General features: G+C 68.7%; 58 protein-coding genes and 1 other RNA gene (2 of these 59 running past the window's edge). 37 read left to right on the top strand and 22 right to left on the bottom strand.

What is annotated here, in order from left to right; genetic code table 11:
- A protein-coding gene (locus tag GDIA_RS07710; protein WP_012222870.1) for an aldehyde dehydrogenase family protein crosses the window boundary here: on the bottom strand, positions 1-465 show its beginning. It extends 999 nt beyond the left edge of the window; the window shows 465 of its 1,464 coding nt (coding positions 1-465); its start codon is at positions 463-465; the stop codon falls past the left edge of the window.
- Positions 466-499: 34 nt separating this feature from the next.
- Positions 500-1,624, bottom strand: coding sequence for an acetylornithine deacetylase (argE, locus tag GDIA_RS07705; RefSeq protein ID WP_012553841.1), 1,125 nt, complete (start codon positions 1,622-1,624; stop codon positions 500-502).
- Positions 1,625-1,874: 250 nt separating this feature from the next.
- Between argE and GDIA_RS07700 the strand changes: the two genes are divergently transcribed.
- From GDIA_RS07700 to GDIA_RS07660, 9 genes are all read left to right on the top strand, one after another.
- Positions 1,875-3,416: an ABC transporter substrate-binding protein gene (locus GDIA_RS07700; protein WP_012553840.1), complete on the top strand. Its 1,542-nt coding sequence runs from the start codon at positions 1,875-1,877 to the stop codon at positions 3,414-3,416.
- Entirely contained in the window at positions 3,413-4,384 is a 972-nt protein-coding gene (locus GDIA_RS07695; RefSeq protein ID WP_012553839.1) for an ABC transporter permease, read from the top strand. Before GDIA_RS07700 ends, GDIA_RS07695 begins: the two co-directional genes overlap by 4 nt.
- Entirely contained in the window at positions 4,381-5,253 is an 873-nt protein-coding gene (locus tag GDIA_RS07690; protein WP_012222878.1) for an ABC transporter permease, read from the top strand. Before GDIA_RS07695 ends, GDIA_RS07690 begins: the two co-directional genes overlap by 4 nt.
- On the top strand, positions 5,250-7,061 hold the full coding sequence (locus GDIA_RS07685; RefSeq protein WP_012553838.1) for an ABC transporter ATP-binding protein: 1,812 nt from the start codon (positions 5,250-5,252) through the stop codon (positions 7,059-7,061). Before GDIA_RS07690 ends, GDIA_RS07685 begins: the two co-directional genes overlap by 4 nt.
- A gap of 81 nt (positions 7,062-7,142) precedes the next feature.
- Positions 7,143-8,249, top strand: coding sequence for a catalase family peroxidase (locus GDIA_RS07680; RefSeq protein ID WP_012553837.1), 1,107 nt, complete (start codon positions 7,143-7,145; stop codon positions 8,247-8,249).
- Positions 8,246-8,821, top strand: coding sequence for a cytochrome b (locus GDIA_RS07675; RefSeq protein ID WP_012222884.1), 576 nt, complete (start codon positions 8,246-8,248; stop codon positions 8,819-8,821). The genes GDIA_RS07680 and GDIA_RS07675 overlap by 4 nt, the downstream gene beginning before the upstream one ends.
- Entirely contained in the window at positions 8,821-9,693 is an 873-nt protein-coding gene (locus GDIA_RS07670; RefSeq protein WP_012553836.1) for a pirin family protein, read from the top strand. Before GDIA_RS07675 ends, GDIA_RS07670 begins: the two co-directional genes overlap by 1 nt.
- A gap of 85 nt (positions 9,694-9,778) precedes the next feature.
- Complete coding sequence (gene ada / locus GDIA_RS07665; RefSeq protein WP_012553835.1) at positions 9,779-10,879, top strand: bifunctional DNA-binding transcriptional regulator/O6-methylguanine-DNA methyltransferase Ada; 1,101 nt, start codon at positions 9,779-9,781, stop codon at positions 10,877-10,879.
- A 248-nt stretch (positions 10,880-11,127) separates the two neighbouring features.
- Positions 11,128-11,880, top strand: a complete 753-nt coding sequence (locus GDIA_RS07660; RefSeq protein ID WP_012553834.1) for a YoaK family protein — start codon at positions 11,128-11,130, stop codon at positions 11,878-11,880.
- A gap of 16 nt (positions 11,881-11,896) precedes the next feature.
- Here the strand turns inward: GDIA_RS07660 and GDIA_RS07655 are convergent, their stop codons facing one another.
- A complete protein-coding gene (locus tag GDIA_RS07655) occupies positions 11,897-12,259 on the bottom strand; it encodes a CPBP family intramembrane glutamic endopeptidase (protein ID WP_012553833.1) in 363 nt (120 codons plus the stop codon).
- 383 nt (positions 12,260-12,642) lie between these two features.
- Between GDIA_RS07655 and GDIA_RS07650 the strand changes: the two genes are divergently transcribed.
- The 4 genes from GDIA_RS07650 to GDIA_RS07635 all read left to right on the top strand — a co-directional run bounded on the left by GDIA_RS07650 (position 12,643) and on the right by GDIA_RS07635 (position 18,028).
- Entirely contained in the window at positions 12,643-13,254 is a 612-nt protein-coding gene (locus GDIA_RS07650) for a TetR-like C-terminal domain-containing protein (RefSeq protein ID WP_012553832.1), read from the top strand.
- On the top strand, positions 13,254-14,033 hold the full coding sequence (locus GDIA_RS07645; protein ID WP_012222898.1) for a spermidine synthase: 780 nt from the start codon (positions 13,254-13,256) through the stop codon (positions 14,031-14,033). The genes GDIA_RS07650 and GDIA_RS07645 overlap by 1 nt, the downstream gene beginning before the upstream one ends.
- 585 nt (positions 14,034-14,618) lie before the next feature.
- Positions 14,619-16,373: a glycoside hydrolase family 68 protein gene (locus tag GDIA_RS07640; protein WP_012222901.1), complete on the top strand. Its 1,755-nt coding sequence runs from the start codon at positions 14,619-14,621 to the stop codon at positions 16,371-16,373.
- 56 nt (positions 16,374-16,429) lie between these two features.
- A complete protein-coding gene (locus GDIA_RS07635; protein ID WP_144880038.1) occupies positions 16,430-18,028 on the top strand; it encodes a glycoside hydrolase family 32 protein in 1,599 nt (532 codons plus the stop codon).
- Positions 18,029-18,063: 35 nt separating this feature from the next.
- Here GDIA_RS07635 and GDIA_RS07630 read toward each other — a convergent pair whose 3' ends face one another.
- Complete coding sequence (locus GDIA_RS07630) at positions 18,064-18,477, bottom strand: lytic transglycosylase domain-containing protein (RefSeq protein WP_012222906.1); 414 nt, start codon at positions 18,475-18,477, stop codon at positions 18,064-18,066.
- A gap of 119 nt (positions 18,478-18,596) precedes the next feature.
- Between GDIA_RS07630 and gspG the strand changes: the two genes are divergently transcribed.
- From gspG to GDIA_RS07570, 12 genes are all read left to right on the top strand, one after another.
- Complete coding sequence (gene gspG, locus GDIA_RS07625) at positions 18,597-19,025, top strand: type II secretion system major pseudopilin GspG (protein ID WP_012553830.1); 429 nt, start codon at positions 18,597-18,599, stop codon at positions 19,023-19,025.
- Between the two features lie 11 nt (positions 19,026-19,036).
- A complete protein-coding gene (locus GDIA_RS07620) occupies positions 19,037-19,822 on the top strand; it encodes a prepilin peptidase (RefSeq protein ID WP_012222910.1) in 786 nt (261 codons plus the stop codon).
- A 37-nt stretch (positions 19,823-19,859) separates the two neighbouring features.
- Positions 19,860-21,548: a GspE/PulE family protein gene (locus GDIA_RS07615; RefSeq protein WP_231854191.1), complete on the top strand. Its 1,689-nt coding sequence runs from the start codon at positions 19,860-19,862 to the stop codon at positions 21,546-21,548.
- A gap of 3 nt (positions 21,549-21,551) precedes the next feature.
- On the top strand, positions 21,552-22,781 hold the full coding sequence (locus GDIA_RS07610) for a type II secretion system F family protein (protein WP_012222914.1): 1,230 nt from the start codon (positions 21,552-21,554) through the stop codon (positions 22,779-22,781).
- Positions 22,771-23,193: a GspH/FimT family pseudopilin gene (locus tag GDIA_RS07605; protein ID WP_012222916.1), complete on the top strand. Its 423-nt coding sequence runs from the start codon at positions 22,771-22,773 to the stop codon at positions 23,191-23,193. The genes GDIA_RS07610 and GDIA_RS07605 overlap by 11 nt, the downstream gene beginning before the upstream one ends.
- Complete coding sequence (locus GDIA_RS07600) at positions 23,190-23,594, top strand: type II secretion system protein (RefSeq protein ID WP_012222918.1); 405 nt, start codon at positions 23,190-23,192, stop codon at positions 23,592-23,594. Before GDIA_RS07605 ends, GDIA_RS07600 begins: the two co-directional genes overlap by 4 nt.
- On the top strand, positions 23,591-24,199 hold the full coding sequence (locus tag GDIA_RS07595; RefSeq protein WP_012553829.1) for a prepilin-type N-terminal cleavage/methylation domain-containing protein: 609 nt from the start codon (positions 23,591-23,593) through the stop codon (positions 24,197-24,199). Before GDIA_RS07600 ends, GDIA_RS07595 begins: the two co-directional genes overlap by 4 nt.
- A gap of 73 nt (positions 24,200-24,272) precedes the next feature.
- Positions 24,273-25,319: a PilN domain-containing protein gene (locus tag GDIA_RS07590; protein ID WP_012222922.1), complete on the top strand. Its 1,047-nt coding sequence runs from the start codon at positions 24,273-24,275 to the stop codon at positions 25,317-25,319.
- Positions 25,320-25,330: 11 nt separating this feature from the next.
- Entirely contained in the window at positions 25,331-25,954 is a 624-nt protein-coding gene (gene gspM, locus GDIA_RS07585; RefSeq protein WP_231854192.1) for a type II secretion system protein GspM, read from the top strand.
- Positions 25,951-26,445 (top strand): hypothetical protein, encoded by a 495-nt coding sequence (locus tag GDIA_RS07580; protein ID WP_012222924.1) that lies wholly within the window; start codon positions 25,951-25,953, stop codon positions 26,443-26,445. Before gspM ends, GDIA_RS07580 begins: the two co-directional genes overlap by 4 nt.
- A gap of 26 nt (positions 26,446-26,471) precedes the next feature.
- Complete coding sequence (gene gspD / locus GDIA_RS07575) at positions 26,472-28,760, top strand: type II secretion system secretin GspD (protein ID WP_244455121.1); 2,289 nt, start codon at positions 26,472-26,474, stop codon at positions 28,758-28,760.
- Positions 28,757-29,566, top strand: coding sequence for a type II secretion system minor pseudopilin (locus tag GDIA_RS07570; protein ID WP_012553827.1), 810 nt, complete (start codon positions 28,757-28,759; stop codon positions 29,564-29,566). Before gspD ends, GDIA_RS07570 begins: the two co-directional genes overlap by 4 nt.
- A gap of 49 nt (positions 29,567-29,615) precedes the next feature.
- Here GDIA_RS07570 and GDIA_RS07565 read toward each other — a convergent pair whose 3' ends face one another.
- The 3 genes from GDIA_RS07565 to hmpA all read right to left on the bottom strand — a co-directional run bounded on the left by GDIA_RS07565 (position 29,616) and on the right by hmpA (position 32,266).
- Positions 29,616-30,512, bottom strand: a complete 897-nt coding sequence (locus tag GDIA_RS07565) for a fructose bisphosphate aldolase (RefSeq protein WP_012553826.1) — start codon at positions 30,510-30,512, stop codon at positions 29,616-29,618.
- A gap of 165 nt (positions 30,513-30,677) precedes the next feature.
- Entirely contained in the window at positions 30,678-31,061 is a 384-nt protein-coding gene (locus GDIA_RS07560; RefSeq protein WP_012553825.1) for a DUF488 domain-containing protein, read from the bottom strand.
- Positions 31,058-32,266 (bottom strand): NO-inducible flavohemoprotein, encoded by a 1,209-nt coding sequence (hmpA, locus tag GDIA_RS07555; protein ID WP_012553824.1) that lies wholly within the window; start codon positions 32,264-32,266, stop codon positions 31,058-31,060. Before hmpA ends, GDIA_RS07560 begins: the two co-directional genes overlap by 4 nt.
- A gap of 78 nt (positions 32,267-32,344) precedes the next feature.
- Between hmpA and GDIA_RS07550 the strand changes: the two genes are divergently transcribed.
- On the top strand, positions 32,345-32,785 hold the full coding sequence (locus tag GDIA_RS07550) for an Rrf2 family transcriptional regulator (protein WP_012222930.1): 441 nt from the start codon (positions 32,345-32,347) through the stop codon (positions 32,783-32,785).
- Here the strand turns inward: GDIA_RS07550 and GDIA_RS07545 are convergent.
- A complete protein-coding gene (locus GDIA_RS07545) occupies positions 32,734-33,966 on the bottom strand; it encodes a glycosyltransferase family 4 protein (protein ID WP_081434711.1) in 1,233 nt (410 codons plus the stop codon). The genes GDIA_RS07550 and GDIA_RS07545 overlap by 52 nt on opposite strands.
- Before the next feature lie 433 nt (positions 33,967-34,399).
- Between GDIA_RS07545 and GDIA_RS07540 the strand changes: the two genes are divergently transcribed.
- A complete protein-coding gene (locus GDIA_RS07540) occupies positions 34,400-35,038 on the top strand; it encodes an XRE family transcriptional regulator (protein WP_012553821.1) in 639 nt (212 codons plus the stop codon).
- 18 nt (positions 35,039-35,056) lie between these two features.
- Here GDIA_RS07540 and GDIA_RS07535 read toward each other — a convergent pair whose 3' ends face one another.
- Both GDIA_RS07535 and GDIA_RS07530 read right to left on the bottom strand, forming a co-directional pair.
- Positions 35,057-36,040 (bottom strand): glycosyltransferase, encoded by a 984-nt coding sequence (locus tag GDIA_RS07535; protein WP_012553820.1) that lies wholly within the window; start codon positions 36,038-36,040, stop codon positions 35,057-35,059.
- 51 nt (positions 36,041-36,091) lie between these two features.
- The gene (locus tag GDIA_RS07530; RefSeq protein WP_012553819.1) at positions 36,092-37,537 is read right to left on the bottom strand and encodes a putative glycosyltransferase family protein; all 1,446 of its coding nucleotides are present in this window, start codon (positions 37,535-37,537) and stop codon (positions 36,092-36,094) included.
- 261 nt (positions 37,538-37,798) lie between these two features.
- On the opposite strand from GDIA_RS07530, the gene GDIA_RS07525 reads away from it, so the two are divergent.
- Positions 37,799-38,986, top strand: coding sequence for a glycosyltransferase (locus GDIA_RS07525; RefSeq protein WP_012553818.1), 1,188 nt, complete (start codon positions 37,799-37,801; stop codon positions 38,984-38,986).
- Between the two features lie 50 nt (positions 38,987-39,036).
- Positions 39,037-40,029 (top strand): radical SAM protein, encoded by a 993-nt coding sequence (locus tag GDIA_RS07520; RefSeq protein ID WP_043458795.1) that lies wholly within the window; start codon positions 39,037-39,039, stop codon positions 40,027-40,029.
- A 36-nt stretch (positions 40,030-40,065) separates the two neighbouring features.
- Here GDIA_RS07520 and GDIA_RS07515 read toward each other — a convergent pair whose 3' ends face one another.
- From GDIA_RS07515 to GDIA_RS07485, 7 genes are all read right to left on the bottom strand, one after another.
- Positions 40,066-41,388, bottom strand: a complete 1,323-nt coding sequence (locus GDIA_RS07515; protein ID WP_012553816.1) for a lipopolysaccharide biosynthesis protein — start codon at positions 41,386-41,388, stop codon at positions 40,066-40,068.
- Between the two features lie 13 nt (positions 41,389-41,401).
- On the bottom strand, positions 41,402-42,382 hold the full coding sequence (locus tag GDIA_RS07510; protein WP_012553815.1) for a peptidoglycan -binding protein: 981 nt from the start codon (positions 42,380-42,382) through the stop codon (positions 41,402-41,404).
- A gap of 15 nt (positions 42,383-42,397) precedes the next feature.
- Entirely contained in the window at positions 42,398-43,486 is a 1,089-nt protein-coding gene (locus GDIA_RS07505; RefSeq protein ID WP_012553814.1) for a hypothetical protein, read from the bottom strand.
- Positions 43,483-44,286 (bottom strand): OmpA family protein, encoded by an 804-nt coding sequence (locus GDIA_RS07500; protein ID WP_012222953.1) that lies wholly within the window; start codon positions 44,284-44,286, stop codon positions 43,483-43,485. Before GDIA_RS07500 ends, GDIA_RS07505 begins: the two co-directional genes overlap by 4 nt.
- A gap of 65 nt (positions 44,287-44,351) precedes the next feature.
- Entirely contained in the window at positions 44,352-45,182 is an 831-nt protein-coding gene (locus tag GDIA_RS07495; RefSeq protein WP_041249639.1) for an inositol monophosphatase family protein, read from the bottom strand.
- Between the two features lie 61 nt (positions 45,183-45,243).
- Positions 45,244-45,810 carry an elongation factor P gene (gene efp / locus GDIA_RS07490; RefSeq protein WP_012222957.1) on the bottom strand — a complete coding sequence of 189 codons (567 nt, stop codon included), beginning with the start codon at positions 45,808-45,810 and terminating at the stop codon, positions 45,244-45,246.
- Between the two features lie 58 nt (positions 45,811-45,868).
- Complete coding sequence (locus GDIA_RS07485) at positions 45,869-47,017, bottom strand: lysine-2,3-aminomutase-like protein (RefSeq protein ID WP_012222958.1); 1,149 nt, start codon at positions 47,015-47,017, stop codon at positions 45,869-45,871.
- Positions 47,018-47,064: 47 nt separating this feature from the next.
- Between GDIA_RS07485 and epmA the strand changes: the two genes are divergently transcribed.
- The 3 genes from epmA to GDIA_RS07470 all read left to right on the top strand — a co-directional run bounded on the left by epmA (position 47,065) and on the right by GDIA_RS07470 (position 49,327).
- Complete coding sequence (gene epmA / locus GDIA_RS07480; RefSeq protein ID WP_012222959.1) at positions 47,065-48,087, top strand: EF-P lysine aminoacylase EpmA; 1,023 nt, start codon at positions 47,065-47,067, stop codon at positions 48,085-48,087.
- A 96-nt stretch (positions 48,088-48,183) separates the two neighbouring features.
- Positions 48,184-48,618, top strand: coding sequence for a hypothetical protein (locus GDIA_RS07475; RefSeq protein ID WP_012553812.1), 435 nt, complete (start codon positions 48,184-48,186; stop codon positions 48,616-48,618).
- Between the two features lie 28 nt (positions 48,619-48,646).
- Positions 48,647-49,327, top strand: coding sequence for a fasciclin domain-containing protein (locus GDIA_RS07470; protein WP_012553811.1), 681 nt, complete (start codon positions 48,647-48,649; stop codon positions 49,325-49,327).
- A 21-nt stretch (positions 49,328-49,348) separates the two neighbouring features.
- Here GDIA_RS07470 and GDIA_RS07465 read toward each other — a convergent pair whose 3' ends face one another.
- Positions 49,349-49,987 (bottom strand): thiamine phosphate synthase, encoded by a 639-nt coding sequence (locus GDIA_RS07465; RefSeq protein ID WP_012222963.1) that lies wholly within the window; start codon positions 49,985-49,987, stop codon positions 49,349-49,351.
- 10 nt (positions 49,988-49,997) lie between these two features.
- Positions 49,998-50,393 (bottom strand): hypothetical protein, encoded by a 396-nt coding sequence (locus GDIA_RS07460; protein WP_231854193.1) that lies wholly within the window; start codon positions 50,391-50,393, stop codon positions 49,998-50,000.
- A gap of 4 nt (positions 50,394-50,397) precedes the next feature.
- On the opposite strand from GDIA_RS07460, the gene GDIA_RS07455 reads away from it, so the two are divergent.
- The 5 genes from GDIA_RS07455 (at position 50,398) to GDIA_RS07440 (ending at position 52,689) form a co-directional block, all read left to right on the top strand.
- The gene (locus GDIA_RS07455; RefSeq protein ID WP_231854194.1) at positions 50,398-50,733 is read left to right on the top strand and encodes a hypothetical protein; all 336 of its coding nucleotides are present in this window, start codon (positions 50,398-50,400) and stop codon (positions 50,731-50,733) included.
- A 3-nt stretch (positions 50,734-50,736) separates the two neighbouring features.
- Positions 50,737-51,078, top strand: coding sequence for a cell division protein ZapA (locus tag GDIA_RS07450; RefSeq protein WP_012222967.1), 342 nt, complete (start codon positions 50,737-50,739; stop codon positions 51,076-51,078).
- 9 nt (positions 51,079-51,087) lie between these two features.
- Positions 51,088-51,244, top strand: a non-coding RNA gene (gene ssrS / locus GDIA_RS18475) — 6S RNA.
- Positions 51,231-51,839 (top strand): 5-formyltetrahydrofolate cyclo-ligase, encoded by a 609-nt coding sequence (locus GDIA_RS07445; RefSeq protein ID WP_012553809.1) that lies wholly within the window; start codon positions 51,231-51,233, stop codon positions 51,837-51,839. The genes ssrS and GDIA_RS07445 overlap by 14 nt, the downstream gene beginning before the upstream one ends.
- A gap of 34 nt (positions 51,840-51,873) precedes the next feature.
- Positions 51,874-52,689 carry a TIGR00282 family metallophosphoesterase gene (locus tag GDIA_RS07440; RefSeq protein ID WP_012553808.1) on the top strand — a complete coding sequence of 272 codons (816 nt, stop codon included), beginning with the start codon at positions 51,874-51,876 and terminating at the stop codon, positions 52,687-52,689.
- A gap of 9 nt (positions 52,690-52,698) precedes the next feature.
- Here the strand turns inward: GDIA_RS07440 and GDIA_RS07435 are convergent, their stop codons facing one another.
- From GDIA_RS07435 to GDIA_RS07425, 3 genes are all read right to left on the bottom strand, one after another.
- Complete coding sequence (locus GDIA_RS07435; RefSeq protein WP_173363394.1) at positions 52,699-53,040, bottom strand: acyl-CoA thioesterase; 342 nt, start codon at positions 53,038-53,040, stop codon at positions 52,699-52,701.
- Positions 53,041-53,158: 118 nt separating this feature from the next.
- Positions 53,159-54,616, bottom strand: coding sequence for an AMP nucleosidase (locus GDIA_RS07430; RefSeq protein WP_012553807.1), 1,458 nt, complete (start codon positions 54,614-54,616; stop codon positions 53,159-53,161).
- 30 nt (positions 54,617-54,646) lie between these two features.
- Positions 54,647-54,956: the end of an energy transducer TonB gene (locus GDIA_RS07425; protein ID WP_012222974.1), read on the bottom strand. 851 nt of this gene lie beyond the right edge of the window; 310 of the gene's 1,161 nt are visible here — the last part of the coding sequence; its start codon lies beyond the right edge, outside the window; it ends in the stop codon at positions 54,647-54,649.

The following is a 54,956-nucleotide window of genomic DNA, read 5'->3' as shown; positions in this document are numbered from 1 at the left end:
GGCACCGACCACGCCATAGGGCTCGGTCATGATCATGCCCAGGCTGCGGTCGTCGGTCGGAACCAGATCGCTGCCTTCCTTGTCGGCGAATTCGGCGAAGAATCGGATCTGTTCCGCCGTGACGGCGATATCTCCCGCGACAAGCTGCCCGACCGGCCTGCTGGAAGACAGGGCCTCGATTTTGGCCAGGGTCGCGGCTTCCGTTTCCATCAGGTCCGCCCACGCCTGAAGGATTCTGGTGCGTTCGCGGGGGCGCAGTCCGGCCCAGTTGCTGGATTTCAGCGCCGCCTTTGCGGTATTGACCGCCCGGTCGACAAGGTCGGCCCCGGCCAGGGGGCATCCGGTCTGTGGCCGCCCGTCGGAGGGACGGAGGATATCGATCACGGGCTCGGCGGGCAGAAGGTCCCCGCCGATGAAATGGCCGACGGGCAGGGGAAGCGTATCCGGGTCGAAGCTCAGGCTCATCGGGAAATCCTGTTGTATTCCTGCTGCGTCGGCGTCACGACGCACAGCGTTGACCGAGTGCCGCGATCATGCGCAGGCATGCGGCCAGTTCGCTTTCCAGTATGAATTCGTCGGGCTTGTGCGCGCGGCCGATATCGCCCGGTCCGCAGATGATCGCATCGATGCCGGCCTGCTGGAACAGCCCCGCCTCGGTGCCGTAGCTGACCGCCGGAAGGGTGTCCTGGCCGGTCAGGTCTTCGACCAGGCGGGCCAGTCCGGTGTCCGGCGCCAGCAGCAGGGCAGGGTAGGCGCTGATCTGCTCCCACTCCGCCCGCACGCCGTCGATGGTGAGGGTTTCGACCGCCTCGCGGATGGGCGCCAGAAGGTCCGCCGGCTCGACGCCATGGATGGCGCGCGCCTCGACATCCATCGTGCAGCGTTCCGGGATCACGTTGATGGCCTGCCCGCCGGAGATCACCCCCGCCTGCAGCGACGAATACGGGGGCTGGAAAGCCGGGTGCAGCGGGCCCTCGGTCAGCTTTCGCGCCTGCGCGACGGTGGCGCCGAGGATGCCGGCCATCGCGTGGATGGCATTCGCGCCCAGGTCGGGGCGGGAGGAATGGCCCGGCCTGCCCCGCAGCGTGATCCGTGCCGCCACCTTGCCCTTATGGGCGCGGATTCCGCGCATCAGGCTGGGTTCGCCGATGATGGCGCCCAGGGGGCGGGCGCAAAGCTCGGGCAGGCGGGCGATCATGTGCGGCACGCCGCGCGCGCCGGCCTCCTCGTCATAGGAAAAGGCGATATGGATCGGCCGGGCCAGCTTCATCCGCGCCAGCGCGGGGACGCTCGCCAGGACGGCGGCAAGGAAGCCCTTCATGTCGGACGTCCCGCGCCCGAACAGCGCATCGCCGTCCGCGCGCATGCAAAACGGGTCGGATGACCATTCCGGTTCGCCGGCGGGAACGACGTCGGTGTGGCCCGACAGGATATAACCCGGCCGGTCGGCGGGGCCGATGGTGGCGAACAGGTTGAACCGGTCGCCCTCCGGCCCCGGCAGGGCGGATACCGTGGCGCCGTGTTCCTCCAGATAGGCGCGGACCCACTGGACGATCGCGCCATTGGGCGTGCCGACGACGGACGGAAAGGCGATCAGGCGTTCCAGTATGTCGACAACCGTCATCGTTCCCCCGCGTTCCCGTGTGTCGATTTGTCCCACGGATGCGGCAAGGCGGCGTTGCGAATGTGGACGGCATTTCGATAGATCATACCGCAATCGTTCCGCCGTGAAGCACGTGCTGCCGTGCGACACGCTCTGCCGCGAACGGGGGACGAAACGACAGAATCTCCTCTCTCCGGCCGCGAAGACGCGCTCCCTTATCGTTACGAACGGGTTATGCTTTCAAAAATCGCGCTGGAGGAGCTGTAACCCGGTGGCTTTCCGCTCTCATACGCGCCGCGACGCGCTTCAGATCCTGGCCGGGGGCGCTATCGCGGCCTGCGCGCCGCCGGGCGCGCGGGCGCAGGCGGTGGAAATCTCCCGGCGCGGGGGGCGCATCCGCGTCGCCGGCTTTTCCGGGTCCAGCGCCGATACGCTCGACCCCGCGCGCGGGGCGCTGTCCACGGATTATATCCGTGGCGCGATGTTCTATGACGCGCTGACGGAACTGGACGAGGCGCTGCAGGTACAGCCCTCCCTGGCCATTGCGATCGAAAGCGACGACGCCATCCGCTGGACGATCCGGCTGCGCAAGGGGGTCCGCTTTCATGACGGCTCCCCGCTGACGGCGGACGATGTGGTGTTTTCGCTGCTGCGGCATCTCGACCCGCGCGTGGGCTCGCAGCAGAAGGCGATCGCCCGGCAGTTCGGCAGCATCCGCGCGCGTGCCGCCGACGAGGTCGAGTTGACGCTGGTCGCGGCCAATGTCGATCTTCCGGCCCTTCTGTCCCTGGCGCCGTTCTACATCATCAAGAACGCCACGACCGATTTTTCGCGCGCCAACGGCACGGGCCCGTTCCTCTGCCAGGAATTCAGCCCCGGCATCCGCTCGGTCGCCGTGCGCAATCCGGACTATTGGCGCGACGGACAGCCCCACCTGGACGAAATCGAATTTTTCACCATCGCCGATGACATGGCGCGCCATGATGCGCTGATGTCCGGGGACGTCGACCTGATCGGCGGCGTCAATCCGCGGCTGGCGCCCCTGCTGCGGCAGCGCGGCCTGCAGATCATGGAAGCGCCGGGCGGGGCCTATACCGATTTCATCATGCGGCTGGACCAGGCGCCTGGCAATAACCCGGATTTCGTGCGCGGAATGAAATACCTGTTCAATCGCGAGCAGATGAAAAGCGCGATCTTCCGGGGCTACGCGCAGGTCGGGAACGACCAGCCGATCGCACCGGGGTTTCCCTATTTCGATGCGTCGCTGCCCCAGACCGTGCAGGACCTGGACCGCGCGCGCTATCATTTCCGGCGATCCGGCCTGACGGGCAGCCGGGTGCCGATGGTCTGTTCGCCGGCGGCGGAGGGATCGGTCGAAATGGCGATCCTGTTGCAGCACGATGCGCGGCCGCTGGGCATCGACCTGGCCATCCAGCAGGTCCCGGCGGACGGGTACTGGTCGAATTACTGGATGCAGGCGCCGATATCCTTCGGCAATCTGAACCCCCGGCCCCGGGCCGAAATGGCGTTTTCGCTGTCCTATGCCTCGGACGCGCCGTGGAACGAATCCCGCTGGCGCAATCCTGAATTCGACCGGCTGCTGCGCGCCGCGCGGGGCGAGCGCAATGAAAGCCTGCGGGCCGAGATGTTCGCGCAAATGCAGGTCCTGGTCCATGACGGCAGTGGGGTGTGCATTCCGCTGTTCCTGAGTGATATCGACGCGTTTTCACCCCGTCTGCGCGGCATGCGGCCCAGGAAGACGGGGGAGTTCATGGGCTTCGAATTCGCCCGCCATGTCTGGCTGGCGTCATGAACCGGTTTTCGCGCCACCTGATCGTGCTGCGGCTGGCGGGCCTGCGCATCCTGTCCGCGCTGGGCACGCTCCTGCTGGTGACCATCCTGATCTTCGCCGCGACCAGCTTCCTGCCCGGCGATGCCGCGCAGGCCATCCTGGGACGCAGCGCGACACCGGAAGCGGCGGCCGCGCTGCGCCATTCCCTGCATCTGGACCAGCCCGGATGGTGGCGGTTCCTGGTCTGGATCGGCGGGATGCTGCACGGTGATCCCGGCTATTCCCTGATCAACCACGCCCCGGTGCGCGCGCTGATCGGGCAGCGGCTGCCGCATTCGCTGCTGCTGGCCGGGCTGACGGCCCTGGTCACGGTGCCCACGGCGCTGGTCCTGGGCATCACCTCCGCCGTCTTCCGCCAGAGCTGGTATGACCGCACGGTGGCGTCGGCGACGATCGCGGTCGTGTCCCTGCCGGAATTCCTGGTCGCCACTTTCGCGGTCCTGGTCTTCGCCGTGGAACTGCGCTGGCTGCCGGCGCTGTCGGACACGACGCAGGTGCATGGGCCGGGCGATTTCCTGCGGGCCTTCGCCATGCCGGTCATCAGCCTGAGCTGCGTGGTGATCGCCCAGATGATCCGCATGACGCGGGCCGCGATGTGCGACGCACTGGACGCGCCCTATATCGAGATGGCGCGCCTGAAGGGCTGCGGCCCGGTCAGGCTGGTCCTGGTGCATGCGCTTCCGAACACGATCGGGGCGCTGCTGAACATCATCGCGCTCAGCCTGTCCGGGCTGCTGGGCGGCGTCGTGGTGATCGAGACCGTGTTCGATTACCCGGGCCTCGCGAAACTGATGGTGGATGCCGTGGCAACGCGCGACATGCCCGTCATCCAGGCCTGCGCCCTGATTTTCAGCGGGACCTACCTGGTGCTGATCACGCTGGCCGATGTCGCATCCATACTCGGCAACCCGCGCAGGAGGCGTTCTTGACCGAGCCGGTTCTGAATGACGAGGCGGGCATGGTCGCCGCGACGATCGCGGGCCCGGCGCGGCCATGGCGCCGGGCGGTGACCGGGCGGCAGGGGGTCGCGCTGGGGGCGTGCGTTCTTTTCGGGATCGTCCTGCTGCTGCCGTATCTTGCGCCCTTCGATGGCGGGGCGGTGGTCAGCGACGCGGTCTTCGCGCCGCCCAGCCGGCATTTTCTTCTCGGCACCGATTATCTGGGCCGCGACGTCTTCAGCCGCATCCTGGTGGGCGTGCGCGACACGGTCTTCATCGCGCTGGCCGCGACCCTGCTGGCCTGCGCGGTGGGCGCCACGCTGGGCATCGGGTCGGCCCTGGTCGGCGGATGGGCGGAAATCCTGCTCAGCCGCCTGTGCGATGCGCTGATTTCCATTCCCAGCGTCCTGTTCGGGCTGATCCTCGTCGCGGCGTTCGGTTCGTCCTGGCCGGTGCTGATCGGCGCGATGGCGGTGATCTACATGCCCGGATGCTATCGCGTGTCCTATGCGCTGGCGCTTCAGCTCCACCAGCTCGATTTCGTGCTGGTGGCGCGGGGCCGGGGCGAGGGCCTGCCTTACCTGATCCGCCACGAAATCCTGCCGAACATGATCGGGCCGGTGCTGACGGACATGGGCCTGCGCTTCGTCTATGTCGTGCTGCTGCTGAGCAATCTCAGCTTCCTCGGGCTGGGGGTGCAGCCGCCCGACGCGGACCTCGGCTCGCTGGTGCGCGAGAACATTCTCGGCATCGTCTTCGCGGCGCCCGCCGTCCTGGCGCCCGCCTTGGCGATCGCGGTGCTGACCGTCGGCGTCAACCTGTCGATCGACCGGATGTCCGCCAAGGGGGGCCGCCGGTGAAGTCGCTTGCCGAACTGCCCATCATCTCCCTCTCCGGCCTGAAGATCACCGGCCGGCGTCCCGGCGAGCCCGAGACGGTGATCGTCGACGGCATCGACCTGACGGTCCAGCGGGGCGAAGTCATCGCGCTGATCGGCGAATCCGGGTCCGGCAAGACCACGATCGCGCTCGCACTGCTGGGCTACGCGCGCCAGAACTGCCGTATCGCCGGGGGCACGATCACCGTCGCGGGGTACGACGTGCATGCGATGGGCCCGGCGGCGCTGCAGAAGATCCGCGGCCGCACCGTCGCCTATGTCGCGCAGAGCGCGGCCGCGTCGTTCAACCCGGCCAAGCCGATCATGACGCAGGTCATCGAGGCCGCGCACCTGCACGCCACGATGCCGCGGCGCGAGGCGGAGGCCCGCGCGGTGGAACTGTTCCGGCTCCTGGCCCTGCCGGACCCGGACAATGTGGGGCGGCGCTACCCGCACGAGGTATCGGGCGGGCAGTTGCAGCGCCTGCTGGCGGCCATGGCGCTGATCACCGACCCCGAGATCATCATCTTCGACGAACCGACGACCGCGCTGGACGTCACCACGCAGATCGAGGTGCTGGCCTCGTTCAAATCCGTGGTCAAGGCCCTGAACATTACCGGCATCTACGTCTCGCACGACCTGCCGGTGGTGGCGCAGGTCGCGGACCGGGTGGTCGTGCTGCGCCACGGCACGATCCAGGAAATCGCGCCCGTCCGGCAGATCCTGGAGGCCCCGGCCCACCCCTATACCCGCGCGTTGCTGAAGGCCGCGTCCCCCGTGGCGCGCGACCGCCCGCCGTCGGAACGACAGGCCCCGGTCCTGGCGGTGTCGGGGCTGGTGGCCGGCTATGGGGGGCTCGATCCGCGGGGCTATCCCGTCGTGCCGATCGTCGATGGCGTGACGTTCACGCTCGGGCGCGGCAGGACGCTGGGCATCATCGGCGAATCCGGGTCCGGCAAAAGCACGCTGGCGCGGACCATCGCCGGGTTCCTGCCCGCGGCCCGGGGCACCGTCATGCTGAACGGGACCCCTCTGGCCCCCGACCTCGCCCACCGGTCGCGCGAGGAAAAGCGCCGCATCCAGATGGCGTTCCAGATGGCGGATACCGCGCTCAACCCCCGCCAGCCGATCAGGACCATCCTGTCCCGCCCGTTGCAGCTCTATCACGGCATGCAGGGGGCGGCGCTGGATGCGGAAACCCGGCGCATGCTGGACCTGGTGAAGCTTCCGGCGGCGATGGCCGGCCGCCTGCCCGGCGAATTGTCCGGCGGGCAGAAGCAGCGGATCAACCTGGCCCGCGCGCTGGCGGCGCGGCCCGACGTGCTGCTGTGCGACGAAATCACCTCCGCGCTGGATACGGTGGTGGCGCAGGCCGTGCTCGACCTGCTGCGGGACATCCAGCGCGACCTGGGACTGTCCTGTATCTTCATCACGCATGGGCTCGAAACCCTGCGCTCGGTCTGCGACGACGTCATGGTCCTGTATCGCGGGCGCACGGTCGAGGTCACGCCCCGCGCGGCATTGGGCGATCCGGTCCATCATCCCTACACCACCCTGCTGACCGGTTCGGTGCCCGAATTGCGGCCCGGTTGGCTGGAGGATATCCGCGCCGCCCGCGCGCTGGACCGCCCGGCCCCGATGGCGGATGCCTCGGGGGGCGCGGACGTTCGCGCGCTCTGCCCGTTCCTCGATCGCTGTCCGGTGCGCCTCGATGCCTGCCGGACCGCGCCGCCTCCCGTGCGGCACAGTCCGGCCGGGGCGGATATCCTCTGTCATCGCCAGATGCCGTAGGCTCCACAAAGGAAACCCGGCGGTCCGTCTGGCGTATGCAGCCGGGCGTCCATTTCGGACAGCCCGCAAGTCGAGGCCACGATGCCCGGACCACATGACAAGCCCGGCTCCTCGCGCGTCCCCCTCCGGCTTACGCCGGGCACGCTGGGCCGCCTGGGCGTCATCGGGGCCGTGATGCTGGCCCTGTGCGGCGCCTTCGCCTGGGATGCGGGCGTCCTGTCCTCCCGCCGCCTGACGCAGGGCGGGGTGATGGCGGCCCTGCGGGCCGTGGACGGGCTGCATCCCGGCTTTCGCCGCAACCATGCCAAGGGGCTGTGCGTCACCGGCTGGTTCCAGGCCAGCGGGCAGGCTGCGGCGCTCTCCACGGCCTCGCTCTTCCGTCCCGGGCGCGTGCCGGTGGTCGGGCGGTTCGCGCTGGCGGGCGGCATGCCGTTCCAGCCGGACGCGCCGGCCAAGGTGCGCAGCATGGCGCTGCGCCTGATGCCGCCCGACGGGCAGGAATGGCGGATGGGAATCAACGATATTCCGGTCTTCGTCGCGCGCACCGCGCAGGAATTTCGCGACCTGCTGCTGGCCACCCGGCCCGATCCCGCCACGGGCAAGCCCGATCCGGCCCGGATAGGGCCTTTCCTGTCCGCGCATCAGGCGGTGGCCACGGCGCTGGGGCGTGTCGCCGCCCGGCCGCTCACCTCCGGCTTCGGCGACGATACCTACTACAGCCTGGACACGTTCCGCTTCGTCGATGCCGGCGGCGCCTCCGTGCCGGTCCGCTGGGCGATGGTGCCCCTCCAGCCGGTCCAGCCGGCCGGGGCCGGCGGGGGGCCGGACTATCTGTTCGACGACCTGGCCGCCACGCTGCGCCGGCAGCCGCTGCAATGGCGGCTGGTGGTGACGGTGGGTGATCCGTCCGATCCGACCGCCGACCCGACCCTGCCCTGGCCGTCCGGCCGCCGGCAGGTCGATGCCGGCCTGCTGACGCTGGACCGGGCCGAGAGCGAGGATGGCGGCCCCTGCACCGGCATCACCTACGACCCGGTGGTCCTGCCGCCCGGCATCACCCTGTCGGACGATCCGATCCCGGCCGCGCGGTCGGCCGCCTATATGCGGTCCTTCATCCTGCGCTCGGGCGAGGCCAAGCCGCCCAGCGCCGTAACGCCGGCCATGGCCGGGGCGGGGGGCGGATCATGACCCCCGTCATCCGCACCCGCGTCATCCGGTTTTCCGTCCTGGCCCGGGTCCTGCACTGGCTGATGGCCGTGATGATCCTGGGCATGCTGTTCGTCGGTGCGTTCATGGCCGCCAGCGTGGGGCCGTCCTACGCCGCCCTGGTGGCGCTGCACCGGCCGATGGGCATCGCGATCCTGCTTCTGACCGCGATCCGGCTGGGCAACCGGCTGATCGTCCCGCCGCCGCCGCTGCCGGACGGCATGCCGGCCATCCAGCGCATCGCGGCCCTCGGGTCGCATATCCTGCTCTATGCCCTGATGATCGCCATGCCGCTGGTGGGCTGGGGCATGCTGTCGGCGGGCGCCTATCCGGTCGTGCTGTGGGGGCCGGTGCGCCTGCCGCCGATCCTGCCGCATGATCCGGCCCTGTTCGCGCTGCTGCGGCACATGCATACATGGCTGGCCTTCACCCTGTTCGGGGTGATCGTCGCGCATGTGGGCGCCGCGCTGCTGCATGGGCTGATCCTGCGGGACGGGGTGTTGCCGGCCATGGCGTCCTGGCGCAGGGGGCGGACGGGGAGGGAGGATGTGTGATGATGAAGACCATTCTGGGGCGCTACAGCACGCCTGACGGCCATTGGGTCGGGGACGGCTTTCCCGTTCGCTCGCTGTTTTCGTACAATACGCTCGGACAGGAGGTCAGCCCCTTCCTGCTCCTGGACTATGCCGGGCCCCACCGCTTCGCGCCGGCCGACGCGCCGCGCGGCGTGGGGGTGCATCCGCATCGCGGGTTCGAAACGGTGACCATCGTCTATGACGGCGAGGTCGAACATCGCGATTCCACCGGCGCCGGCGGCGTCATCGGGCCGGGCGACGTGCAGTGGATGACGGCGGGAAGCGGCATCCTGCACCAGGAATTCCACTCCCGCGCCTATACCCGCACCGGCGGCCCGTTCCGCATGGTCCAGCTCTGGGTCAACCTGCCGGCCCGGGACAAGATGGCGCGCCCCGGCTACCAGTCGATCGCCTCGGCCGACATTCCGGTCGTCGCCCTGCCCGACGAAGCCGGGCAGGTACGCGTGATCGCCGGCGCGTATGGCGGCACGGCGGGACCGGCACGGACCTTCACGCCGCTGGATGTCTGGGATGTCGGCCTGCGCGCGGGGGCGCACGTGACCTTCGACCTGCCGGAGGGACACACGGCGATGCTGGTGGTGCTGGAGGGACAGGTCACGGTGAATGACGGTTTCGCCGCCGCCGGGGCCGACATGGTCCTGCTGGACCGCACGGGGCAATCGGTATCGGTCGCGGCCCGGGACGACGCCATGCTGCTGGTCCTGACCGGCCAGCCGATCGACGAGCCGATCGTGGGCCGCGGCCCGTTCGTGATGAATACCGAGGCCGAAATCCACCAGGCCATCGAGGACCTGCGCGGCGGCCGGTTCGGTACCCTCGGGGCCGCCTGAGCGGATTTGAAAGCAGGGGACGGAGTGCGCGGCCGGTCGCCGTCCTGCATCGTGGGTGCGCGACAGGTTTGGAAGGAACGCCCCGATGGTCGAGATGACAGACATGACGGAACGGGACCCGCGCTGGGCCCGCATCGTGGCACGGGACCGCCGCGCGGACGGCCTGTTCTGGTATTCGGTGCGCACGACCGGGGTCTATTGCCGCCCGTCCTGTCCCTCCCGAATGGCAAAGCCCGGCAACGTGCGCCTGCATGACACGCTGGGGGCCGCACGGGCCGCGGGCTTCCGTCCCTGCCGCCGCTGCAACCCGGACGGCGCATCGCCGCAGGATATCGGCCAGGCCCTGGTCGTCCAGGCCTGCCGGCTGATCGCGGCGCGGGACGACATGCCGTCCATCGCCGACCTGGCCCGCGCGGTGGAACTGAGCCCCAGCCATTTCCACCGGCTGTTCCGGGCCGAGACCGGCCTGACGCCCCATGCCTATGCCGCCGCCCATCGCGCCGGCCGCATCCGCGCGGAACTGCCCCGCGCGGACAGCGTGACCGAGGCGATTTTCGATGCCGGATACGGGTCCAGCGGACGGTTCTACGCCCAGGCGGCCGATCTGCTGGGCATGACACCGGCCCGCTATCGCGCCGGCGGCGCGGGCGAACGGATTCGCTTCGCCGTCGGGCAATGCAGCCTCGGCGCGATCCTGGTCGCGTCCAGTGCCAGGGGCGTGGTCGCGATCCTGATCGACGACGATCCGAACACCCTGGTCCGCGACCTGCAGGCACGTTTTCCCCGCGCCGAGCTGATCGGCGGTGACGAGGAGTACGAACGGCATGTCGCACTGGTGGTGGGCTTCGTGGAGGCACCCGGAATCGGGCTGGACCTGCCGCTCGATATTCGCGGCACCGCGTTCCAGCATCGTGTCTGGAGCGCGCTGCGCGACATTCCGGCAGGGCAAACCGTCACCTATGCCGACATCGCCCGACGGATCGGCCAGCCCCAGGCTGTCCGGGCGGTCGCCGGGGCCTGCGCGGCCAACCGGATTGCCGTGGCCATTCCCTGCCATCGCGTCGTCCGCAACGACGGCGCACTGTCGGGCTATCGCTGGGGGGTGGACCGCAAGCGCATCCTGATCGATCGCGAGCGCACGGCCGCGCCGGTTCCTTCCGCCCGTCCAGAAGGCCGATCGTCTTGACCGTGTGGAAGACCGAATGGGCGTCGTGACATTCCGCCAGCAGGTAATTGGGAATTCCCGGCGCGGCGTGGTGGACGTGATGCAGCCCGATGCTGGCGGAAAACCAGGTCAGGATGGGATGGAGCCGCAGGAAGGAGCATCCGGTCAGCGATTGGCAGCACGCCGGTCTCGCCCCTTGCATGCGCGCCACCCGTTCCGCCCTCGGCCGATTGCATGATAGGGTGGGGCGGCTGTGCAGGAGAGGACATGTGCTTGTCCGTGAGGGAGAAACCCGGACCTTCGTCATGGATCGCCGCCTTGGCTGCTCGCTCGCCGCCATCGCGGGGGCGGTGAATGCGGCGGGATTCCTGGCGGTCGGCTATTATTCGGCCAACATGACGGGCAATGTCTCCGCCCTGGCCATGAGCCTGCATGTCGGCGACCTGGCCGTCGTCGCGTCCTGCCTCGGACTGATCGCCGCCTTCGTGACCGGGGCGGTGGTTTCGACCTTTCTGGTCAATGCGGGCCGCCGCCGGCGGCACCGGGCGGTCTATGCCTTCAGTATCCTGCTGGAATCCGTGCTGCTGGGACTGCTCGGGGTCCTGGATATCGCATTGCATACCGGCCCGCGCGGTCCGGTCCTGGCCTATGGGCTCAGCTTCCTGATGGGGCTTCAGAACGCGACAGTGACCCGCATCTCCGGCGCGCGGGTCCGGACAACGCACATGACCGGAATGCTGACCGATTTCGGCATCGAAATTGCGGACTGGCTGGACGCCTTCCGCTCGGCCGAGGATCCGGGCCAGTTGACCCAGACACGCCAGCGGCTGCTCCTGCATGGCGGAATCGTTCTGTCATTCGCGGCGGGCGGGCTGGCGGGGGCCCTTGCCTATGGCTGGTGGACGGCGCGATTCTTCCTGGGACTGGCCGTCCTGCTGGCCTGGCTGGCCCTGCCCGGGGTATGGGCAGGCCCTGGCGCGCGCGGCGTCATGGGGCCGACCGAGCCCGGCCGGACGACCTAGCCCCGTCCACCGGCAGTCACCCCAGGTTGACGAGGCCGGACAAGGCGTCCTCCAGCACATGGGCAAACATCCCCGGCACCAGACTGCCGCGCACGGCGGCGGCGGCACCGAAGAGCAGCCCGAGAACGGTGATCTGCGCCGCCAGCACCGGCCCCTGGTAGAGATGCGCCGCACCGAAGATGGCAGCCTGCGCCACGACCCCGATCCAGGTCCGACCGGAAAGATAGGCGATCTGCCTTTGCAGAAGTCCGCGAAAGGCCAGTTCCTCGATCACCCCCGCGCAGGCGGCGAGCACCAGCCAGACGGGGATTTCCCAGTCGTGTGAAGGAATGATCCGGTTGACGGCGGCGACATCGCCCGCGCCGAGAAGATGCGTCATCCCGGCCTCGGCACCGCGCAGAAGCGCGAACAGCAGCAGGCCGCACCCCAGATCGGCAAGAAGCGTGCGGGTATCGGGACGCCGCGCGCTGACAAGCGCCGAGCCCCAGCCCCACGCCGCGCAGGCTGGCGCGGACGAAGTGGAAGAGCAGGTATTCGCCGCCGATCAGCGACAGGAAAAGGACGATCTGCTCATGGGGATGATGGCCGGGCGAGGCCGTGCCCGTGCCCTGCCGGCGCGTCAGGAAACCGCCGAGGGCCATCATCGCGACGATGGCGCAGAACCCGGCGGTGCGTCCGGGGGATGCGACGGGTCGGGTCGGCACGGAAAGGTCGGAATGCATCTGGCGGGTTCCTATTGCAACCTGGTGGCATTAAAGTCGCATGATGGATGCGAAAAAGCAACTCAGTAGCCTTAAGGATTCTCCGCCGCAGGATTCCGCGGAAATCCGGCGTCGTCCGGGCGGCCGCAGCGCACGCTTCCACGCGGCGGTGATCGAGGCGACGCTTGCGATGATGGAGGCGGGCGAGATGCCGAGGGTCGAGGAGGTCGCGCGCCGTGCGGGCGTGCAGAAATCCTCGATCTATCGCCGGTGGGAGACGATCGGCGGCCTGGTCTTCGAGGCCGTGGGCATGAAGGCGCGCCTGACGATGCCCCTGCCCGATACCGGGTCATGCCAGGACGATCTCAGGACCTATCTCGCCTCCATGGTCGCCTTCCATCGCTCCGACTTCGGGCGGCTGGTGACGCGCCTGATCGTCGACGTGCCCGAGGCCGTCCGGCGCGAGTTCTGGCGTGCCCGCCTGGACGCGGCCTCGATCCTGCTGAAAAGGGGCCAGGCGCGGGGGGAGGTGGCGCAGGGGCTGGACGTGCGGCTCGCCACCGAAATGCTGATCGCGCCGCTCTATTTCCGCGCGCTGGTCTCCGCCGAGGAGGTCGTTCCCGAACTGGCCGATACGATTTCCGGACTCGTCCTGTCGGGCGCGGCGTCCTGATGCCGACCTTCATCCCGGGCGGCCACACGATCCTGGCCCATTACCCGGGCGATGACGGCGATGTCTGGATCAGCGAGGACATCGTGACGGAAAGCCGCATCTACTGGCAGGACCGGTGCTGCCAGAGCGAAAGCGACGCGGACGGGGTCAGCTACGCCGCCTATATCCATGCCTTGTTCGGCTTCATCATGCAGACCCCGGCGGGAACGCGACCGGACGAGCCGGTCCTGCTGATCGGATGTGGCGGCGGGTCGCTGGCGGCGATGCTGAGCGTGGCGGAACGGGCGGTCGAGATCGTCGACGTGAATCCCGCGTCCTTCCTGATCGCCCGCCAGCATTTCGGCCTGCCGCTGTGGATACCGTGCCATGCGATGGACGGGGCGCGCTATCTCCATGCCCTTCCGCCGACGCAGCGCTATGGCGCGATCATCATCGATGCATTCCGGGGGGAGCGGGTTCCCGACCACCTGCTGGGCCGGGCCTTCCTGGCCCAGGTCGCCTGTCGCCTGTCGGATGGCGGGTTCATGGCGATGAACCTGCTGGAATGGCCCGATCACCCCGAACCGATCGTACGGGCCGTGGATATGGCCGGGGCCGAAATCGCGCCTCCGGGTACGGTCAGGCTGTTCGAGGAAGCGGTGGAGTGCGAACGCAATGTCATCCTGCTGGCCGGAAACGTATCGGGTTTCACCCTGCCCGACCTGCTGCTGCCGCCCCGGACCATGATCGCCGAAACACGCAGGATGCTGACCCGGATGCGCTTCAGAAGAACGGCCTGATCCCGAGTCCGCGCTTTCGGGGGTGGAGACTTGTTGTGACAATCACTGTTACAACAACAAAGTTTTAAATTCGACCCTGTCGGGTCGCCGAATGTCACGTCTCCGTCAAAATCGGCTCGAACTGTAACCTGCGTGGCAACCGGCAGGGCGCCGCGGCGTCAACTCCATTCCGGTGACAGCCGAGCGGACGATGAGTTCCTGTCCAGCAGGGATCGACGAGCCCGTCCCACAGGACGGCAGGCAGGGATGACAGATGCCAGGCGCCCAGGTGTCGATCGGAAAAATTTTTCATTTATGCAGCAAAGGGTATTCATATTCATTTACGTCATGTCATCGAATAATCAGTCTGTCATAAACTTCGCATACCAGAACTTGGAATGAACAGATCTGGTATTGTGCGGAGCCGCCATGATTCCGCCTTAAATCTTTCATTAAAATAAATTTGACATCCGTAAATTCCCCGTGATCTTCTGCGCCGGCGCTCAGGCGAAAAAACGGGGAAAGTCCTTTATAAATCACTGAATTACAGTGACGGCGCGGTCGTGGTTGCTCTGCAATCTGAAGAGTTTCCTTCAGGAGGATGGAATGGCGCATGTACGCCGAAAAGTAGCCACGCTGAATATGGCGTTGGCCGGGTCCCTGCTCATGGTGCTGGGCGCGCAAAGTGCGCTGGCGCAAGGGAATTTCAGCCGGCAGGAAGCCGCGCGCATGGCGCACCGTCCGGGTGTGATGCCTCGTGGCGGCCCGCTCTTCCCCGGGCGGTCGCTGGCCGGGGTGCCGGGCTTCCCGCTGCCCAGCATTCATACGCAGCAGGCGTATGACCCGCAGTCGGACTTTACCGCCCGCTGGACACGTGCCGACGCATTGCAGATCAAGGCGCATTCGGATGCGACGGTCGCGGCCGGGCAGAATTCCCTGCCGGCGCAACTGACCATGCCGAACATCCCGGCGGACTTCCCGGTGATCAATCCGGATGTCTGGGTCTGGGATACCTGGACCCTGATCGACAAGCACGCCGATCAGTTCAGCTATAACGGCTGGGAAGTCATTTTCTGCCTGACGGCCGACCCCAATGCCGGATACGGTTTCGACGACCGCCACGTGCATGCCCGCATCGGCTTCTTCTATCGTCGCGCGGGTATTCCCGCCAGCCGGCGGCCGGTGAATGGCGGCTGGACCTATGGCGGCCATCTCTTCCCCGACGGAGCCAGCGCGCAGGTCTACGCCGGCCAGACCTACACGAACCAGGCGGAATGGTCCGGTTCGTCGCGTCTGATGCAGATACATGGCAATACCGTATCGGTCTTCTATACCGACGTGGCGTTCAACCGTGACGCCAACGCCAACAACATCACCCCGCCGCAGGCCATCATCACCCAGACCCTGGGGCGGATCCACGCCGACTTCAACCATGTCTGGTTCACGGGCTTCACCGCCCACACGCCGCTGCTGCAGCCCGACGGCGTGCTGTATCAGAACGGTGCGCAGAACGAATTCTTCAATTTCCGCGATCCGTTCACCTTCGAGGACCCGAAGCATCCCGGCGTGAACTACATGGTGTTCGAGGGCAATACCGCGGGCCAGCGTGGCGTCGCCAACTGCACCGAGGCCGATCTGGGCTTCCGCCCGAACGATCCCAATGCGGAAACCCTGCAGGAAGTCCTGGATAGCGGGGCCTATTACCAGAAGGCCAATATCGGCCTGGCCATCGCCACGGATTCGACCCTGTCGAAATGGAAGTTCCTGTCGCCGCTGATTTCGGCCAACTGCGTCAATGACCAGACCGAACGGCCGCAGGTGTACCTCCATAACGGAAAATACTATATCTTCACCATCAGCCACCGCACGACCTTCGCGGCCGGTGTCGATGGACCGGACGGCGTCTACGGCTTCGTGGGTGACGGCATCCGCAGTGACTTCCAGCCGATGAACTATGGCAGCGGCCTGACGATGGGCAATCCGACCGACCTCAACACGGCGGCAGGCACGGATTTCGATCCCAGCCCGGACCAGAACCCGCGGGCCTTCCAGTCCTATTCGCACTACGTCATGCCGGGGGGACTGGTTGAATCGTTCATCGACACGGTGGAAAACCGTCGCGGGGGTACCCTGGCGCCCACGGTCCGGGTGCGCATCGCCCAGAACGCGTCCGCGGTCGACCTGCGGTACGGCAATGGCGGCCTGGGCGGCTATGGCGATATTCCGGCCAACCGCGCGGACGTGAACATCGCCGGCTTCATCCAGGATCTGTTCGGCCAGCCCACGTCGGGTCTGGCGGCGCAGGCGTCCACCAACAATGCCCAGGTGCTGGCGCAGGTTCGCCAATTCCTGAACCAGTAATGACGGGGTTCGACCAGCCCGCCCTCCGGCGGGCTGGTCTTTCGATATTGATGACCATGACCGGGACAGTTCCGCGATCGGCCGGATGGCGCCGCCTGTCGCGGCGCTGCCTGCCGGCCGCGTTCGCCCTGCTGTTTCCTCTCGGGGCGCCGCACGCGGCCGATACGCCCCAATGGCGGCCCGTCCTGCATTTCTCGCCGGCGGCGTACTGGATGAACGATCCGAACGGGCCCATCCTTCTCGATGGCGTCTATCACCTGTTCTACCAGTACGCTCCCGGCAGCATGACATGGGGGCATCCGTCCTGGGGGCACGCGACCAGCACGGATCTGCTCCACTGGACGGAGCATGGCGTCGCGATCGCGGCGACACCGGGCGAGGAGATCTTTTCCGGAAGCCTGGTGCCGGACCCGCTGAATCGCTCGGGTCTGGGGAGTACGGACGCGCCGCCGCTGCTTGCCTTCCACACATCCGTGTTCCACGACAATCCGGCCCATCCCGACGGTACGCAGGCACAATCGGTGTCCGTCAGCCATGACGGCGGTTTCACGTGGCGGCCGTACGCCCACAACCCCGTCCTGACGCTTCATCCGGACTCCCGGCAGTTCAGGGACCCTTCGGTCTTCTGGTACCAGGATGGCGGCTGCTGGATCATGACGACCGTCGTGGGCGACGCCCAGCTGGTCAAGCTCTACCGGTCCACCGACCTGCTGCACTGGTCGTTTCTCAGCGACTTCCAGCCCTCCGGCTATCGCAAGCCCGGCATGCTGTGGGAAATGCCCACACTGGTTCCGCTGAAGCTGGACGGAAACCCGCGGGCGACCAGATGGGTCATGATCGTCAGCGTCAATCCGTGGAGTATCGCGGGCGGATCGGGCGTGCAGTATTTCGTGGGCCGGTTCGACGGCGTGACCTTCACGCCGGACGCGCTGCCTCCGCCGGGGTCCGATCCGTCCCGCTATGACTGGCTCGACCACGGCGCCGACCAGTATGCGACGACCCTGTTCGCCAATACCGGCTCCGGCGCCCCGGTGCTGATCGGGTGGATGGACAACTGGGACTACGCGACGGACCTTCCGACCGCGCCCTGGCGGGGGCAGATGACCCTGCCGGTGGACATCGCGCTGAAGACCGTGGACGGACATCCCACCGTGATCCAGACCCCGACCCGCGCGTACGAGGACATGGTCAGGAAAAAGGGAGTCGTGACCTACGGGGACCGGAACCTGCCGCAGGACGGGCGCGTGACGATCCCGTCCCGGGGCGAGGTCCTGGACATCCGCCTGGTGCTGCGGCGCGGCGGCGCCCGGCGCGCCGGCATCGTGGTACGGGAAACGCCGGACGGCAGGACCGGCACGTCGGTCAGCTACGATTTCGTGGACGGTACCCTGACCGTGGATCGCGGCCGTTCCGGCCTGGTCGGCTTCTCGCCCCGCTTCAGCACCCGGCATATCGCGTACCTGGCCGCGCCGGGCGGCGAAGTCGCGCTTCATCTGGTCGTCGATCGCGCTTCGGTCGAACTGTTCGCCAATGATGGGGTGCTGCGCATGACCGACCTGATCTTCCCCCCGGCGGGAAGCGACCGGATCTCGCTGTTTGCCGAAGGGGGCGGCGCCACCATTCACGGATTGCGGGTGGCGGTGCTGGCCCGATGAAATCCCCGGTGAAATCCCGTCCGCTCCGGCGGCGTTTACGAGGGGTGAGGCGGCCTGAACAGCCGCCGCGCCCAGGACAGGACAAGGGCCTGGTAGGCCTCGTTCAGAAGGAGGGTGTGGGAATGGTAATTGCCGATCGCGCGCATCAGGTCGCCATGGGTTTCGTTCAGGTAGGTACGCATGACGGCCCCCGCGGCGCTGATGTTGTAGCAGGGATCGTTCAGCAGCGCGCGATAGACGACCGGGGGAGGGGTATTGGTGAATCGCGCGATCGGGATAACCCAAAGCGTATTCACCTGCATGACGCCCAGGTCGTCCGTGCCGTTCGCATTGTGATGCACCAGGCCGTTCCGTCCGCTCTCCACGGCCTGGATCGACGGCAGCACCCGGGGCGGCAGGTGATAGAACGTCGCGGCCAGCGCCATGCAGCCCAGATACGCCACGCCCATTCGGGTTCTCCCTTTTGCGGATCGACGCAGCTTGTGACGTCTGGTTCTGCCAAATGATACGAAAAAGCATGGCCACGGCCCAGCCCCCGGCCTTTCGTCCCAGAAGTTTGGAAATAAAATTGAAGAATCGGAAACCGGACGACCGCGATGGCGGGTTCACGCTGCTGGAACTGCTGGTGGTCATCGCCATTCTCGGCCTGCTGATCGGCCTGGTCGCGCCCGCGGCCCTGCGGCAGCTCGGCGGGGCGAAGAATTCCGTCGCCCATCAGTCGATCCAGCGCCTGGGCCAGGTCCTGGATCTCTATCGCCTGGATGTCGGGCAGTATCCCAGCACGGAGGAAGGGCTGCAGGCGCTCGTCACCCGTCCGGCAGGGGTGGATAACTGGAACGGCCCGTACGTGAAGGATAACGGCCCGCCGCTGGACCCGTGGCGCCATGCCTACGTCTATCGCAACCCGTCCGAACGCGCGGGGCATGATTACGATCTCTGCTCGGCCGGTTCCGGCGGCAACGCCGCCAGCACGGCGACACAGATCTGCAATCCCTGATCGTGGCGTCCATGCTGCATCTACCCGTCCTTCCCCTGCTCCTGTCCCCCTTCATCGGCTCTTTCCTGGGGGTGCTGGCCGCGCGCCTGCCCCGCAGGCTGCCGGTGGCGCTGGCCCGGTCGGCCTGCCCGCGCTGCGGGGCCGTGCTGCGCCCGCGCGAACTGGTGCCCGTCGTCAGCTATCTGGTGCAGAAGGGACGGTGCCGGTCCTGCGGCGGCGCCATTTCGGCCGGGCATCCCGCCATGGAAGTGGCGGCGCTGCTGGTCGCGGGCCTGGTCCTGCTGGCCGCCGGTCCGTTGCGCGCCGGCACGCCGGCCCCGTTGCTGGTGGTCTGGAGCGGCTGCCTGTTCGGGTGGTGGCTGCTGGTGCTGGCCGCGATCGACCTGAAAAGCTTCCGCCTGCCCGACACGCTGACAGTGCCGTTGATCGCGGCCGGGCTGGGGCTGGCGGCCCTGGGGGGTGCCGCGCCGGTGCTGTGGCACGCCCTGGCGGCGGCGGCGGGGTACGGCGTCTTTCGCGGGATTTCGCTTCTGTATCGCCGGGCGCGCGGCCATGATGGGCTCGGCGGGGGCGATGCCAAGCTGCTGGCCGCCGGGGGGGCGTGGCTCGGTCCCGAATCCCTGCCGCATGTCGTCTTCCTGGGGGCCGTGTTGACGCTGTGCGCGGTCGCGATCGCCCGGCGTGGTGATGTGAATCGCACGCTGATGGTCCCGTTCGGGCCGGGACTGGCGCTGGCGATGTGGGGAATCTGGCTGTGGCAGGCCAGCCTGCTCCGGCCGGACTGGCTGCCCGCATGACCCTCAGGAATGGCGGGGCATCATGATGGACGCGGGATTGGACGCTGACTCGCCGATCGACGCACTGGCGCGTTTGCTGGTCGAGCGGGACCGGTGCGACCCGCGCGCCATCGACCGCGCGCGCCGCGCGGCGGACCAGAATGGCGGGCGCCTGGACCGGATTCTGCTGCAACTGGGGCTGGTGTCGGAACGCGACATGGCCTTGAGCTACGCGGAATTCCTGGACATGCCCCTGGCGTCCGCTGATCTCTACCCCCGGGAACCCGTCCTGACGCAGTATCTCGGCGCCCGCTTCCTGCGTGACATCCATGCGGTGCCGCTGGGCGTGGACGACGGGACGGTCACGCTCGCCCTGCGCGATCCGCTGGACGGCTTCGCCGCCTCGTCGATCGCGGCGGCCACGGGGCTGCGCGTGTCCTGCCGGGTGGCCGTGCCGATCGAACTGGAAGCCGCCCTCGACCGCCTGTACCCGTCCGGGGGCGATGACGGCGTCCAGCCCGACGAGGACACGGCACCGCTGGAAGACGATGCCGAGCGGCTGAAGGACCTGGCGTCCGAGGCCCCGGTGATCCGCCTGGTCAACCAGATCGTCAGCCGCGCCGTGGAAACCCATGCCTCGGACATTCATATCGAACCGTTCGAGGACCGGCTGCGCGTGCGCTATCGCTATGACGGCGTGCTGCACGAGGTCGAAAGTCCCCCCGCGCACCTGATCCCGGCGATCATTTCGCGCATCAAGATCATGGCCCGGCTGGACATCGCGGAACGGCGCCTGCCGCAGGACGGCCGGATCAAGCTGGCCGTGCGCGGGCACGACATCGATTTTCGCGTCTCCACGATCCCCTCGCTGCATGGCGAGACGGTGGTGCTGCGCGTGCTGGACCGTTCCAGCGTGCGGTTCGACTACGCGACGCTGGGCCTGCCGCCGGCCATCGTCGCACGCCTGCGCGGCCTGCTGGCGCTGCCGAACGGCATCGTGCTGGTGACCGGGCCGACCGGGTCGGGCAAGACGACCACGCTCTATACCGGGCTGGCGGACCTGAACGCGGTGACGCGCAAGGTGGTGACGATCGAGGACCCGATCGAATACCAGCTTGGCGGCATCAACCAGGTGCAGGTCCGGCCGCAGATCGGACTGACCTTCGCCGCCCTGCTGCGCGCGATCCTGCGCCAGGACCCCGACGTCATCATGGTCGGTGAAATCCGCGACATCGAAACCGCCCAGATCGCGGTGCAGGCCGCCCTGACCGGCCACCTGGTGCTCTCGACCCTGCATACCAACTCCGCCGCCGCCGCCATCATCCGCCTGCGCGACATGGGGGTGGAGGATTACCTGCTGACGGCCGTGCTGCGCGGCGTGGTGGCGCAGCGGCTGGTCCGGCGGCTGTGCGGCCAGTGCCGGACGCCCTACACCCCGCCCCGGGAACTGGTCGATCGCTTCGACCTGGAAACGCTCGCAGGCGGCGGGCCCGTCACGCTGTTCCATCCCGTGGGTTGCGCCGCCTGCCGGAACACCGGCTATAGCGGCCGGCAGGCCATCGCCGAGCTTCTGGAACCGGACGAGGCGGTGGAACGCCTGATCTTCGCGCGCAGCGACCACCTGGCGATCGAACGCGCGGCGGTCGAGGCCGGAATGGTCCCGATGTTCACCTCCGGCCTGGTCGCGGCCCTGAAGGGCGAGACGACGATCGAGGAAGTGACCCGCAGCGTCCGGGCGGGAACGTGACGGATGGCTGAATTCAGCTTCACCGCCGTCGATGCGCAGGGTGCCCTGGTCCGCGGCACGCTGGAGGGCGAAACGGCGGAAGCCGTCGTGGCCGCCCTGCGGCGGCGGGGGCATATTCCCATGCAGGTCGGCGCCCCCGGCCGGTGGACGCGGACGGTGGCATCGGGGCTGGGCGGCCTGGGCGGCTTGCGCCGCCGCGACCTGCGCCGGGGCGAACTGGCGGCGCTGACGCGGGAACTGGCCGTCATGCTGGGCGCCGGGCAGGATATCGACCGGGCGCTGCGCTTCCTGGTCGAAAGCGTGCCGGGCGCGCGGGCGCGCGCCGTGCTGGGCGGCGTTCGGGACCGGGTGCGCGACGGCCAGACCCTGCACGCGGCGATGGCGCGCTATCCGGGAAGTTTCCCCCGGCTCTATATCGGCATGGTCCGCGCGGCCGAGGCCGGCGGCGACCTGGCGCCGACCATGGACCGGCTGGCGACGCTGCTGGAACGGGAACGCGCGCTGGCCGCCACCGTGCAGTCGGCCATGATCTATCCCTGCATCCTGACGCTCGCGGCCTGCGGGTCCATCGTCCTGCTGCTGACCGAGGTCCTGCCGCAATTCACGCCCCTGTTCGCGCAGAACGGCGCGGAACTGCCGGCCTCGACCCGTCTGATGATCCGGGCCGGCGAACTGCTGGGCCGCTACGGCCTGCTGATCCCGCTGGTCCTGCTGGCGCTGGCCGTGCTGGCGCGCGCCGTCCTGCGGTATCCCGGCGCCAGGCTGCGCCTGGATACGGGGCTGCTGGCCCTGCCGGTCGCGGGCCGCCTGCTGCGCGAGGTCCTGGCGGCGCGCTTCACCCGCATCCTGGGCACGCTGCTGGAAAACGGGGTGCCGATCCTGGGGGCGCTGTCGATCGTGCGCGACGCCATCGGCAACCGCGCGGTGGCGCGGGCCGTCGACGCGGCCACCCAGGCCGCCAAGGGCGGGCGCGGCCTGTCCGCGGCGCTGGAGGCCGCGTCGATCTTCCCCCGCCGCACCGTGCACCTGCTGCGCCTGGGCGAGGAAACGGCCCGGCTGGGGCCGATGGCGCTGCGGGCCGCCGACATCCATGAGGAACAGGTGCGCATCGCCACCCAGCGCCTGGTCGCGCTTCTGGTGCCGGCCATCACCATCATCATGGGGCTGCTGGTGGCCGGGATCGTGTCGTCCCTGCTCCTTGCCATGCTGAGCCTGAACGACCTTGCGAAATAGCCCCCCGGATTCCGGCTTCACCCTGATCGAAATGATCGTGGTCGTCCTGATCCTCGGACTGATCGGGACGGTGCTGCTGACGCGCGGGCCGCTGCATTCCATCACGCTCGATCTGCGCGGGGCGGGGCAGCAGCTGGCGTCCGCGATGCGCCAGACGCGCATGCGGGCCATCGCGTCCGGCACGGCCGCCTTCTTCACGATCGATCCCGCCCGGGGGGATTACGGGGCGGTTCCCGGCACGCGCCAGGCCCTGCCGAACGGGGTGGCGCTGGCCGGCGGCAGTACGACGCGGGTGGTCTTCTACCCCGACGGCAGCGCCTCCGTCGCGCGCATCGGCCTGGTCGAACGGGGGCGGCAGGTCACGCTGCGCACCAGCTGGCTGACCGGCGCGGTCACCGTGGACGGACCATGAGCCCGAGACACGCCCGCGAACGCGGTTTCACCCTGATCGAGGTCCTGGTCGCCTTCGTCATCGTCATGCTGGCGCTGGGCGTGGTGTACGAGGGAATAGCAGGCGGGATCGAGGCGACCCGGATCACCAACCGGACCGAGGAAGCCCTCTCGCGGGCGCAGTCGCACCTGGCCGCCGTGGGGCACGGCATGCGCATCGCCCCCGGGACGCAGGCGGGCGACGACGGCAGTCTCTTCCACTGGCAGGTCCATATCGTGCCCGAACAGTCCGGCCATCGGGGCCAGGGGGTCATCGTGCTGTACCGGGTGGAGGTCAGCGAATCCTGGCCCGATATCGCGGCCCAGGGCGGCCGCCGGACGGTCGTGCTGCGGACGCAACGCCTGGGCGGGGCGGCGGAATGAGCGCCGGACGGTCCTCCGGGCAGCAGGGCTTCACGCTGGTCGAGATCCTGGTCGCCCTGGTCGTCTTTTCCCTGGTGCTTCTGGCGCTGGAACGCGGGTTCCAGGCGGCCACGCTGGTGTTCGAGCGCCAGCGCGGCCTGCTGGCGGCGCAGGCGGAACTGGGGGCGGTCGACCGGTTCCTGCGCGCGCTGGTGCAGTATGCGGATGCCGGCGGCGCACGGACCGGGCCGGTCTTCGTCGGGCGTGCCCACGGGTTCGTGCTGCGCGGCCCGTTGCCCCAGGCGCTCGGCGGTGCCGGGGGCACCGAGCACCTGGGGCAACGGGCCGATTTCCGCCTGTCGGTGGATGGCGGCCACCGGCTGGTCCTGGCCTGGGTACCCTATCGCCACGTGACCGAAACAACGCCTCCGCCCCGGCAGGAGGTCCTTCTGACCGGTGTTCAGGACATCGGCTGTGATTATTATTCCGCCGGGCACTGGGACAGTGGCTGGTACGGGAACGGCCTGCCGGTACTGGTGCGGATTCGTATCGTCTTTCCCGCTGGCGACCGCCGCCGCTGGCCCGATATCGTCGCCGCCCCGGTGACGGAACCCGCGCCCGGGTGAAGAATTTGGTTCAACCCCCCAGAGGACAGGCCAGCACAGTGCCATTGCCCCCCAGATCGCCCGCGTGCGCCCCATGATCATGCGCGACCTGTTCGCATGGTGGTGGCGTCAGGTCCGGGAGATGATTCCGGGCTGGCACCGCCTGTCGCGATCCGCCCGGTCCGTCCTGGTCGTCGAATGGGCGGCCGGGAGGCTGGATCTTTCGCTGCGCAAGGGGGACCGGCAGAACCCCGTCGCCACCTGCGCGATGCGGGACGGCGCGGCCGATGAGGCGGCCATCGGGGCCTGCCGGACAAGCGTGGCCGCGACATGGGCGCGCGACAGGCCGGGCGCCACGGTGCTGCTGCTGCCGCCCGGCATGATGATGCGGCGCGACGTGACGCTGCCGGCGGCGGCCGAGGCGGCGCTCGATAGCGTGCTGGCGTACGAAATGGACCGGCTGACGCCTTTCCCCGCCGACCGGATCGTCTATGCGTACGACGTCCTGCGCCGGGATGCGGACCTGAAGCAGGTGCAGGTCCGGCTGACGATCGTGCCCAGGGCCTCGGTCGCGCCCGTGCTGGGGCTGCTGGACCGGATCGGCCTGCAACCGGACCTGCTGCGCGACGGCCCGCAGGGGGCCGGCATCCCGCTCGATGCCGGTCGCGCCCGCCAGGCGGGGCGGCGCCGGACCCGGCTTGCGGCCGCCTGCGCCGCCGTCCTCCTGCCGCTGGCCGTGGTCGGGGCGGGCTTCTGGCGGCAATCGGTGGAGCAGGATCGTCTCGCGGCCCGGATCGCGACCCTGCGCCCGGCGGCGGACCAGGCCGCCACCCTCCGCCGTCGGATCGAGGACAGTTCGGCCGGAAACGACATCGTCGCCGCCCAGCGGGCCCGGCTGGGCGACCCGATGGAGGTCCTGGCGGCCACGACGCGGCTCCTGCCCGACGATACGGTCCTGACCGACCTGATCCTGCGCCAGGGACAGTTGATCATCAGCGGCCAGTCCGCCACCGCCACCGGCCTGATCGAAACCCTCAGCAAGGACCCCGTCTTCCGCAATCCGGTCTTCGTCGCCCCCGTGACGCGTGTCGAAGGGCAGAATGCCAGCCTGTTTTCCATCCGTGCCGACGTGGGGCGCTGACCATGCCGATCATGAACTCCAGGCCCCGCTCGCTGCATGCCCTGGTCCGGGCGCTGCCGGAAGGACGCGCGGGCCACCTGGCCGCGCTGGGCCTGCTGGTGGCCGCCCTGCTGGCGGCGTGGCTGCTGGTGGTGGCGCCGCTGCTGGATGCCTATGTCCAGCGGGCCCAGGGCCTGGCCCTGCAACGCCAGGCCGTGACGCGGATGGACCGCCTGGCGGCCGCGCTGCCGGCCCTGCGGCAATCCGCCTCGGCCTCGGCGCCCCGGCCCGCGCTGCTGATCGGCGGCGCGACCGACGCCATCGCCAGCGCGAACCTGCAGGACCTGCTGCAGCAGGCCGCGTCCGCGAACGGGGCCACCCTCTCCACCGCCGAAAACGTCCCGGCCGCGATGGTCGGCCGTTACCAGCGGATCGGGCTGCATATCGTCGTCGCGGCGTCGTACCGGAACCTGGTCCGGCTGATCGCGACCCTGGAACGTTCATCGCCGGCGGTCGTTATCGACGGGCTGCATATTCATAAATCGGACAACGAGGACGCGGCGGCCAACATGATGGAATGCGACATGTCCGTGTACGCGTTCCGCCGGAACGAAAACAGGCCGACTCCTCCTCCATCCCCGGAAACACAACCATGACCCGGCCGGTCGGCCGGGACCGGGTCCTGGCATGGTCCGCCGGATTCATGCTGTGCGTGGGGCCGTTTTTCATCCCCCATGCCGGCGCGGCACCCCCGCCGGACGCGGCACGAATCGACGCGTGGCAGCAGGTCATCCTGGCCCGCCCGCTGTTCAGCCATTCCCGCCGTCCCGACGCCACGCCGGACCAGTCCGCGCCCCGGCCCCGGCTGGCCGGCATCGTCGTCAGCGGCGGGCGCAGGCGCGCCATCTTCATGACGCGGGAAGACGGTCCCGGCCAGGTCGTCGATGCCGGCACGACCGTCGGCCCGTGGCAGGTCGTCGCGATCGGCGCAGGCACCGTGCGCGTCCGGGGCGCGGACGGCGAGCAGACCCTGCGGCCGGACCGCGACCGCAGCGCCGATACACCGGCACCGGGCGACGCATCCTCCATCGACAACAGTTCCGGCCTTCCCCGGACAGAAGAACGGATTCCAGGCAACACGCAATGAACAGTGACACGACTTCCCGTCGCGGCATGACCTCCCGCCGTGCGCAGACCGCCTGGACCGGCATCGCCTTGTGTTTTTCGATCGCGGGATGCAGCCCCGACAAGCCGCCGCATGTCTCGCCGCTGGGCGGTCCCCTGCCGCTGGGCGGCACGGCGCCCGACCTGATGGGTGGCCGGATCGAGGGCACGGACCAGGTCGGGCCGGCGCAATACAGCTACGGCCGCGGCGCGCTGCCGCTGATCCGGGGCCAGGGCCGCCCGTACCAGGGCGGGGGCGACATCGCGCTGAATTTCGCCGATACCGATGTCCGTGACGCCGTCTCGCAGATCATGACGGACATCCTGCACGTGAATTACGCGATCGACCCGGCGGTGCACGGGCGCGTGACGCTGCATACGTCCCAGCCCCTGACCGCCGGGCAGCTTCTGCCCGCCCTGCAGATCATCCTGGCCCAGGTGCACGCCGTCCTGATCCAGGCCGACGGGCTGTACCGCATCGTGCCGGCCCAGGCCGATTCGGCAAATCCCCAGTCCAGCGCGGCAGGGATCGCGGAAAACGCGTCGCTGGGCGGCAGCGTCATGGTGCCGCTGCGCTACGCCGATGCCGCAAACCTGGCCAAGGCACTGCAACCGTTCCTGCAGGGCGGCGCCCGCGTCACTCCGGTGGACAGCGCGAACGCCGTGATCGTCAGCGGCGAGCCGTCCGCGCGCAATACGCTGGTCGATGTCATCCATGCCTTCGACGTGGACTGGCTCAGCAGCCAGTCCTATGCCCTCCTGCCGGTGGAATCGGGAAATGCCAGGGATATGGCAACGGCGTTGCAAAGTGCCCTGCATGGCGGCAACCTGGTGCAGGTCCTGCCGCTGGCGCGGGTCAATGCCGTGCTGGTCGTCGCGCGCAGCGCGCGGCAGATCGACGATGCACGGCGCCTCTTTGCGCTGATCGAACGCAATCGGCGCGCGACCATGCGGTCGTGGCATGTGTTCTACGTGCAGAATTCCAGCGTGAACGACGTGACCTATACATTGCAGCAGGCCTTCACGCCGGGCGACGTGACGGCCACGCCGCCCGAAACCACGTCCGGCACGGCCTCGCAACTGGGCCAGTCCGGCTTCACCGGCACCATGGCCAACGCCATGGGCGGCGGCGGGCTGGGCGGCAGCGCGGGCACGGGGAACACCACGGGCCTGATGGGCGGCAGCCAGCAGGGCGGGGTCCAGGCCACCGCCGGCCAGGCACCGACCGGCCAGGCGGGCGGGGGGCCGGCGGCATTCGCCAATCCCCTGCTGGGCGGCCTGGACAACACTGCCAGCGCCGAAGGCCGCCCGCAGGCGATGCGGATCATTTCCAATTCCCAGCATAACGCGATCCTGGTCTACGGGACGGACCAGGAAAGCGACACGGTCGAACAGATGCTGCGCCGGATCGACGTCATGCCGCTGCAGGTCCGCATCGATGCCGTCATCGCCGAGGTGCAGCTGAACGACGCGCTGCAGTACGGCACGCAGTTCTTCTTCAAATCCGGCGGCATCAACGGCGTGCTCAGCACCAACAGCCAGACGATCACCACCGGCACCCTGGCCACCGCCGCCTTCAGCCATACGCTGCCCGGCTTCATCATCGGGGGCGCCAGCGGCGGCGGCGCGCCCTTCGCCATCGACGCGCTGCAGAACGTCACCACCGTCCACGTCCTGTCCTCGCCGCAACTGATGGTCCAGGACAACCGGGCGGCCCGGCTGCAGGTCGGGCAACTGGTGCCGGTCCAGATCGGCTCGCAATCCAGCACCATCGGCACGTCGATCTACAACCAGTTCACCTATCAGCCGACCGGCGTGATCATGCAGGTGACGCCCCATGTCAGCGAGGGCGGGCTGGTCACGCTGGACGTGTCGCAGGAGGTCAGTTCCGTCAGCCCGACCGCCGCCAGCACGGCCAACGCGGCGTCCAATCCCACCTTCAACGACCGTTCGGTCAGTTCCCGCGTCGTGGTCCAGGACGGGCAGACGGTGGGGCTGGCCGGCCTGATCACCGACAGTTCCAGCCGCATCAACAGCGGCATCCCGTGGCTGAAGAACATCCCGGTCCTGGGCGTCCTGGCAGGGAACCAGAACAACAACCGCCAGCGGACGGAATTGCTGATCCTGATGACGCCGCACGTCATCCATGACCAGCGCGACGCGGTCGACCTGATGGAGGATCTGCGCGACACCCATCCCAACGCGGCGAACGTCCCCGACGAATTGCGGGTCATGCGCATGACCGGCAGCGCCGACCCCCAGCAGCGCCTGCGCGAAAAGGTCGGGCTGGGACCGTGACCCGCGAAGGTCGTCGGGATCGGGGCTTCGCCCTGCTGATCGTGCTGTGGACGCTGGTCCTGCTGTCGTTCCTGGCCTCCGTCATCGTCACCTCGGCCGGCCAGCAGCTTCGTACCGTCGCCGCCCTGCGGCGCGCGACCCAGATACAGGCGATGGCGGATGGCGCGGTGTGGGAAGGCGCGTTCCACGCCCTGGACCGGTCCGCCGGGCACTGGGCCGCCGACGGGCGCGACCATGTGCGGCGCGGGGGGGGCATGGCGGTGCGCATCCGCCTGACCAGCGAAGCCGGGCTGGTCAATCCCAATTCCGCGTCCCGTCCGCTGCTGGCCGCGCTGTTGCAGGCCTGCGGCGCGCAGAAACAGCAGGCCGGGACGATCGCCGCCAACATCGCGGACTGGCGCGGCAGCGCCGCCCAGGGCGTGACCCCCCGCACCCGGGCGCTCTATCTCGCGGCCGGGCTGCCTTACACACCCCCGGGCGATCCGTTCCGCAGCGTCGCGGAAGTGGGGCTGGTGCTGGGCATGACGCCGGCATTGTGGCTGGCGGTCCAGCCGCATCTGTCGGTGACGCAGCCCAACGACCCGGACATCGCGATGGCCGATCCCGTGGTGCGCCAGGCCCTCCGCCAGGCCGGGTCGGTCGTCCCGAACGCCCTCGAGGGAAGCCGGTCCGTGACTGTCATCGTCGACGTGGCGGTCGACGATGGCGAAGGGACCCACGCCTCACGCCACGCCGTTATCCTGCTGGCGCCGGACGTGCAGGGCGGCGTGGACGACATGACGCGGATTCTCATGATTCACGCGTGAAGACTGGCCGGCCGCGCCACGGGACCGTGGCCGGACCCGGCCCTTGCCTTCAGTGCTTGATGGTGGACGCGCGATAGATCTTGTCGATCGCCGTCGCCAGCGTCGCATCGAACTCGGCATCGGTCATCGAAACCTTCAGGTCCCCCAGCAGCGCGCGCGAGAAGCTGGCGATCATGCCATGGTTGGCGGACAGCCGTTCGCATGCCTCGTCCAGCGGATAGCCGCCGGACAGCGCCACGACGCGCTGCACCCGCTTGTGCTTCATCAGGTCCAGATAGAAATCCGGTTTTTCCGGGATCGTCAGCTTCAGCATGACCTGATAATCGCCGGGCAGCGCATCCAGCCCCTTGGCCAGTTCATCCCGCAGGATCGCTTCCGCCTTGGCCTTGTCGGGGCTCTTGATCAGGACTTCCGGCTCCAGGATCGGCACCAGGCCGTGGGCCGCGACCTGGCGGGCGATGTCGAACTGCTGCGATGCGATGGCGGCGATGGCTTCGGGATTCGCCAGGTTGACGACCGACCGCTCCTTGGTGCCGTACACGCCCAGCTTCACGGCGCGGGCCAGCAGGTCGTCCAGGCCCGGAATGGGCTTCATCAGGCTGACGCCGTTCGCCTCGGGCTCCAGCCCCTTGTCGATCTTCAGGAAGGGCACGACGCCCCGGTCCTGCCACAGATAGCTGGGGACGGGCTTGCCCTCCACCAGGCCGTCCATCGTGCGCTCGAACAGGATGGCGGCAATGATCTTGTCCCCGGTAAAGGACGGGGCCGTGATGATGCGCACGCGCATCTCGTGCATCAGCGTGAACATCTCCTCGTCGCCGCTATAGGCGCTGTCGGGGATGCCGTAATGGCGCAGCGCGCCGGGGGTCGATCCGCCGCTCTGGTCCAATGCAGCGAGAAATCCAGGCTTTTCAGAAAGTTGCGCCCTCATGCGATCAATTGACATGATTTTTTGTCCTCCCCAGAGTGCGAGCGGCATGATCGGGCGTCAGGTCCAGAACTTCAATCCTGAAACTGTTTCCAGGCGACCATCCGGTCCCGGAGAGTGATGACTTTGCCGTCAGCGGTAAAGGTCCCGTTGCCCTTGTGGTGCGGGACCGGGGTCCAGGCGTCACCGGCTGGCCGGCGCGTCCTCGTCCAGGCGGCGAAGATAATCCGCCAGGACGACGGCTTCGTTATGATCCGGGTCGTGGGCGGCGTACACCAATGTCACCGGACCCTGCCGGCCCAGCCGCTCCACCTGTTCGACCGCGGCCGGATTGGCCTTCAGTTCCGCGCGATAACGCCGCTGGAACTCCGTCCAGCGTTCCGGGTCATGGCCGAACCATAGGCGCAGTTCCGTCGATGGCGCGATGTCCTTCAGCCACAGCGTCAGGGCCGCCCGCGCCTTGCTCATCCCGCGCGGCCACAGCCGGTCCACCAGGATGCGCGCGCCTTCTGCGGGTTCCGGCGGATCATAGATCCGCCGGACATGTATGGCTGAACGGCGTGTCACATCACCAATGCCCCGTCATGCGCCGAACCGAAGAATTCATGGCGCACCCGTCCGGCCGGCACGCCGGCCGCCTTCAGGGTGGAAACGGCATCGCGCATGAAATCGTCGGGGCCGCAGACGTAATAGGTGGCATCCGCCGCCAGGTTCGCACGCAGCCAGTCCATCGTCATACGCCCGGTATGGTGCGCGGTTCCGGCGTCCTCCCCGTCCGCCGGCGCCCGGCGGCTGTAGAACACGTCGCCGCGAATCCGCCCCTCCGCCGCCAGCCGCCGGACGTGCCGTCCGAATGCCTCGGTGTCCGGTGTGCGCGTGGCATGGATATAATGGATGGACGGGGCGTCCGCCCGGGCTGCCAGCGCGTCCAGCATCGAGATCATGGGCGTCAGCCCCACCCCGGCGCTCAGCAGCACGATGGCGGGCGGCAGGGGATCGGCCAGCGTGAAATCGCCGGCGGGGGCGGACACCTGCAGGACCGTGCCCTCGCGCACGTCGTCATGCAGCCAGCCGGACACCGCGCCGCCCGGAATCCGCCGGACGCTGATCCGGTAGGACCCGTCATCCGGCGCCGACGAGATACTGTAGTTGCGCCGTTGCGACCCCAGGCCCGGCACGTCCAGCCGGAAGCTGAGATATTGTCCGGGGCGGTGGCGCATCACCGGCGCCCCATCGACCGGCACCAGTTCGAACGACGTCACGGTCTCGCTCTCGCGCGTGCGTCGGCGCACGGTGAAGGGGCGCCACCCCGTCCAGCCGCCCGGCGCCGCCGCATGGGCGTCATAGATCTGCGCCTCGCGCCCGATCAGGATGTCGGCCAGGAACCAGTAGGCCTTGCCCCATGCGTCCAGGATCTCGGGCGTGGCGGCGTCGCTCAGCACATGCGCGATCGCACCCAGCAGGGCCTCGGCCACGAACGGGTAATGCTCCGCCCGGATATTCAGTCCGACATGCTTTTCGGCAATCCGTTCGACCATGCCGCCCAGCGCGCCCGGATTGTCGATGTTGCGCGCATAGGCCAGCACCGCCAGGGCCAGCGCCGTGGGCTGCTCGCCATCCTTCTGGTGCGACAGGTTGAACAGGTCGCGGATCTCGGGGTTGGCCAGCAGGCGCCGGTACATTTCGGTCGTGATCGCCAGTCCATGCGCTTCCAGCGCCGGCACGCAGGCGGAAACGATGGCGCGGGTCTTGTCGTCCAGGGGGGAAGCCATCATGCGCTCCAAAGATGTAAAAACGATGCATCTTTTGCGCCGCTGGATAAAGATGTCAATTATGGATATCTTTTAGCGATGCGCCTGACCCTGCATACCGACTATGCCCTCAGAACATTGATCTATCTGGGCACCCGCACGGACCGCCTGGTATCGATCCATGAGATCGCGCAGGCCTACGGCATTTCGGAAAATCACCTGATGAAGATCATCCACCGCCTGGGTCGCGGCGGGTTCATCGAAACCGTGCGCGGGCGCGGCGGCGGGCTGCGGCTGGCCCGCGCCGCGGACGCGATCCGCATCGGCGACGTGGTCCGCTACACCGAAGAGGACATGGCCCTGGTCGGCTGCATGCAGGGCGACGACCCGTCGGCCCCCGATGCACGCCCCTGCGTCCTGGCCGATGCCTGCCGCCTGAAGGGCGTGCTGGGCGAGGCCCTGGGCGCCTTCACCGCGGTGCTGGACCGCTACACGCTGGCCGACATGATCACGGAGCGCACGCGCGGCGTCCTGTCCTGACCGACGCTCCATTCCACGTCGCTTCGCGTCGCGGGCGCGTCGACGCCCAGCAGCGCGTACCATCGCGCCAGAACGATTGGCAGAGCGAACACCTCCGCCCGCTTCCGCGCGCCGACCGAGAGACGTGCGCGCCGAACGGGGTCCGTCATCAGTGCTCGCAATGCTCCGGCCAGTCCGGCGACATCGCCCTGCGGCACGAGCACCCCGCTTTCACCGTCGATGATGATCTCGGACGGCCCGGTCTCGCAGTTGAAAGCGACAGCGGGGACGCCGGCGGCCGCGGCTTCCAGCAGCACCATGGGAAATCCTTCGAACCGCGATGCGCAGCAATAGAGGGCGGCCCTGGCATAATACGTCTCGATCGCCACGGTGGCGGGGGCCAGTTCGATGCGCTCTCCCAATTCCGCGTCCGCGATCTGGCGTTCGAGGACCCCGCGCAGCGGCCCGTCGCCGACGATGGCCAGCCGCCAGGCCGCCAGCGCGGGATCGCGCGCGAGAAGCCGCCATGCCTCGATCAGCCGGTCGTATCCCTTTTGCGGCACAAGACGGCCGACCGCGAGGACCACGCGCGATTCGACCGGATAGGCCGTGCGCCACACAGGCGGCGCCGCATTGGAAATCGCGGTGAGATGCGCGCGCATCCCCGTCCCGATTCCCATACGGCACATGGTTATGTCGCGTTGGGTCAGCGTCACCACGTCATCCGCCCAGCGCCCCGCGACGCGGCGTCCCCAGCGCCGTGGGCGTCGTCCGAGATCGACGCCGAAATTGAAATGCTCCCACACCACGCACCGTACGCCAGTGCCCGCCAGGGCAGGGATCGCATAGAGCGCATGGGTGGATTCCACGACGATCAGCACGTCGATCGCATGCATGCGGACATAGGCGCGCAACCGGTGCACGAGACGCGGCCATGCGCCGAGGACCGAGATCTTGCGCGCGCTCAGCGCCGCGCGTCGAATCGAGGGATCAAACGGGAACGGCGCCGGCCCGACGGGAAAGACTTCCAGTAGATGGATGGCCTCGAAGCCGCCCCGTTCGGCCAGTCCCGTCATGACCTGACAGGCGGCGCGCTCCGTCCCGCCCAGCGCGCCAATATGCTCGATCAGGAAGCAGCACCGTAACGCCTTCACCTTGCCTGGACCGTCTGATCGACGGTCCAGGGCTTCGGCGTCAGTCACTCCCCGATCCGGCTCTGAGCAAGACCGACGGTGCCGGGGCGGCGTCTCCGGGCCGTCCGGAAACCGCCCCCCAATGCGTCGAACGGCTCGTGTAATTCTGCTTTGAGGTCGTCGATGTGCATCCCCACGGGCTTCTGTGCCATAAGCGGGACTCCTTCAAACGCGCCTGGCGGCAACCGGGCGCTATCGTTGGTCCGACCGCGCATGTCTTTGACGGAGGGAATGCCATGAGAATGGCACATCCGATATGTTTCGCAATGGTAGAATCGCAGTTATTAGACCCAGTGCGGAAGTTTTCTGGGGATAAGTTCCGTAGACCTTTAAAATGAATGGCATTTCTGGGGACGTATCTCCGCCGGACAGGGATTATTCCGTTCCGGAAGAGAGGGGAGGCACGGAAGATCGTTCGGAACGGCTACGGCAGGCCATCCGCATGGGGGGCGGCAACCTGAAAGTCGCCGCCGCGTCCGGGGTGCCTCTTGGATCGCTGAACAATTATCTCGCTGGACGCGAGATGAAGGCGTCCACGGCATTCAGGATCGCACGGGCCTGCGGGGTGTCGCTCGAATGGCTTGTCACGGGTGCCGATAGCGGAACGGGCCCAGTCCCGGATGCGGCACAGTTCGACGAGTACCTGGTGGTTCCACGCTATGACGATGAACTGGCCGCCGGATCGGGGTCTGTCGCCACGGATCAGGCTCCTGTGGAGGCGATCGGCGTGGGGCGGTCGCTGCTGCCCCAATCGGTGTGGGCCGCGCGTGACAGGCTCGTGGCACTCACGGTCCGTGGAGACAGCATGGAGCCCACGCTTTCCAATGGCGACCTGGTCTTCGTCGATCGCGCGAGGGAACGCCTGGTTTCGGGCGCGATCTACGTCATCCGTGCCGGAGAGCAACTCCTGGTCAAGCGTCTGGAGCAGAGGATAGACGGTGACCTGGTCGTGACAAGCGACAATAAAAGATATTCGGAACAGGTCGTCAGTGCCGAACAGGCACGTCAGTTGTGGAACGGGGGCAACGCTCCGGCCACGATCGTCGGCCGCATCGTCTGGCGCTCGGGTGCGACAGCATGACCGGGTCCGGACCTCCGATCATGCGCCGTTTTCCTCGTCGTCCGGCAGGGCGGTGACAAAGGCGCAGACCAGCGCGCTGTAGAGTTGGTGGCGACGGTGGTCGCGCACATAGCGCGGCGTGATCTGCGCCACGCGCGATTTGGTCCGTACCGACGCGTACCAGTGTACGACGCAGGTTCGCGGGCGCAGCACCTCCCGCGCCCGGACCTGCCGGCTGAAGCGGAAAAGATGCTCTGAAATCTCGGGCGGCACCGGGTAGAACACGGCCGGATCGTGGACGGTCAGGTCGCCGGTCCAGTCAGGTCCGGCCTGCCGCTGCAGCAGATGCGGTCCCAGGGCATAGGGCCGCACCCGCTGTTCCGTGGACAGGGCCAGCATGGCATGCAGGCAGGCGTCGATCCACGGGGCGCCCGGCTCCGCACCCAGCACGGCATTGTTCATGCCGCGCGGATAGAAATGCTCGATATGGCGAAAACCCTTCCAGCCATGCGGGATGATGCGGAACGCCTTGCGCGCCAGGGACAGCCCGACATGCCGCGCCCGGACGGCGGGCGAACGCGACGTGCGCACGGCATGCGGCCATACGATGCGCTCGGTGCCGACGAATTGCCGGGCGCCCAGCAAGGGACGGAACGATGCCGTCGTGATCGTGTCCATGTCCAGATACACGCCGCCTTCCCGATACAGGATCGCGACCCGCAGAATATCCGCCCGCTGCACCGGCGTAGCCACCGAATCATAGAACGCGACCAGTCGGCCCGCGTCGAGGCCCGCCGCCCGTTCCACCTCCGTCAGGTACCGGACCGGGTCGATGTGCGAAAGCCGGACCTTCGGCGCGCGTTCCAGCGCCCGCCGCTCCGGTCCCTCCGCCAGCGCGTCGGTGTGATGCAGGACGATATCGGCCATCCCGCTGTTCTCGGCGGCCGAAAGGACGGCGAAGACATAGGCCCAGGGAAGGGTCGGACCGATCCAGCAGAAATGTACACAGGCGGGTATTGTCATGACGTCCGGCTTGCAGGGGAAAGATACAGGAGGCAAGGGCCTTCCCGCCTTCTATCGTAACGGGGCCCCGGTGCCATCAGGCCGGCTCAGGATGACGATCCGGGCGAAGCGCGTGTCGCGGATGGTATAGGTCCGGTGGATGAAATCGGTAATGGGCGTCGGACCGTTCATGGCGGCCCGTGACGCGGGTGCCGCGGCATCCAGCACGAAGGCGGCATAGGCCCCGCGCGTGACCGCGTCGCGGAACGGGGTCATGGACGCACCCGTCGCGATTGCCAGGTTGGCGTTGAACAGGTCGATGACGAAGGGCTTGCCCGCCCAGTAGCACAGCAGCGGGGCCTCGCATCCGACCGGGCCGGGGATGGCGGCGATGCGATCTATAGCTTGCTGCCATGCGTCGCGTTCATGCTGCAAGGCGGACAAGTCACGCATGGCGTGGGGCAGGGTGACCGGCAACTCGATCAGAGCGGGCAGCATCGCCACCAGCGCCAGCCTCCGGCGTTGGCGGTCCGTGCGGACCAGCGGGCTGGACAGGGCCACGCCGGTCGCGAGCGACAGCGCGATCAGAAGCTCGAACTGCGCATTGTATGCTACCCCGACGCCGGTCCGCTGCACGACGCCCAGCCCCAGCGCGAGCATGGTGAACAGGCAGACGAAGCCATAGGGGCTGCCCATCGACCCGCGTTGCCGCCAGGTCAGCCACAGCGGCGGAACCATACCAACCATGCCGACCGCGTTGGTCAGTCCCAGGATCGCGCGCCGGGCAAGGTACAGCCGCTTGTATCCAAGGATGTCGGCAAACATCTGTTCGCCTTCCAGCCCGCCCAGGATCGACACGGTGGCGGCTATCCCAACGATGCCGCAGGCACACCAGGCCAGGGCGGCGCGCCGGTCGCGCAGCGCCAGCCAGGTCGTCAACGACAGTGGCAGGGCCAGGATATTGTGCTTGATCAGCCCACCCACCACCATCAACCCTGCGGCGAGGCAGATTCCGCCCGGACGCGTGACGGGCAGCGTGCTGCGCAGGACAATCGCGCAGGCCGCCAGCATCAGCGCGTGGGCCAGCCATTGCGGATCGTCCGTCCCGATATAGATGGGATAGAACGATGCCCCGCACAGCACGAACAGCAGCGCCCCGAACAGCGCGCCCTGCCACGACGCGCCCAACTGCCGCGCGATGTGCGCGATCAGGGCCGCGCAGGCCAGGAAGGATGCCATCGCCACCAGCCGCCCGGCCAGCAGGACATCGCCGCATATCCACCCCAGCGCGCCGACAACGTAGAATGACAGCGGGGGATAATTGTCGAAGACCATGCTGTCCGCGCCGGGATAGAGCGGACCCAGGGCGGGATGGATCGCCCGCATCGCGAAATAGGCGTTCCACCCTTCGTTATGATTCAGCGGGACATGCGCGCCCATCGCAAGGATGGGGTAGGCGAGCAGGATGCCACCGAGCAGCATCATCGCCGTCAGGACCGGCGTCAGCGACTGTCTCATCACAGGGCGGATCGCGGTGTCCGCGCTGGTGGCCGGGGCGGGAAGGGAAAACGGAAATCCATGGAATCGTCTCTCGGATGACGCAGTACGGCAGGTGCCCTGGCTGATGGCACGTGGGGCCACACGATGAAATGTCTTTGTGGCAACATATTGTAATATATCCGCGCGCGCCGCCCCGCCCGGACCGCCGCTTCGCTTTGCCCGGCGCAGCCTGTAGGGTGCGCGCGGGCCATCATCCGCCCCATCCACAGGGACGCTGTATTGCGCGAGATCGTTCTCTTCCGTCAGAATCTGTTCCGGGTTTCCGAGGTCTTCATCACCCAGCAGGCGCAGGCCCTGCGCCGGCACGTACCGCTCTATACGGGGCGCCTGCGCTACGGCGCCGGTCCATCCGGCGCACGGGCCCTGCTGTTGCACGACCTGTGGCGCCACATGGCGTGGCCGCGAATCGCCGCCCAGATGCTGACGCGCGATCCCGCACCCTACCTGCGGCTGCTCGCCGGCCATGCGCCGGCCCTGGTGCATGCGCATTTCGGGGTGGACGGGGTCTATGCCCTGCCGCTGGCGCGGCGCGTGGGCGTGCCGCTGGTCACGACGTTCCATGGATTCGATGTCACCCTGTCCACGGCGCGCTATCTGGCCTCGCCCGCCTGGATGAACTATCCGCTTCATCGCCGCGCCCTGGCCCGGCAGGGGCAGCTTTTCCTGTGCAATTCCGGTTTCCTGCGCGACCGCGCGCTGGCGCTGGGCTTTCCCGCCGACCGGACCCGCGTGCATTATATCGGCGTGGATTGCACGTCGGTGCGCCCCCGCGACCCGGGCGAGGAAACGCCGACCATCCTGCATGTCGCCCGCCTGGTGGAATTCAAGGGGACCGAATACCTGCTGCGCGCCTTCGCGCGCCTGGCACCGCGCCATGCGGCGGCGCGCCTGGTCATCATCGGCGACGGGCCGCTGCGATCGCGGCTGGAAGCTCTGGCCCGTGCCCTGGACATCGGCACGCGGGTCTCGTTCCTCGGCGCGCAGCCGCATCCGGTCGTGATGGACTGGATGCGGCGGGCGGCGATGCTGGTGCTGCCCAGCATCCTGACCGCCAGCGGCCGGGTCGAAGGGCTGGGCATGGTCCTGCTGGAAGCCGCGGCGACCGGCGTACCCGTGATCGGCTCCCGCGTGGGCGGCATTCCCGAAGGCATTGCCGAGGGGCGAAGCGGCCTGATCACGCCGCCCCGCGACGTGGACGCCCTGGCGGCGGCCATCGGAACATTGCTGGCCGACCCGGCGCTGCGGGCCACGATGGGCGGGCAGGCACGCGCCTTCGTCACCCGGCAATTCGACCTGCGGCGGCAGACCGAAATCCTCGAAGGCTATTACGACGACCTGGTCCGCGCGAACCGTTCCCGGCAAGACGCGGCGAAGGTGGCTATCGCGGGCGCCGCCTCCTCCCTATGATGCGGCCCCTTTTCCCGGTTCCGCCCGGTTCCTCGGACGACATGGTAACGATGAACGATATTTCCCTGGCCAATCGCTTCAAGAACCTGCGCGCGGGCGTGCGCTTCGCGGCCAAGGCCATCGGCACGCGCTACACGCCCCTGCTCGCCCAGGTTGTGGTGACGCGAAAATGCAACCTTGCATGCGGCTATTGCAACGAATTCGATGATTTCTCGGCCCCGGTGCCGCTGGAGGTGCTGAAGGCGCGGGTCGATCATCTGGCGAAGCTGGGGACGGCCTCGATCACCTTCACCGGGGGCGAGCCGCTGCTGCATCCCGACCTGGACAAGATCGTGCGCATCGCGCGCGACCACGGCATGATCGTCACCACCATCACCAACGGCTTCCGCCTCTCGCGCGCCTGGATCGACCGGCTGAACGCCGCCGGGCTGCAGGGCATGCAGGTCAGCATCGACAACATCACGCCCGACGACATCTCGATGAAGAGCCTGTCCTCGGTCGAGGGCCGGCTGGCGCTGCTGTCCGAACATGCGCGCTTCAAGGTGAACGTGAATTCGGTGCTGGGCGTGACGGGCGAGCGTACCCAGGATGTGGTCACGATCGCCGAAACCGCCGCGCGCTACGGGTTGCAGCATTCCGTCGGCGTGCTGCATGACCATTCCGGCGCGCTGAAGGCGCTCAGCGACGAACAGATGAAGGCCTATCGGCGGGTCACGGAAATTTCCCCGTCGCTGGTCCACACGCTGAATTACCGCCTGTTCCAGAAGAACCTGATGCACGGCCAGCCGAACGACTGGAAATGCCGGGCCGGCGCGCGGTATCTGTACGTGACCGAGGACGGGGTCGTGCATTGGTGCTCGCAGCAGCGCGGCTATCCCGGCATTCCGCTGCTGGAATACGGCCCCGAGGACCTGAAGCGCGAATACGACACGAAGAAGAACTGCGCGCCCACATGCACCCTCAGCTGCGTGCACCAGATGAGCATGTTCGACCGCTATCGCGGCGCCCAGCACCGAAGCGACCCCGTCCCAATACCCGGATAACAACCGGGTTTCCAAAGGGCTACGCCCTTTGGCGGGTCAAGGGCTGAGCCCTTGCCTTTTCATGCGCAAGAACGGCAAGCAGCGCGTGGACAGGATCAGCGCCTCGGCAAACAGGGTGGCGACACCCGCCCCGTCCACGCCCCAGAGATGCGCCAGCCCATACAGGATCGGCAGCGACAGTACGGTGGCGGCAATCCGGCTGGCGAACAGTTGCTGGGCCCAGCCCAGCGAGAACAGCACCGGTTCCAGCGGCACGTCCCACAGATCCAGGATCGCCGCCGTGGTCAGCAGCATCAGCAGCGGCAGGTTGTCCGGCCGATGGATGGCCAGCAGGCTGTGGAACACCCAGGGGCCGACGCTGGCCGCGACCAGCAGCGCCACGATGGAAAAGATGCCCAGGGCCAGGAAGATGCGGCGCATGACGCGCCACATGCCGGCCCAGTCCTTGCGGTCGCGCAGGCGGATCAGTTCGGGATACAGGGCGGGGGTCAGCAACTGGGCCGGCTGGGCCAGCGCGTCGCAGACATGCCAGGTGACGCTGTAGATCGCGGTGGCGGCCGGATCGGTCGCGGCACCCACCAGCAGCACCGCCATGCGCGCGGTCAGTGACGACACGGCCTGGTCGCCGCTGGTCGACAGCGTCAGCCGCCAGATGCCGTCGATCCGGCTCAGCCAGCGCGCGCCCAGGATACGGAACCCCGTGAAGCTCGGGGTATCGCGGATCGCCCGCCATGCCGCCAGCGAATTGGTGCTGAAGGCCATGATCGTGCCAGCGTACCAGACCGCCAGGAACGCGGGCAGGCTCCAATGCAGGCACAGCCCCGCCACGGTGCCCAGCAGCCGGGTCAGCATCATCGCCACGTCGGCCATGGCCGACTGCCGGAACCGGTTCGTCAGGCGCAGCACGCCCAGCGCGCAGCACGTGTTCATGACCAGGATCGAGGTCATGTAGAGCATCGCGGCACCCTGGTCGGCGACCGGCCAGCCCAGCACGGGGCCGAACCACGCCACCCCCGCCAGGGCCAGGCCGCACCCGGCGGCGGCGCCCGCGATGTCCAGCAGGAAGCAGTGGCGCAGCAGCGTCTGGAACCGGTCCCGCTCGCCCTCGTCCTCGCCGTGGGCGAACAGGGTGCTGCCGAAATGCAGCAGCGGCTGCCAGGACTGGAAGCGCGTGGCCACCGAAAACGATCCCGCGCAGGCATGGATCAGCAGCAGCACACCGTAATCGCGCAGCCCCAGGGCCCGAACCGCCAGCGCCGTGTTGGCAAAGCCCAGGACCCCGGCCATGCCCTTGCCGCCCAGCAGGTATCCGGTATTGCGGAAAATCCGGGCGGTCAGTCCCGTGTCGTGGCTGCTCACCCGCCGCTCTGTCCTATCGGTCCGTCAGGCGGAATTCGATCCGCCGGTTGCGGGCGAAGGCGGCGGGGGTTTCATGGGTGTCCAGCGGCTGGAAGTCGGCGAAGCCGGTGGCGGCCAGGTGATGCGGGCTGATGCCCTCGGCGATCAGCAGCTTGACGACCGTGATCGCGCGGGCCGACGACAGTTCCCAGTTGCTGGCGAAGGCACTGTGGATCGGCTGGCGGTCCGCATGGCCGTCCACCCGCAGGATCCAGGGGATCGAGGCCGGGATCTGGGCCGAGACCTGATGGAAGGTCCGGGCCAGGGCGCGAATGTCGGCGATGCCCTTGGGCGACAGTTCGGCGCCGCCGGGCGGGAACAGGACTTCGCTCTGGAACACGAAGCGGTCGCCGACGACCTGCACGCCGTCCTGGTTCTGCAGGATGTCGCGCAGCCGGCCGAAGAACTCCGACCGATAGCGCTGCAACTGCTCGACCTTGTCGGCCAGCGCCACATTCAGCTTCAGCCCCAGATCGTCGATCTTGCGGTCACGGTCGCGGATCTCGTTCTGCGAAATGTCCAGCACCGCCATCGCGGCCGACAATTGCTGGCGCAACTGCTCCAGTTGCGAACCCAGATCCGTGACCTGCTGCTGGCTGGCCTGGGCCAGATGCGCCTGGTTGTCGCGTTCGGCCGTGGTCTGCGCGACCTGGGCGGTCAGCGACGTTTCCATCGCCGCGTCCTTCTCGTGGGCCGCGCGCAGCGATGCGACCGAAAGCTGCAGGGAATGGTTCTGCCCGCGTTCCAGCGACAGCATGTCGTTCAACTGCGCGACCTGGTGCGCAAGCTGGTCCATGGCCTGCTGCCGCTTGTTCAGCACCACGGACAGGAATGCCTGCCCCAGCACGAAGACCAGCAGGACGAAGATGATGACCATCAGCAGGGTGGACAGCGCGTCCACATATCCCGGCCAGGCGTCCAGCCCGGCATGGGTCTGGCGGCGGCGGCGTGCCATGGCGTCCCCCCGCGATCAGGGCGTGCCGCGCGCGCCGGCGGGCGCGGACGCCGCGACGGTGCGCGCCAGCAGGCGCAGGTCGCTGCGAATGTCGGTCGCCACCTGGGCGCGGCCCTGTTCCATGTCCGTCAGGATACGCGTCAGCAGCGTCTCGATCCCGCGCAGATGGGCGTGGCCGGATTCGTCGGCCATGCGCTGCATCAGGGTGTGGTTGGCGCGCATCGTCTCGGTCATCGCGCCGATCCGCTCGTTCAGGCTGCCCAGCAGGGCCTGCTGCTGCATGCGCCCTTCCTCGCCGCGCGCGATCAGGGTCTGCAGCTTTTCCAGGTTTTCGGCCGTCTGCTCCAGCAGCGCCTGGACATAGGCCGGGACCCCGGCCTCGCTTCCGTCTCCGGCGCCCAGGCCGGAACCGATACGGGTCAGGCCGGCCAGCCATTCTTCCAGGTCGTTGAAGAAGCGGTTCTGCGCCTGCCCGGCCGTCAGGTCCAGGAAGCCCAGCACCAGCGCGCCGGCCAGGCCGAACATCGATCCTGAAAACGCGGTGCCCATGCCGTGCAGCGGCTGGGCCAGCCCGGTCTTGAGCTGGTCGAACATCACGTTCAGGTCGGCCGAACCGACCGACAGGCCGCCGATCACGTCGGCGATCGACCCCACGGTCAGCAGCAGGCCGTAGAACGTGCCCAGCAGGCCCAGGAAAATCAGCAGCCCCGTCATGTAGCGCGACAGTTCCCGCCCCTCGTCCAGGCGCGAGGACAGGCTGTCCAGCATCGACTGCATCGCCGGGGTGGACAGCACCAGCCGGTCGGTGCGGCTGCGCGTGGCCAGCATCGAGGCCATCGGCGCCAGCAGCCGGGGCGGGGTGGGCGGGGCCAGCCCGGCCCGGGGCTGGCGCAGCGTGTCCACCCAGCGGACCTCGGGAATCAGGCGCAGCACCATCCGGATATTCCACGCGATGCCGAACGCCAGGATTCCCAGGATCAGCCCGTCCAGGACCGGATTGTTGAAGAAGGCGGCGAACAGCGTGCGCCACAGAAGGGCGGCCACCAGCACGACGGCCGCCAGGAACAGGGTGATGCGCAGAAGATAGGTCGTGGGCTGGGTCACGGTGCGGGGCGCGGCTCCGAAGGGGCGGGGGGGGAAGAAGCGGCAGAGGACGGAGAGGCGACCATATCGGACCGGGTCACGTCAACATGATCCGGGTTCGTGCCGTCCGGCGTGCCGGCGGGCGGCAGGCCGATGGCGCGGACATAGATGCGGGTCGAGGCGATGCCGGCATGGATCAGGATCGACCGGATGGCCAGCCCGCGCGACAGCGACACGCGCCGGGGCGTCGAGACGTCGTCGGGCAGCCCTGACGCCGTGGCGTCGATTTCGGCGCGGGCGTACGGGACCTGCAGCAGGGTGGCGGCAAAGCCCTTCACCCGGTCGATCATGGCGGCATTCATGTCCGCGTTGTCCCGGGCAAAGGTCAGGCGCAGCCCGGCCGGCAGGCCCTGCACCGTGCCGGTGGCGCCCGCGACCGCGACGGTTTCGGGCGGCGGGGCCGGCGGGTGCAGCGGCACGTCGACCACGGGCGGGCGGATGATGGGCGGCGGCGGCGGCGCGGCCGGAATGGGCGGCGGGGCGGCAGGTGCGGCCGGCCGGGCACTGGCGGCCTGCGGCGCGTGGGCCGTGGCTGTGGCTTGCGGCTGGGTCCTGGCCGCGGGGCGCGGATGCCGCGCCGTCGTGGCCCCCGGGGCGGTGTGCTTCGGCGCCGGCGCCAGCGTGGACAGGGCGCTGTCGTCGGTCGTGACCTGCGCCCGCGCGGCACCCGCCAGCGGCCCCGCCGCCAGCGCGGCGGTCAGGACGGTCAGGACGGCGCGGGGGCGGAGGACGAGGGACCGGGGGAAGAGAGGATGGGACATGATCGGCGAAGCCTAAAGCAGATCGCCCCTCGGTCGAAGGGCGGAAAGCGTGACGGGCCCCCCGATCAGGGCCGGGCGACCAGGCTTTCGGCCACCAGTTCGCGCAATGGCCCATGCAGGTGCGGATTGCCGGCCACGACATTGACCGTGTCGGCCAGGTCGTTCAGTTCCACCCCGTCGGGATCGGTGGCATAGCCCCCGGCCTCGCGCACCAGCAGCAGGCCGGCGGCGCAATCCCAGGGCTTCAGCCCCAGTTCCCAGAACCCTTCGTAGCGGCCGGCGGCCACCCAGGCCAGGTCCAGCGCCGCGGCGCCGAAGCGGCGGATGCCCGCGACCTGCGGCATCAGCGCGCCCAGCGTCCGCGCGAAGGGCAGGCGGCGTTGCGCGGGGATCTTGGCAAAGGGAATGCCGGTAGCAAACAGCGCTTCCAGCATGTCGCGCCGGGCGGACACCCGGATGCGCCGTTCGTTGAGGAACGCGCCGACACCCTTTTCCGCCCAGAACATCTCGTTGGCGGCGGGGTTGTAGACCAGGCCCGCCGCCATCTCCAGGCTGCCGTCCGGCAGGCGGCGCTGCAGGCCGATCGAAATGGCCCATTGCGGAATGCCGTGCAGGAAGTTGGTGGTGCCGTCCAGCGGGTCCACGATCCAGCGCCACGTCCAGTTGTCGCCGCCCGACGCCCCGCTCTCCTCCATCAGGAAGGCATAGCCCGGGCGGGCGCGCAGCAGTTCCTCGCGGATCGTCGCCTCGGCGCGCATGTCGGCCTGCGACACGAAGTCGCCCGGCCCCTTGATGCTGACCTGCAGCTGCTCGACCTCGTTGAAGTCGCGCAACAGGCGTCGCGCGGCCTTCTGGGCCGCGTTCTGCATCACCGTCATGTGGGGAGAGAGTCGCATGGCCACGATGGTCGGTCCTGTCTGTTCGGCGGAGGAAGGGGGCTGGAACGCGATAAGGGCCTCAGCCCTTCGCGCGTTCCACGTAGCTGGCGTCCTCGGTGCGGACGACGATGCGCTCGCCGGCCTCGATGAACGGGGGCACCATGGTCTTCACGCCGTTCGACAGCTTGGCCGGCTTGTAGGACGAGCTGGCGGTCTGGCCCTTCACCACGGGGTCGGCCTCGATGATCTCCAGCGTGACCTGCGCCGGCAGCGTCACGCCCACCGGGTCGCCTTCGACCAGGTTGACCACCAGCACCATGTTGTCCTGCAGGAACGGCGCCTGGTCGCCCAGCAGGTCCAGCGGCAGCAGCGTCTGCTCGAACGTCTCGGGGTCCATCAGGACGATGTTGTCGCCGTCCATGTAGGAATAGGTATATTCCTTTTCCTCGGTCAGCAGACGCTCGACGGTGTCGGCGGTGCGCCAGCGCTCGTTCGTCTTGTTGCCGGTCTTCAGGTCGCGCATTTCCACCTGGATGAACGCGCCGCCCTTGCCGGGGGTGATGATCTGCTGCTTCAGGACAGTCCAGCGACGGCCGTCGTGCTCGATGACCTGTCCGGCACGGATCAGGTTCGCCTGCTGTTTCATGGGGGGGCCTGTCTGGTTGTGTTGGTATGAACGATTGATGGGTATGGAAGGCGGGCTTCTAACCCTCTCGGGCGCCGAGGGCAAGGTTGGCCGCCGATTCAGCCTCCAGTTTGTGTCGTCCCCCCGCCGGATCGCGCACCGACAGGCCCGTCCCGTCCGGCGCCGGCCCCTCCGGTTCCAGGTAATCCGGACCCAGCGGCACCTTGCCGTATCCGCCCGGAATATCCAGCGTATAGGTCGGCCATGCCAGGCCCGTCACCCGGCCGCGCAGCCCGGCCAGCAGGCGCCGTCCCTCGGCGATCGGCACATGGAAACGCGCGGTGCCGGGGGCGGCGTCCAGCTGATGCAGGTAGTACGGCTTCATCCGGGCCTCGACCATGGCGCGGAACAGGGCCTCCAGCGCCGCGACGCTGTCATTGACCCCCCGCAGCAGGACCGACTGGCCCAGTACCGGAATGGCCCGCGCCTGGATGCGCCGCAGGGCCGCGCGGGCGGCCGGGGTGAATTCGCGGGCATGGTTGGCATGCACCACCACCCACATCGCGCGGTCGGTTTCCATCGCGTCGGCCAGCGCGTCGGTGATGCGGCCGGGATCGGCCACCGGCACGCGGCTGTGGATACGGATGGTGGTGACATGGGGCATGTCCCCCAGCGCCCGGACGATCGCGCCCAGGCGGCGGGGCGACAGCATCAGCGGGTCGCCCCCGGTCAGGATCACCTCGCGGATGGCGGGGTGGGTGCGCAGCCAGTCCAGCGCGCGCTCCAGCGCCGCATCGTCCAGCACGCCGCCATCGGGGCCCACATGTTCCCGCCGGAAGCAGAACCGGCAATAAAGCGGACAGACCAGCAGCGGCTTCAGCAGCGCGCGGTCGGCATAGCGGTGGACGATGCCCGGCACGGGCGACAGCGCGTCGTCGCCGATCGGGTCCATCCGTTCATGGGGGGCAATCGTCAGTTCGGACGCGTCCGGGACGACCTGCAACCCGATCGGATCGTCGGGACGGGTGATCAGCCCGGCGAAGGCGGGCGGGATGGCGGTGGCGTACTGCCGGGCGACCTCTTCCAGCGCCGGCACCGCGCCGGGGGAAACCAGGCCGGCCGCCACCAGGCCGGCCACATCGCGCACTGTCCGGCCCGGCTCGGCGCCGGGCGGTGCGGCGCCGGGCGGGGCGGGCGTATCCTCGGGAAGGTTGACCGATCGTGTCATCGGCTGGCTCTACTCGACCGGATTTCGTCCTGCAACAGGAGTCGCGCATGACCGACAGCCCCCATCACGACCCCGATCGCATCGCGGGGCGGCTGGCGCTGCTGCGGCGGCGCGCCCTGGTCGGGCGCGGAATACGGGCCTTCTTCGACGCGCGCGGCTATCTGGAGGTCGAAACCCCCTGCGCCGTCCCCACCCCGGGCGAGGAGGTGCATCTGCGCGTCTTCAGGACCGAACGCGAACATCATGACGGCACGCGGCAGGCGCTGTTCCTGCATACCAGTCCGGAATTCGCGATGAAGCGCATCGTCGCGGCGACCGGCCTGCCGGTCTTCCAACTGGCCCGCGTCTGGCGCAATGCCGAGGGCAGCCATCTGCATGCCCCGGAATTCACCATGCTGGAATGGTACCGTCCCGGCGCCACCTTGTCCGGCCTGATGGACGAGACCGAGGCATTGCTGCGCGCCGTCCTGCCGCCGGTGGTCCATCGTCCCGGCGGGCTGGCGGCGGGGGCGGAAATCCGCATCGACGCGCCGTTCGAACGCCTGACGATGGAACAGGCCTTCGCCCGCCATGCCGGGCTGGACCTGCTGCCGACCGAAGGCGACGCCGGGGCGCTGGCGGCGGCGGCGGGGTGCGCCCTGCGTGACGGCGAGGACTGGGAGGACCTGTTCTTCCGCCTGCTGATGGAACGCGTGGAACCCGCGATCGGCCGCGACCGGCCGACCTTCCTGACCCATTGGCCGGCCAGCCAGGCGGCGCTGGCCCGGCGCGACCCGGCGGACCCGCGCACCGCACTGCGTTTCGAACTCTATGCCGGCGGGATCGAGCTTGCGAACGCGTTCGAAGAATTGACCGATCCCGTGGAACAACGGCGGCGTTTCATGGCCGACCGGGAGCGCCGTGCCGCGTTGTACGGGGCGGCGCCCGCAACGGCGTGGCCGATGGACGAAGCCCTGCTGGCCGCGCTGGACCACCTGCCGCCCTGCGCCGGGATCGCGCTGGGGTTCGACCGCCTGGTCATGCTGGCCGCCGGTGCGTTACGGATAGGAGATATCCAGTGGATGGGTTGAAATATTTGTAACCTTTACAGACAGGCCGCCTCAACGTCGGCCGTGTTATCTTAACGTGGCTGTAATTATTTTCCTTCACGTTCGGTTATCGGTGTCATGAAATACATCTCGCTTCTACCGCTGGCTGCCCTGCTTGCCCTGACGGCATGCGAGGTCCCCTCTCCCGAGCAGAGGAGACTGCTCAACTCGATGGTCGGGCGGGGCGAAGTGGACGTGATCCGCACGTTCGGGGTGCCCACCCGGTCGTACGAGGCCCAGGGCCATACCTTCCTGGCCTATATCGACAACCAGACCAATTATGCGCCCGGCGGCGCGGGCTGGGGCTGGGGTTGGGGCGGCGGCCCGGGTTGGGGCGGCGGCTGGGGCGGTCCTGGCTGGGGCGGCTGGGGCGGCTGGGGTGGCGGCTGGGGCGGCGGTGGCTGGGGTGGAGGCGGCTGGGGCGGCACCTACTACACCAGTTCGTGCCAGACGACGTTCGAAATCGTCGCCGGGCGTGTGTCCGCCTGGACGATGCGCGGCGACGGGTGCTGATCGCCGCCCGAAACGGGGGGAGAACAGCATGGTCTCGGCGCGCATCGTAGGGTCCTGTCTTCTTCTTGCCGGGCTGCCGGCGGCATGCGCCGCGCCGGCCCGGCAGGACCCGCTGCTGGTGCGTGGCGGCAGCGTGGCCGACGCCATCCCGACCGTGTCCGTGCAACGGACCTACGCGCCGGCCCGGAACGAGGGGCGCCCGGACAGCCAGGTGGCCTATGGCGCCCCGGACGCGCCCAGCTACCGCGACCGGCCGCTGGACGAAAATCTGCGCGGCAGCATCGAACTGGCCGATTATGTCCGGGCCATGGAACGCGCTGGGCTGATGGCGCTGCTGGACCAGGCGGGCCCCTTCACCGTCTTCGCCATTCCCAATATCCCGATGGAGGCGTTCGCCCAATCCACCAATGCGCCGTCGGCCGCGTCGGGGGACGTGCTGCGCCAGGCCCTGGGCTACAGCGTCGTGCGGGGGGCCTATCCCGCGCCGCTGCTGCGGCGGATGATTGCTGCGGCGCCGCACGGCTGGGCCACGCTGCGGACGGTGGGGGGTGGCACGGTCCTGGTCGGGGCCGAACCGGGGACCGGCCGTCTGGTCCTGTCCAACGGCGCGGGCCAGGTCGCGCGCGTGTGGATCGAGGGCCTGCCGCAATCCAACGGCGTGCTCTACCTGACCCAGTCCCTGCTGCCGCCGGCGCCCCGGCCCGGCTGACCGTCGATCAGGCCTTTGGGGTCATGCCGCGTCGATGGCGGCATTCATGGCGCGCACGCCGGCCGCCGGGCCGTCGGGATGCGACCAGACGGCGCCGATCACCGCCAGGAAATCCGCCCCCGCCTGCACCAGCGGCGCGCAGTTCGCGGGCGTGATGCCGCCGATCGCCACCACCGGCAATTCCATCATCGTCGTCCACCAGGCCAGCAGCGCGGGGTCCGCCAGGACCGGGGTTTCCACCGATGCCGAGGGAAAGAACGCGCCGAAGGACACGTAATCCGCCCCGGCCTCTCCCGCCCGCATGGCCAGGTCGCGGCTGTCGCGGCAGGAAACGCCCAGTTGCAGGTCCTCGCCCAGGATGGCGCGGATACGGGCCAACTCCGTGCCGTCCTGCAGGTCCGGGGCATCGATATGCACGCCGTCGCATCCGGTGCGGCGGGCCAGGTCCGGCCGGCCGTTCAGGATGAAGGCGACATCCCGCTCCTGCGCCACGGGGCGCAGCACGTCGACGGCGCGCAGGACGGCGTCGTCGGTGGCGTCCGTCAGGCGCAGCTGGACGGCGGCGACCGCACCGGCATCCAGGGCACGGGCCAGATCGGGCGCGAACGCGGCCGGATCAAGGGCAGGGGGGGTGACAAGATAGAGCTGGCAGTCATTCATCGCACATCGATCATACGGCGTGACGGCCGAATGCGACAGGGGGGCACGGGGTGCCGGGGCGGCGGTCCAGGCATGTGGCCCCCAGCGACGCGGCCAGCAGCCGCACGGTATCCCCCTGCGGGCAGGACGCATGCAGCACGATATGGCGCAGCCCCAGGCCCAGCGCCTCGACCGCGCGCCCGGCCGAGGCGCCGCAATCCAGGTAGGCGGGCAGCCCGGCCCCGGTTTCCGCCAGCAGCGCCCGCCACCAGGCCGGGCCCATGAAACATCCGGCATCGGGCGGCGACAGCAGGGCCCAGGACGCGGCGTCTTCCCCGCCGCCCGCGCGCAGGGCGGCCAGCACGGCGCGGATCTGCGCTGCCGACGCGACGGTGAAGACGCGCAAGGGGGGGGCGGGATGGATCATTCGCTTGACGTTGAACCCCGCGCGCGCGATCTGTTCAAGAAGCATCGTCGAGGGGGCGGGAAGCACGACCGTGGGGCAGGCTGAAGGATCGGACAAGCCGGGCGGGGCAGGGGCGATGGAGCCCGCCGACCGGCTGGAACAGGCGCTGAACCGAATCGCGTTCGCGCTGGACCGTCGGCGCGAGGCCGCGCCGGCGGCCGCTCCGTATGCGCCCGCTCCGCAGGCCCCCGATCCCCACGCTATTGACCTGCATGCCCTGGCCGCCAACATCGATATCCTGATCGCCCGCGTCCGCGACGCGATCGGTCCCGATGCCGACCATGATGACGAGGATCGCTGACCCATGGCGCAGGTGACGGTCCGTATCAACGGCTATTCCTATGTCATCGGCTGCAAGGACGGGCAGGAACGCCACCTGCAGGCCATGGCGCAGGAGGTCGAGCGCCGTATCGACCGCATCCGCGCCATGGGCGGCCAGAGCGGCGAGGCCCGCATCCTGGCCCTGGCCGCGCTGCTGATGGCTGACGAAATCCACGATCTGTCGGCCGAGAAGATGCCCGAGGACACATCGCGTCAACTGGCCGAAGCCAGGCAGGCCCGCGTCGAGAACGACCGCCGGCGCGAGCAGCTTGCCCTGCTGGTCGAACGGGCGGAAAACATTGCGGCGGCGCTGGAACAGGACTAGATTGCAGGTGCGGGGCTACCCGGCTTGTCAGGCAACTCAACCCCTGGGCCGATAAGCACTTCCTTAGGGAGCTGGCTCTGGCGTGATCCTGGTCATGTTATCTGGCGCCCACCTGCGTGAGCAGGTCCGGGAGGGCTGAAAGACCAACGGCCATGGTGGCTCCGCACATTCTTCCCCAACACGATCCCGCATCCGACGCGCCCGCGCTGGCCGAGGCCAAGGCGGCGTTGCGCCGGCGGCTGCGTACGCTTCGTGCCGCCCCGCTGCCGGCGGACACGCCTGCCGCGCTGTGCCGGCGCATGGCCGATTGCGTCCGTGGCGGCCTGCGTCCGGGCGCCACGGTTGCCGCCGTATGGCCCCTTCCGGGTGAAATCGACCTGCGCGGCCTGTGCGCCGAACTGCATCACGGCGGCTATGGCGTGCTGCTGCCCGAAACGCCCCCGCGCGGCCATCCCCTGCGCTTTCGCCTGTGGCGCCCGGGCGTGCCGATGCAGGCGGGCCGGTTCGGCACGCTTCATCCCGACGGCCCGGTCGTGCGCCCCGATTTCGTGTTCGTGCCGCTGCTGGGCTTTGACAGGCGGGGCTTCCGGCTGGGATACGGGGGCGGCTATTACGACCGCACGCTGGCCGGACTGGATTCGGTGCCGGCGGCGGGCTACGGGCTGTCGGCACAGGAAGTGCCGGCGGTGCCGGTGGGGCGTCACGACGTCCCCCTGCCGGTCATCGTGACCGAACGCGAAACCATCCGCTGCGGCGCCTGACGTCCGGGGCGGACGACGGGAAAAGGAAGGCCGGGTGCGGATCTTGTTTCTGGGTGATATCGTCGGGCGCACGGGGCGCGACGCCGTCATCGCCGCGCTGCCGGGCCTGCGGCGGGATTTGCGGCTGGACCTCGTGGTGGTGAATGGGGAGAACGCCAGCCATGGTTTCGGCCTGTCGCTGTCCATCGCCCAGGACCTGTTCGCCGCCGGGACCGATGTCATCACCCTGGGCAACCATGCCTGGGACCGCAAGGACCTGGTGGGCCAGATCGGCACCGAGCCCCGCATCATCCGCCCCGCCAACTATCCCCCCGGCACGCCCGGACAGGGCAGCGTCGTGGTCGGGCTGGTCGATGGGCGCAAGGCGCTGGTGGTCAATGTCATGGGCCGCCAGTTCATGGACGCGCTGGACGACCCGTTCCGCGCCGTGACCGATATTCTGGGCCGGCACCGGCTGGGCGTGACGGTGCATGCGGTGGTGGTGGATATCCACGCCGAGGCGTCGAGCGAGAAATGGGCGATGGGCCATGTGCTGGACGGCCGCGCCTCGCTGGTGGTGGGCACCCACACCCACACGCCCACGGCCGATCACCGCATCCTGCCGGGCGGCACGGCCTACCAGACCGACGCCGGCATGTGCGGGGACTATGACAGCGTGATCGGCATGGGCAAGGACGCGGCCATCGCCCGCTTCCTGCGCCGCATGCCCGGCGAGCGCCTGCAACCCGCCGAGGGCGAGGCAAGCCTGGCCGGAATGATGGTGGAAACCGACGACGCGACCGGCCTGGCCCGACGCATGGCGCCGCTGCGCATGGGCGGGCACCTGGCCCCGACGATGCCGGATTTCTAGGCGATCGCCTCACTCCCCTTCCGGCGGCAGCGGCCGGGGCCGGCGTTCGTCGTCGATCGCGACGAAGGTGAAGACGCCTTCGGTCACCTTGATGCTCTCGTGTGAATGCCGGGCGCGGCGCCAGGTCTCGACGTGGATCGACATCGACGTGCGCCCGGCGCGGGTTATGGTGGCGTACAGGCTGACCTCGTCACCGATCAGTACGGGCTGGTGCAGCACCACCTTGTCGATCGCAACCGTCACGCAGCGCCCCCGGGCGCGCAGGGCCGCCGCCGTGCCGGCGGCAAGGTCCATCTGCGACATCAGCCAGCCCCCGAAGATATCGCCCGAGGCATTGGCGTCGGCCGGCATCGCCACCACGCGGATCGTGGGCGCGACTGTCGGGCGGCCGGCGGATTGCGGGGCGGTAGGTTCCGGTGCGGTGCGGGTGGCGGTCACGCGAGGCTCCTGGGATGGAAGGGCGGAAGGGTCAGCGGAAGGGCGGTTCGTCGAAGCCGCGTAGCTTGCGGGAATGCAGGCGGTCCACCCCCTGCGCGCGCAGCAGGCGCATCGTCTCGATCCCCACGGTCAGGTGCTGCGACACGCGCTCGCGATAGAACGCGTTCGCCATGCCGCGCAGTTTCAGTTCGCCATGCAGCGGCTTGTCCGACACGCACAGCAACGTTCCGTACGGCACGCGGAAGCGGAAGCCGTTGGCCGCGATGGTCGCGGACTCCATGTCCACCGCGATGGATCGCGACATGTTGATCTGGGTGAACAGGGCATTCAGCCGCAATTCCCAGTTCCGGTTGTCGGTCGTCATCACCGTGCCGGTGCGCAGCCGGGTCTTCAGTTCCGAATCGCGCAGCCCGGTCACGCGGGCCGTGACCTCCTGCAAGGCGACCTGCACCTCCGCGATCGGGGGCACGGGCACCCAGGGCGGCAGGTCGTCGTCCAGCACGTGGTCGTCGCGGACATAGCCGTGGGCCAGCACATAATCGCCCAGCCGCTGCGTCCGGCGCAGCCCGGCGCAATGCCCCACCATCAGCCAGCAATGCGGCCGCAACACCGCCAGGTGGTCGGTAATGGTCTTCGCGTTCGCCGGCCCCACGCCGATATTGACCAGCGTGATGCCGTCCCCGTCCGGGCGGCACAAATGATAGGCCGGCATCTGCGGCAGGCCGGCATGCTGGGGCGCCGTGGCCGCGTCATGCCGGCGATGGATCAGGTCGCCGGGTTCGACGAACCGGTCGTACTCGCCCCCCTGGTCCACCTGCGCACGGCCATAGTCGCGGAACGCGTCGACATAGCGCTGGTAGTTGGTCAGCAGAATGAAGCGCTGCACATGGCGGGGCGACGTGCCGGTGTAATGATGCAGCCGCGCCAGCGAATAATCGGTCCGCTCGGCGGTGAACAGCGCCAGCGGACGCGGCTCGCCCGGCTGGGGGATCAGCGCGCAATTGGCGATCATGTCGTCCGTCGCATGCAGGTCGGGCAGCGCGAAATGGCGCTGCAGCAGGCGCAGATCGTCCTCGGTGATCGCGGTGACGGCCTCTTCCATCACATAGGGCAGCGGGATCGGCCGCCGCGACCGGCCGACCAGCACCGGCTGGCGGTAATGGCGCAGCAGGATGTCGATCTGCTCGTGCCAATACTCGCGGAACAGTTCCGGACGGGTCAGCGTGGTGCCGTAGAATCCCGGCTCCAGCACCACGTCGAAGGGCGGGCGCATTTCCTCGGGCGGCGGCGAGCGATCGACCGGGAAGGCCAGATAGGGATAGGTCGGCGCCGGTCCGTCCCCGGCCTTGCGGCCGGCGAAGGCGGCGCGCAGGGCCCGCACGCCGGAGTCATAGATCTCGGCGATCCGCTCCACGGCTTCGCCGGCATCGGTGAAGGCCTCGAAATCCGTGCCCATCCGGTCGCGGATCGTCGCCATGTCGTCGGTCATGTGCCGCCCTTCTCGCACGCCGGGGCGGGGTCAGCGCCGCAGCAGGATATAGTTGATCGTCAGGTCGATATCGAAATGGTCCCCGACCATGTCAGGGGGCACGGGCGGCAGTTCGGCGCCATGGAACATGCCCGTCGTGGCGGCATCCAGGTAGTACGACCCCGACTGGCCGGTCAGGCGCACCGCCTTCACCCGTCCGCTGCGGTCCAGCACCACATGGACCGAGGATTCGCCGTCCTCGCCCGCGCGGGCGGCTTCCTCGGGGTAGAACATGTGGCTGCGGATCCAGCGATCGATCTCCTCGCCGTAATCTTCGCTGACGCCGTGGATCTGGGTCTGG

Origin of the sequence: Gluconacetobacter diazotrophicus PA1 5 (assembly GCF_000021325.1) — a bacterium.
In the GTDB taxonomy this organism is placed as follows: Bacteria; Pseudomonadota; Alphaproteobacteria; order Acetobacterales; family Acetobacteraceae; genus Gluconacetobacter; species Gluconacetobacter diazotrophicus.
Note: the sequence above shows the minus strand (reverse complement) of the source record. Positions and strands in the feature narration are given on the sequence as shown.

What these genes read in the sequence shown, in the direction of transcription:
- argE (WP_012553841.1), bottom strand. Translation starts at nt 1,624, where the DNA reads ATGACGGTTGTCGACATACTGGAACGCCTGATCGCCTTTCCGTCCGTC.
- GDIA_RS07695 (WP_012553839.1), top strand. Translation starts at nt 3,413, where the DNA reads ATGAACCGGTTTTCGCGCCACCTGATCGTGCTGCGGCTGGCGGGCCTG.
- GDIA_RS07680 (WP_012553837.1), top strand. Translation starts at nt 7,143, where the DNA reads ATGCCCGGACCACATGACAAGCCCGGCTCCTCGCGCGTCCCCCTCCGG.
- GDIA_RS07675 (WP_012222884.1), top strand. Translation starts at nt 8,246, where the DNA reads ATGACCCCCGTCATCCGCACCCGCGTCATCCGGTTTTCCGTCCTGGCC.
- GDIA_RS07670 (WP_012553836.1), top strand. Translation starts at nt 8,821, where the DNA reads ATGATGAAGACCATTCTGGGGCGCTACAGCACGCCTGACGGCCATTGG.
- ada (WP_012553835.1), top strand. Translation starts at nt 9,779, where the DNA reads ATGGTCGAGATGACAGACATGACGGAACGGGACCCGCGCTGGGCCCGC.
- GDIA_RS07655 (WP_012553833.1), bottom strand. Translation starts at nt 12,259, where the DNA reads ATGACGCATCTTCTCGGCGCGGGCGATGTCGCCGCCGTCAACCGGATC.
- GDIA_RS07650 (WP_012553832.1), top strand. Translation starts at nt 12,643, where the DNA reads ATGATGGATGCGAAAAAGCAACTCAGTAGCCTTAAGGATTCTCCGCCG.
- GDIA_RS07645 (WP_012222898.1), top strand. Translation starts at nt 13,254, where the DNA reads ATGCCGACCTTCATCCCGGGCGGCCACACGATCCTGGCCCATTACCCG.
- GDIA_RS07640 (WP_012222901.1), top strand. Translation starts at nt 14,619, where the DNA reads ATGGCGCATGTACGCCGAAAAGTAGCCACGCTGAATATGGCGTTGGCC.
- GDIA_RS07635 (WP_144880038.1), top strand. Translation starts at nt 16,430, where the DNA reads ATGACCGGGACAGTTCCGCGATCGGCCGGATGGCGCCGCCTGTCGCGG.
- GDIA_RS07630 (WP_012222906.1), bottom strand. Translation starts at nt 18,477, where the DNA reads ATGGGCGTGGCGTATCTGGGCTGCATGGCGCTGGCCGCGACGTTCTAT.
- GDIA_RS07620 (WP_012222910.1), top strand. Translation starts at nt 19,037, where the DNA reads ATGCTGCATCTACCCGTCCTTCCCCTGCTCCTGTCCCCCTTCATCGGC.
- GDIA_RS07610 (WP_012222914.1), top strand. Translation starts at nt 21,552, where the DNA reads ATGGCTGAATTCAGCTTCACCGCCGTCGATGCGCAGGGTGCCCTGGTC.
- GDIA_RS07600 (WP_012222918.1), top strand. Translation starts at nt 23,190, where the DNA reads ATGAGCCCGAGACACGCCCGCGAACGCGGTTTCACCCTGATCGAGGTC.
- GDIA_RS07595 (WP_012553829.1), top strand. Translation starts at nt 23,591, where the DNA reads ATGAGCGCCGGACGGTCCTCCGGGCAGCAGGGCTTCACGCTGGTCGAG.
- GDIA_RS07590 (WP_012222922.1), top strand. Translation starts at nt 24,273, where the DNA reads ATGATCATGCGCGACCTGTTCGCATGGTGGTGGCGTCAGGTCCGGGAG.
- gspM (WP_231854192.1), top strand. Translation starts at nt 25,331, where the DNA reads ATGAACTCCAGGCCCCGCTCGCTGCATGCCCTGGTCCGGGCGCTGCCG.
- GDIA_RS07580 (WP_012222924.1), top strand. Translation starts at nt 25,951, where the DNA reads ATGACCCGGCCGGTCGGCCGGGACCGGGTCCTGGCATGGTCCGCCGGA.
- gspD (WP_244455121.1), top strand. Translation starts at nt 26,472, where the DNA reads ATGACCTCCCGCCGTGCGCAGACCGCCTGGACCGGCATCGCCTTGTGT.
- GDIA_RS07565 (WP_012553826.1), bottom strand. Translation starts at nt 30,512, where the DNA reads ATGTCAATTGATCGCATGAGGGCGCAACTTTCTGAAAAGCCTGGATTT.
- hmpA (WP_012553824.1), bottom strand. Translation starts at nt 32,266, where the DNA reads ATGGCTTCCCCCCTGGACGACAAGACCCGCGCCATCGTTTCCGCCTGC.
- GDIA_RS07550 (WP_012222930.1), top strand. Translation starts at nt 32,345, where the DNA reads ATGCGCCTGACCCTGCATACCGACTATGCCCTCAGAACATTGATCTAT.
- GDIA_RS07540 (WP_012553821.1), top strand. Translation starts at nt 34,400, where the DNA reads ATGGGGGGCGGCAACCTGAAAGTCGCCGCCGCGTCCGGGGTGCCTCTT.
- GDIA_RS07535 (WP_012553820.1), bottom strand. Translation starts at nt 36,040, where the DNA reads ATGACAATACCCGCCTGTGTACATTTCTGCTGGATCGGTCCGACCCTT.
- GDIA_RS07530 (WP_012553819.1), bottom strand. Translation starts at nt 37,537, where the DNA reads ATGAGACAGTCGCTGACGCCGGTCCTGACGGCGATGATGCTGCTCGGT.
- GDIA_RS07520 (WP_043458795.1), top strand. Translation starts at nt 39,037, where the DNA reads ATGAACGATATTTCCCTGGCCAATCGCTTCAAGAACCTGCGCGCGGGC.
- GDIA_RS07510 (WP_012553815.1), bottom strand. Translation starts at nt 42,382, where the DNA reads ATGGCACGCCGCCGCCGCCAGACCCATGCCGGGCTGGACGCCTGGCCG.
- GDIA_RS07500 (WP_012222953.1), bottom strand. Translation starts at nt 44,286, where the DNA reads ATGTCCCATCCTCTCTTCCCCCGGTCCCTCGTCCTCCGCCCCCGCGCC.
- GDIA_RS07495 (WP_041249639.1), bottom strand. Translation starts at nt 45,182, where the DNA reads ATGCGACTCTCTCCCCACATGACGGTGATGCAGAACGCGGCCCAGAAG.
- efp (WP_012222957.1), bottom strand. Translation starts at nt 45,810, where the DNA reads ATGAAACAGCAGGCGAACCTGATCCGTGCCGGACAGGTCATCGAGCAC.
- GDIA_RS07485 (WP_012222958.1), bottom strand. Translation starts at nt 47,017, where the DNA reads ATGACACGATCGGTCAACCTTCCCGAGGATACGCCCGCCCCGCCCGGC.
- epmA (WP_012222959.1), top strand. Translation starts at nt 47,065, where the DNA reads ATGACCGACAGCCCCCATCACGACCCCGATCGCATCGCGGGGCGGCTG.
- GDIA_RS07475 (WP_012553812.1), top strand. Translation starts at nt 48,184, where the DNA reads ATGAAATACATCTCGCTTCTACCGCTGGCTGCCCTGCTTGCCCTGACG.
- GDIA_RS07470 (WP_012553811.1), top strand. Translation starts at nt 48,647, where the DNA reads ATGGTCTCGGCGCGCATCGTAGGGTCCTGTCTTCTTCTTGCCGGGCTG.
- GDIA_RS07465 (WP_012222963.1), bottom strand. Translation starts at nt 49,987, where the DNA reads ATGAATGACTGCCAGCTCTATCTTGTCACCCCCCCTGCCCTTGATCCG.
- GDIA_RS07460 (WP_231854193.1), bottom strand. Translation starts at nt 50,393, where the DNA reads ATGATCCATCCCGCCCCCCCCTTGCGCGTCTTCACCGTCGCGTCGGCA.
- GDIA_RS07450 (WP_012222967.1), top strand. Translation starts at nt 50,737, where the DNA reads ATGGCGCAGGTGACGGTCCGTATCAACGGCTATTCCTATGTCATCGGC.
- GDIA_RS07445 (WP_012553809.1), top strand. Translation starts at nt 51,231, where the DNA reads ATGGTGGCTCCGCACATTCTTCCCCAACACGATCCCGCATCCGACGCG.
- GDIA_RS07435 (WP_173363394.1), bottom strand. Translation starts at nt 53,040, where the DNA reads ATGCCGGCCGACGCCAATGCCTCGGGCGATATCTTCGGGGGCTGGCTG.
- GDIA_RS07430 (WP_012553807.1), bottom strand. Translation starts at nt 54,616, where the DNA reads ATGACCGACGACATGGCGACGATCCGCGACCGGATGGGCACGGATTTC.